At 73.8% G+C, this 55472-nt stretch carries 50 protein-coding genes, 1 tRNA gene, 1 pseudogene and 1 riboswitch (2 of these 53 cut by a window edge); of the genes and pseudogenes, 30 read left to right on the top strand and 22 right to left on the bottom strand.

Annotated elements, in window-relative coordinates; all coding sequences use genetic code 11:
* Positions 1 to 145 carry the 3' portion of a hypothetical protein gene (locus ACQY0Z_RS13785; RefSeq protein WP_189904329.1) on the top strand. The gene continues 14 nt to the left of window position 1, outside the view, so only the last 145 of its 159 coding nucleotides appear in the window; the start codon falls outside the window, past its left edge; its stop codon occupies positions 143 to 145.
* Positions 146 to 234: 89 nt separating this feature from the next.
* Here ACQY0Z_RS13785 and ACQY0Z_RS13780 read toward each other — a convergent pair whose 3' ends face one another.
* Together ACQY0Z_RS13780 and ACQY0Z_RS13775 are read right to left on the bottom strand one after the other, a co-directional pair.
* Positions 235 to 1104: a MaoC/PaaZ C-terminal domain-containing protein gene (locus ACQY0Z_RS13780; protein ID WP_439812335.1), complete on the bottom strand. Its 870-nt coding sequence runs from the start codon at positions 1102 to 1104 to the stop codon at positions 235 to 237.
* Positions 1105 to 1614: 510 nt separating this feature from the next.
* A complete protein-coding gene (locus tag ACQY0Z_RS13775) occupies positions 1615 to 3048 on the bottom strand; it encodes an MFS transporter (RefSeq protein ID WP_381725357.1) in 1434 nt (477 codons plus the stop codon).
* A 233-nt stretch (positions 3049 to 3281) separates the two neighbouring features.
* Here ACQY0Z_RS13775 and ACQY0Z_RS13770 point away from each other — a divergent pair, with 233 nt between their 5' ends.
* From ACQY0Z_RS13770 to ACQY0Z_RS13750, 5 genes are all read left to right on the top strand, one after another.
* On the top strand, positions 3282 to 5018 hold the full coding sequence (locus ACQY0Z_RS13770; protein WP_439812334.1) for an MFS transporter: 1737 nt from the start codon (positions 3282 to 3284) through the stop codon (positions 5016 to 5018).
* Positions 5019 to 5552: 534 nt separating this feature from the next.
* On the top strand, positions 5553 to 6212 hold the full coding sequence (locus ACQY0Z_RS13765) for a class I SAM-dependent methyltransferase (protein WP_189904413.1): 660 nt from the start codon (positions 5553 to 5555) through the stop codon (positions 6210 to 6212).
* A 9-nt stretch (positions 6213 to 6221) separates the two neighbouring features.
* Complete coding sequence (locus ACQY0Z_RS13760) at positions 6222 to 7196, top strand: N-acetylmuramoyl-L-alanine amidase (protein ID WP_381725353.1); 975 nt, start codon at positions 6222 to 6224, stop codon at positions 7194 to 7196.
* Positions 7197 to 7355: 159 nt separating this feature from the next.
* Positions 7356 to 8168, top strand: coding sequence for a DUF5336 domain-containing protein (locus tag ACQY0Z_RS13755; protein WP_254586762.1), 813 nt, complete (start codon positions 7356 to 7358; stop codon positions 8166 to 8168).
* 110 nt (positions 8169 to 8278) lie between these two features.
* Complete coding sequence (locus ACQY0Z_RS13750; RefSeq protein ID WP_189904341.1) at positions 8279 to 8572, top strand: hypothetical protein; 294 nt, start codon at positions 8279 to 8281, stop codon at positions 8570 to 8572.
* 19 nt (positions 8573 to 8591) lie between these two features.
* Here the strand turns inward: ACQY0Z_RS13750 and ACQY0Z_RS13745 are convergent, their stop codons facing one another.
* The 3 genes from ACQY0Z_RS13745 to ACQY0Z_RS13735 are packed head-to-tail and all read right to left on the bottom strand — an operon-like array spanning position 8592 to position 11883.
* Positions 8592 to 9695 carry a prenyltransferase gene (locus tag ACQY0Z_RS13745; RefSeq protein ID WP_189904342.1) on the bottom strand — a complete coding sequence of 368 codons (1104 nt, stop codon included), beginning with the start codon at positions 9693 to 9695 and terminating at the stop codon, positions 8592 to 8594.
* Entirely contained in the window at positions 9692 to 10432 is a 741-nt protein-coding gene (locus ACQY0Z_RS13740) for a class I SAM-dependent methyltransferase (protein ID WP_189904344.1), read from the bottom strand. The genes ACQY0Z_RS13745 and ACQY0Z_RS13740 overlap by 4 nt, the downstream gene beginning before the upstream one ends.
* The gene (locus ACQY0Z_RS13735; RefSeq protein ID WP_189904345.1) at positions 10426 to 11883 is read right to left on the bottom strand and encodes a glycosyltransferase family 4 protein; all 1458 of its coding nucleotides are present in this window, start codon (positions 11881 to 11883) and stop codon (positions 10426 to 10428) included. Before ACQY0Z_RS13735 ends, ACQY0Z_RS13740 begins: the two co-directional genes overlap by 7 nt.
* Before the next feature lie 207 nt (positions 11884 to 12090).
* Between ACQY0Z_RS13735 and ACQY0Z_RS13730 the strand changes: the two genes are divergently transcribed.
* The 8 genes from ACQY0Z_RS13730 to ACQY0Z_RS13695 all read left to right on the top strand — a co-directional run bounded on the left by ACQY0Z_RS13730 (position 12091) and on the right by ACQY0Z_RS13695 (position 21076).
* Positions 12091 to 12741: a TetR family transcriptional regulator gene (locus ACQY0Z_RS13730; protein WP_439812333.1), complete on the top strand. Its 651-nt coding sequence runs from the start codon at positions 12091 to 12093 to the stop codon at positions 12739 to 12741.
* Between the two features lie 258 nt (positions 12742 to 12999).
* Positions 13000 to 14415 (top strand): endo-1,4-beta-xylanase, encoded by a 1416-nt coding sequence (locus ACQY0Z_RS13725; RefSeq protein ID WP_439813362.1) that lies wholly within the window; start codon positions 13000 to 13002, stop codon positions 14413 to 14415.
* 170 nt (positions 14416 to 14585) lie between these two features.
* A riboswitch (cobalamin riboswitch) is annotated at positions 14586 to 14657 on the top strand.
* A gap of 130 nt (positions 14658 to 14787) precedes the next feature.
* Positions 14788 to 16005 (top strand): prenyltransferase/squalene oxidase repeat-containing protein, encoded by a 1218-nt coding sequence (locus ACQY0Z_RS13720; protein ID WP_439812332.1) that lies wholly within the window; start codon positions 14788 to 14790, stop codon positions 16003 to 16005.
* A complete protein-coding gene (locus ACQY0Z_RS13715) occupies positions 16002 to 16655 on the top strand; it encodes an SCO2322 family protein (protein ID WP_439812331.1) in 654 nt (217 codons plus the stop codon). The genes ACQY0Z_RS13720 and ACQY0Z_RS13715 overlap by 4 nt, the downstream gene beginning before the upstream one ends.
* Entirely contained in the window at positions 16648 to 17832 is a 1185-nt protein-coding gene (locus ACQY0Z_RS13710) for an energy-coupling factor transporter transmembrane component T (RefSeq protein ID WP_381730182.1), read from the top strand. Before ACQY0Z_RS13715 ends, ACQY0Z_RS13710 begins: the two co-directional genes overlap by 8 nt.
* On the top strand, positions 17829 to 19493 hold the full coding sequence (locus tag ACQY0Z_RS13705; protein WP_254586757.1) for an ABC transporter ATP-binding protein: 1665 nt from the start codon (positions 17829 to 17831) through the stop codon (positions 19491 to 19493). The genes ACQY0Z_RS13710 and ACQY0Z_RS13705 overlap by 4 nt, the downstream gene beginning before the upstream one ends.
* Positions 19490 to 20338: an ECF transporter S component gene (locus ACQY0Z_RS13700; protein ID WP_189904353.1), complete on the top strand. Its 849-nt coding sequence runs from the start codon at positions 19490 to 19492 to the stop codon at positions 20336 to 20338. Before ACQY0Z_RS13705 ends, ACQY0Z_RS13700 begins: the two co-directional genes overlap by 4 nt.
* A 309-nt stretch (positions 20339 to 20647) precedes the next feature.
* Positions 20648 to 21076 carry a transglycosylase SLT domain-containing protein gene (locus ACQY0Z_RS13695; RefSeq protein WP_254586756.1) on the top strand — a complete coding sequence of 143 codons (429 nt, stop codon included), beginning with the start codon at positions 20648 to 20650 and terminating at the stop codon, positions 21074 to 21076.
* A 144-nt stretch (positions 21077 to 21220) separates the two neighbouring features.
* Here ACQY0Z_RS13695 and ACQY0Z_RS13690 read toward each other — a convergent pair.
* Together ACQY0Z_RS13690 and ACQY0Z_RS13685 are read right to left on the bottom strand one after the other, a co-directional pair.
* Positions 21221 to 21319: pseudogene (locus ACQY0Z_RS13690) on the bottom strand (maleylpyruvate isomerase N-terminal domain-containing protein); the annotation flags it as partial.
* 58 nt (positions 21320 to 21377) lie between these two features.
* Positions 21378 to 21983, bottom strand: a complete 606-nt coding sequence (locus ACQY0Z_RS13685) for a hypothetical protein (protein ID WP_254586755.1) — start codon at positions 21981 to 21983, stop codon at positions 21378 to 21380.
* Positions 21984 to 22064: 81 nt separating this feature from the next.
* Here ACQY0Z_RS13685 and ACQY0Z_RS13680 point away from each other — a divergent pair, with 81 nt between their 5' ends.
* Entirely contained in the window at positions 22065 to 23714 is a 1650-nt protein-coding gene (locus ACQY0Z_RS13680) for a hypothetical protein (protein ID WP_254586754.1), read from the top strand.
* Here the strand turns inward: ACQY0Z_RS13680 and ACQY0Z_RS13675 are convergent.
* Entirely contained in the window at positions 23668 to 25737 is a 2070-nt protein-coding gene (locus tag ACQY0Z_RS13675) for a bifunctional glycosyltransferase 87/phosphatase PAP2 family protein (protein WP_189904359.1), read from the bottom strand. The two genes, ACQY0Z_RS13680 and ACQY0Z_RS13675, sit on opposite strands and share 47 nt — an antisense overlap.
* 390 nt (positions 25738 to 26127) lie before the next feature.
* Between ACQY0Z_RS13675 and ACQY0Z_RS13670 the strand changes: the two genes are divergently transcribed.
* Positions 26128 to 27555, top strand: coding sequence for an MFS transporter (locus ACQY0Z_RS13670; RefSeq protein ID WP_439812330.1), 1428 nt, complete (start codon positions 26128 to 26130; stop codon positions 27553 to 27555).
* Positions 27556 to 27633: 78 nt separating this feature from the next.
* The gene (locus ACQY0Z_RS13665) at positions 27634 to 28311 is read left to right on the top strand and encodes an O-methyltransferase (RefSeq protein ID WP_439812329.1); all 678 of its coding nucleotides are present in this window, start codon (positions 27634 to 27636) and stop codon (positions 28309 to 28311) included.
* A gap of 24 nt (positions 28312 to 28335) precedes the next feature.
* On the opposite strand, the gene ACQY0Z_RS13660 is transcribed toward ACQY0Z_RS13665, so the two are convergent.
* The gene (locus ACQY0Z_RS13660) at positions 28336 to 28728 is read right to left on the bottom strand and encodes an FHA domain-containing protein (protein WP_189904363.1); all 393 of its coding nucleotides are present in this window, start codon (positions 28726 to 28728) and stop codon (positions 28336 to 28338) included.
* A 102-nt stretch (positions 28729 to 28830) separates the two neighbouring features.
* On the opposite strand from ACQY0Z_RS13660, the gene ACQY0Z_RS13655 reads away from it, so the two are divergent.
* On the top strand, positions 28831 to 29280 hold the full coding sequence (locus ACQY0Z_RS13655; protein WP_189904366.1) for a DUF1992 domain-containing protein: 450 nt from the start codon (positions 28831 to 28833) through the stop codon (positions 29278 to 29280).
* On the opposite strand, the gene ACQY0Z_RS13650 is transcribed toward ACQY0Z_RS13655, so the two are convergent.
* Together ACQY0Z_RS13650 and ACQY0Z_RS13645 are read right to left on the bottom strand one after the other, a co-directional pair.
* The gene (locus ACQY0Z_RS13650) at positions 29269 to 30024 is read right to left on the bottom strand and encodes a hypothetical protein (protein WP_439812328.1); all 756 of its coding nucleotides are present in this window, start codon (positions 30022 to 30024) and stop codon (positions 29269 to 29271) included. The two genes, ACQY0Z_RS13655 and ACQY0Z_RS13650, sit on opposite strands and share 12 nt — an antisense overlap.
* Positions 30025 to 30029: 5 nt before the next feature.
* The gene (locus ACQY0Z_RS13645) at positions 30030 to 30704 is read right to left on the bottom strand and encodes a hypothetical protein (RefSeq protein WP_439812327.1); all 675 of its coding nucleotides are present in this window, start codon (positions 30702 to 30704) and stop codon (positions 30030 to 30032) included.
* 177 nt (positions 30705 to 30881) lie between these two features.
* Here ACQY0Z_RS13645 and ACQY0Z_RS13640 point away from each other — a divergent pair, with 177 nt between their 5' ends.
* Entirely contained in the window at positions 30882 to 31376 is a 495-nt protein-coding gene (locus ACQY0Z_RS13640; RefSeq protein ID WP_439812326.1) for a GNAT family N-acetyltransferase, read from the top strand.
* A gap of 32 nt (positions 31377 to 31408) precedes the next feature.
* Here the strand turns inward: ACQY0Z_RS13640 and ACQY0Z_RS13635 are convergent, their stop codons facing one another.
* The gene (locus ACQY0Z_RS13635; protein WP_439812325.1) at positions 31409 to 33499 is read right to left on the bottom strand and encodes a DHA2 family efflux MFS transporter permease subunit; all 2091 of its coding nucleotides are present in this window, start codon (positions 33497 to 33499) and stop codon (positions 31409 to 31411) included.
* Positions 33500 to 34317: 818 nt separating this feature from the next.
* On the opposite strand from ACQY0Z_RS13635, the gene ACQY0Z_RS13630 reads away from it, so the two are divergent.
* A complete protein-coding gene (locus ACQY0Z_RS13630; RefSeq protein ID WP_439812324.1) occupies positions 34318 to 35529 on the top strand; it encodes a peptidoglycan-binding protein in 1212 nt (403 codons plus the stop codon).
* A 268-nt stretch (positions 35530 to 35797) separates the two neighbouring features.
* Here ACQY0Z_RS13630 and ACQY0Z_RS13625 read toward each other — a convergent pair whose 3' ends face one another.
* Both ACQY0Z_RS13625 and ACQY0Z_RS13620 read right to left on the bottom strand, forming a co-directional pair.
* Positions 35798 to 36466: an HAD family hydrolase gene (locus ACQY0Z_RS13625; protein ID WP_189904376.1), complete on the bottom strand. Its 669-nt coding sequence runs from the start codon at positions 36464 to 36466 to the stop codon at positions 35798 to 35800.
* 177 nt (positions 36467 to 36643) lie between these two features.
* Positions 36644 to 37225, bottom strand: a complete 582-nt coding sequence (locus tag ACQY0Z_RS13620; protein ID WP_019522494.1) for a TMEM165/GDT1 family protein — start codon at positions 37223 to 37225, stop codon at positions 36644 to 36646.
* 435 nt (positions 37226 to 37660) lie between these two features.
* Between ACQY0Z_RS13620 and ACQY0Z_RS13615 the strand changes: the two genes are divergently transcribed.
* The 4 genes from ACQY0Z_RS13615 (at position 37661) to ACQY0Z_RS13600 (ending at position 41639) form a co-directional block, all read left to right on the top strand.
* Entirely contained in the window at positions 37661 to 38305 is a 645-nt protein-coding gene (locus tag ACQY0Z_RS13615) for an HNH endonuclease family protein (protein ID WP_439812323.1), read from the top strand.
* A gap of 90 nt (positions 38306 to 38395) precedes the next feature.
* Positions 38396 to 40042, top strand: coding sequence for an alkaline phosphatase D family protein (locus ACQY0Z_RS13610; protein WP_439812322.1), 1647 nt, complete (start codon positions 38396 to 38398; stop codon positions 40040 to 40042).
* Between the two features lie 275 nt (positions 40043 to 40317).
* A complete protein-coding gene (locus tag ACQY0Z_RS13605) occupies positions 40318 to 40770 on the top strand; it encodes a DoxX family protein (RefSeq protein ID WP_381725325.1) in 453 nt (150 codons plus the stop codon).
* A gap of 269 nt (positions 40771 to 41039) precedes the next feature.
* Positions 41040 to 41639: a DedA family protein gene (locus ACQY0Z_RS13600; RefSeq protein WP_189904383.1), complete on the top strand. Its 600-nt coding sequence runs from the start codon at positions 41040 to 41042 to the stop codon at positions 41637 to 41639.
* 405 nt (positions 41640 to 42044) lie between these two features.
* Here the strand turns inward: ACQY0Z_RS13600 and ACQY0Z_RS13595 are convergent, their stop codons facing one another.
* Complete coding sequence (locus tag ACQY0Z_RS13595; RefSeq protein WP_189901549.1) at positions 42045 to 42278, bottom strand: DUF2277 family protein; 234 nt, start codon at positions 42276 to 42278, stop codon at positions 42045 to 42047.
* A gap of 109 nt (positions 42279 to 42387) precedes the next feature.
* On the opposite strand from ACQY0Z_RS13595, the gene ACQY0Z_RS13590 reads away from it, so the two are divergent.
* Positions 42388 to 42735, top strand: coding sequence for a hypothetical protein (locus tag ACQY0Z_RS13590; protein ID WP_189901551.1), 348 nt, complete (start codon positions 42388 to 42390; stop codon positions 42733 to 42735).
* A gap of 59 nt (positions 42736 to 42794) precedes the next feature.
* On the opposite strand, the gene ACQY0Z_RS13585 is transcribed toward ACQY0Z_RS13590, so the two are convergent.
* A tRNA-Val gene (locus tag ACQY0Z_RS13585) sits at positions 42795 to 42866 on the bottom strand.
* Positions 42867 to 43086: 220 nt separating this feature from the next.
* Here ACQY0Z_RS13585 and ACQY0Z_RS13580 point away from each other — a divergent pair.
* From ACQY0Z_RS13580 to ACQY0Z_RS13565, 4 genes are all read left to right on the top strand, one after another.
* Positions 43087 to 43893 carry a DUF4097 family beta strand repeat-containing protein gene (locus ACQY0Z_RS13580; RefSeq protein ID WP_254587680.1) on the top strand — a complete coding sequence of 269 codons (807 nt, stop codon included), beginning with the start codon at positions 43087 to 43089 and terminating at the stop codon, positions 43891 to 43893.
* 74 nt (positions 43894 to 43967) lie between these two features.
* Positions 43968 to 45398, top strand: coding sequence for a hypothetical protein (locus ACQY0Z_RS13575; protein WP_439812321.1), 1431 nt, complete (start codon positions 43968 to 43970; stop codon positions 45396 to 45398).
* Positions 45399 to 45434: 36 nt separating this feature from the next.
* A complete protein-coding gene (locus ACQY0Z_RS13570) occupies positions 45435 to 45659 on the top strand; it encodes an FmdB family zinc ribbon protein (protein ID WP_254587682.1) in 225 nt (74 codons plus the stop codon).
* Between the two features lie 531 nt (positions 45660 to 46190).
* Complete coding sequence (locus ACQY0Z_RS13565; protein WP_439812320.1) at positions 46191 to 47021, top strand: DedA family protein; 831 nt, start codon at positions 46191 to 46193, stop codon at positions 47019 to 47021.
* A gap of 46 nt (positions 47022 to 47067) precedes the next feature.
* On the opposite strand, the gene ACQY0Z_RS13560 is transcribed toward ACQY0Z_RS13565, so the two are convergent.
* The 3 genes from ACQY0Z_RS13560 to ACQY0Z_RS13550 all read right to left on the bottom strand — a co-directional run bounded on the left by ACQY0Z_RS13560 (position 47068) and on the right by ACQY0Z_RS13550 (position 51679).
* Complete coding sequence (locus ACQY0Z_RS13560) at positions 47068 to 47877, bottom strand: HAD family hydrolase (RefSeq protein ID WP_439812319.1); 810 nt, start codon at positions 47875 to 47877, stop codon at positions 47068 to 47070.
* The gene (locus ACQY0Z_RS13555) at positions 47877 to 50420 is read right to left on the bottom strand and encodes a phosphoribosyltransferase (protein WP_254587685.1); all 2544 of its coding nucleotides are present in this window, start codon (positions 50418 to 50420) and stop codon (positions 47877 to 47879) included. The genes ACQY0Z_RS13560 and ACQY0Z_RS13555 overlap by 1 nt, the downstream gene beginning before the upstream one ends.
* A gap of 92 nt (positions 50421 to 50512) precedes the next feature.
* Positions 50513 to 51679: an HpcH/HpaI aldolase/citrate lyase family protein gene (locus tag ACQY0Z_RS13550; RefSeq protein WP_189901565.1), complete on the bottom strand. Its 1167-nt coding sequence runs from the start codon at positions 51677 to 51679 to the stop codon at positions 50513 to 50515.
* 174 nt (positions 51680 to 51853) lie between these two features.
* Here ACQY0Z_RS13550 and ACQY0Z_RS13545 point away from each other — a divergent pair, with 174 nt between their 5' ends.
* Positions 51854 to 52813: a TerD family protein gene (locus tag ACQY0Z_RS13545; protein WP_439812318.1), complete on the top strand. Its 960-nt coding sequence runs from the start codon at positions 51854 to 51856 to the stop codon at positions 52811 to 52813.
* An 87-nt stretch (positions 52814 to 52900) separates the two neighbouring features.
* On the opposite strand, the gene ACQY0Z_RS13540 is transcribed toward ACQY0Z_RS13545, so the two are convergent.
* The 3 genes from ACQY0Z_RS13540 to ACQY0Z_RS13530 form a co-directional block, all read right to left on the bottom strand.
* A complete protein-coding gene (locus ACQY0Z_RS13540; protein ID WP_189901569.1) occupies positions 52901 to 53638 on the bottom strand; it encodes a TerD family protein in 738 nt (245 codons plus the stop codon).
* Between the two features lie 135 nt (positions 53639 to 53773).
* Entirely contained in the window at positions 53774 to 54913 is a 1140-nt protein-coding gene (locus ACQY0Z_RS13535; protein ID WP_189901571.1) for a DUF475 domain-containing protein, read from the bottom strand.
* Between the two features lie 48 nt (positions 54914 to 54961).
* Positions 54962 to 55472: the 3' portion of a TerD family protein gene (locus ACQY0Z_RS13530; protein ID WP_254587688.1), read on the bottom strand. It continues 65 nt past the right edge of the window; 511 of the gene's 576 nt are visible here — the last part of the coding sequence; the start codon falls outside the window, past its right edge; it ends in the stop codon at positions 54962 to 54964.

Below are 55472 nucleotides of genomic sequence, written 5' to 3'. Positions count from 1 at the left end.
CACGCACGAGCCGCGGCCCGTCGAGCACGAGCAGGTCGCCGCGGGTCACGGCAGGCACCGGGGACCGGTCTCCACGCAGGAGGCGGAGACGTCCCCGCGCGGCCGGCACCGCAAGCCGACCCAGGAGAACGACCGCGGGGAGTGACCGCCGCCGACCCAGGTCGGCCGGTCCCGCCCTCCGCGGGTGGAACGGAAAGCACGGACCCCGACCGTCGTCGACGGTCGGGGTCGTCTTCATGCTCCCTTCTCGCTGAGCTCCACCGTCGCGCCCGCCAGTACGGGCGCCTCCCCGCGTTCCACCGCGCCCACGGCCACCCGTACGGTGCCGTCCCCACGCCACATCCGGATCCGCAGTGTCTCGCCCGGGTACGTCACCCCGGCGAACCGGGCGGTCCAGGAGCGGACGCGGGTGACGTCGCCGTCGAGGAGCGAGTCGACGACCGCCTTGAGGGTCATGCCGTAGGTGCACAGGCCGTGCAGCACGGGGCGGTCGAAACCGGCGCGGCGCGCGAACTCGGGGTCGGCGTGCAGGGGGTTGAGGTCGCCGGTGAGGCGGTAGAGCAGCGCCTGGTCCTCCCGTACGGGGCGCTCGGCCGTGAGGTCGGGGGCGCCCCGCTCCTCCGGCGCGCCCGCCGAGGGCCCGCGGTCGCCGCCCCAGCCGCCCTCGCCGCGTACGTACACCTGCGCCTCGGCCGTCCACAGCGGGCCGTCCGCGTCGGCGGCGTCGCTGCGCAGGACCAGCAAGGCCGCCTTGCCCTTGTCGTGCACGGCGGTGATGCGGTCGGTGCGGGTGGCGGTGGCCCGTACGGGCAGGGGGCGGTGCACGCGGAGCGACTGGCCGCCGTGCAGCACGTGAGCGAGGTCCACGTCGACGCCGGGCATGGACAGGGCGGCGATCACCCCGGGCGGTCCGCCGCCCGCGACGGTGGCGAAGCTCGGCAGGACGTGGAGGCGGGACTCCAGGGTGTAGCGCAGTTCGCGGGGGTCGGTGGCGGGGACGCCGGCGCCGATGCCGAGGTGGTAGAGCTGGACGTCCTCGGGGGTCCAGGAGATCTCGGTGGTGCGGGGCGCGGCGGCGAGGGCGCGGGCGGTGTCGAGGGGCATGTCGCTCCTGATCGCGGGGGTGGTCCGGACCCTGTATAGCCCGGCGTACGGCTCCGGGTCAGCCGCAGGACCCGGGACATCCACACTGGTGCGGACCGTACGGACGGCTCTGTCGGCGGGCGCCGGGCCCGGCCTGCCGTCGACGGGAACCGCACCCGGCCGGGCCCGGCGCACACCCGGCTGACGCCCGACGCGGGACGGACACCCGGCGCACGGCCCGGTCGGCCCGGCGACGCCCACCGGGCGATGGCGGCGGCGCCCGCTCGGCGGCGTACCGGGCGCCCCGCCCACATGCCCGGCGCCCCGCCCCGGCCGGCTCCGGCACACGACGCCCGCGCAGGCGCCGGCGACCGAGCGGGGCGCCACGCACACCCCACGGAGGCGCGGCAGCGGGGTGGCTGTGACCCGGGCGCGGATCACACCCCGGGCCAGGCCCGGCGCACACCCGGCTGACGCCCGACGCCCGCCCGACGCGGGGCTGGGGCGCCGACAGTCGCGCGAACCGCGGGTTCACCCCGTCCGCCCCGTCCGCGTCCGCGGCAGCCACGCGAACATCAGCAGCGACCCGGCCGCCAGGACGACGGCCCCCGTGGTGAAGACCAGGGCGTAGCCCTCGGTCAGCGCCTCCGGGGTGTCCGCCCCGTTCGTGCGGGCCGCCGCGATCGTGGCCATGACCGCGAGGCCGAGGGAGCCGCCCATCGTGCGGGAGGTGTTGACGAGGCCGGAGACGAGACCGGCCTCCTCGGGGGCCGCTCCCGACGTGGCGAGGGACGCCAGCGGGGTGCCGGCGAGGCCCGCGCCGAGCATCATCAGGACGCCCGGGATCATGATCGCGGTGAGGTACGCGCCGTCCGCCGTCATCGTGGACTGCCAGGCGAAGCCGGCCGTCGCGACGAGCGTGCCGAGCACGGCCACCGCGCGCGGTCCCGTGGCCCGCATCAGCCAGGGGGCGACCTTGGAGCCGACGATCACGGCGACCGAGCTGGGCACCAGGGCGAGTCCGGCCTCCAGCGGGGTGTAGCCGAGGACGTTCTGCGCGTACAGGGTCATGAAGAACCACATGCAGAACATCGCGGAGCCGCTGAGGAACATGGCGACGTTCGCGGAGGCCACCGACCGCAGCTTCAGCAGCCCGAGCGGCATCAGCGGGGACCTGGCGCGGGCCTCGGCGAGCAGGAACAGCGCGACGAGGGCGAGCCCGGCGCACAGCGGCACCACGGTGGACATCGCCGTCCAGCCGGCCTGCTCGGTCTGGGAGACCCCGTACGCCAGGGTGGCGAGGCCCGCCGTGACGAGGACGGCGCCGGGCAGGTCGAGGCGGCGGCCGTCCCCGGCGCGGCTCTCGGTGATCCAGCGGGCGGCGGCGGCCAGCACGACCGCGCCGACCGGCACGTTGATCAGCAGCACCCAGCGCCAGGACAGCGTCTCGACGAGCACCCCGCCGACGAAGCCGCCCGCCGCGCCGCCGCCCGCGCCGACGGCGGTCCAGGTGGCGATGGCGCGGGCACGGGCCGCGCCCTCCGGGACCGCCGAGGTGACGAGGGTGAGCGTGGAGGGCGCGAGGACGGCCGCCCCGAGCCCCTGCACGGCCCGCGCCACCAGCAGCTGCCAGCCCTCCTGGGCGAGCCCGCCGGCCAGCGAGGCCAGGGTGAACAGCCCGAGTCCGACGAGGAACATCCGCTTGCGCCCGTAGAGGTCGCCGGCCCGGCCGCCGAGCAGCATGAAGCCCGCGAACGCGATGGAGTACGCGTTGACCACCCACTGCAGGCCCTGCTCGTCCAGCCCGAGGCCGCCGCGTACGGACGGCAGCGCCACGTTGACCACGGAGATGTCGAGGACGACGAGGAACTGGCCGGCGCAGGCGAGCGCCACCACCAGCCATACGGGCGGTGCGGTGCGGGCGGGGACGCGGGTGGTGTCGGGGGCTTCGAGCATGAGGGTCATGCTCTCAACCGCCGCGCGCGGCCCGCATCGGCATCTCGCCCGACCTTCGTCTCCTCCCTCGGACCGATCCCCGGACCGGTGGAGACACCGGCTGCGCGGCCGGGCGGCCGGTCTGCGGACCTCCAAGGAACGGTCAAGAAATCGTTAGGGGGTCGAAACAACGGAATAGTTGCCTCGGCGCACGGGGTTCACGGTCCACGTACCTGCCGTTCGGCCGCCTGGAGGCACCCCGTATGACACAGACGACGCCCGTCCGTCCCTCCGGCAGAGCGGGCGCGGCGGTGGTCCCCGTCCTCGCCTTCGCGGGCATCGTCGTCGCGGTGATGCAGACCCTGCTGGTCCCGGTGATCAAGGACCTGCCGCGGCTGCTCGACACCGCGCCCGCCGACGCCACCTGGGTCCTGACCTCGACCCTGCTGTCGGGCGCCGTGGCCACCCCGATCATGGGACGGCTCGGCGACCTCTTCGGCAAGCGGCGGATGCTGGTCGCCAGCCTCTCGGTGATGGTGGTGGGCGCGCTGGTCAGCGCGTTCACCAGCGATCTGCTGGTGATGATCGCCGGCCGTACGCTCCAGGGCTTCGCGATGGGCGCGATACCGCTCGGCATCGGCCTGATGCGGGACATGCTGCCGCGCGAACGCCTCAGCTCCGCGATGGCGCTGATGAGCTCCTCCATCGGCGTCGGCGGCGGTCTGGCGCTGCCCGCCGCCGCGCTGGTCGCCCAGCACACCGACTGGCACGCCCTCTACCTCGGCGCGGCCGGCCTGGGCGTGATCGCCATCGCCCTCACCCTGGCCGTCGTGCCCGAGTCGCCGCTGCGCGCCAAGGGCTCGTTCGACCTGCCGGGCGCGCTGGGTCTGACCGCCGGTCTGGTGCTGTTCCTGCTGCCCGTCTCCAAGGGCAGCGACTGGGGCTGGACGTCCGGCACCACGCTGGGCCTGTTCGGCGCGGCGGCCGTGGTGCTGCTGCTGTGGGGGCTGATGGAGCTGCGTGTCGCCGCGCCGCTGGTGGACCTGCGCACCACGGCCCGCCGTGAGGTGCTGCTCACCAACCTCGCCTCGATCATGGTCGGCGTCTCCTTCTTCGTGGTCTCCCTGGTGCTGCCCCAGCTGCTCCAGCTGCCCACCGCGTCGGACGGGCTCGGGCAGTCGATGGTGGTCGCGGGCCTGTGCGTGGCGCCGCTGGGCCTGACGATGATGTTCACGGCGCCGGTGTACGCGCGGCTGTCCTCCCGGTACGGCCCCAAGGTCACCCTGATCATCGGCCTGCTGGTGATCGCGGCCGGGTACGGCGGCGGGCTCGGGCTGATGAGCGCCGCCTGGCAGACCGTGGTCACCTCGGTGGTGCTCGGCGCGGGCATCGGACTCGCGTACTCCTCGCTGCCCGCGCTGATCGTCGGCGCGGTCCCGGCCTCCGAGACCGGCGCGGCGAACGGCCTCAACACGCTGATGCGCTCCATCGGCACGTCGGTGTCCAGCGCCGTGATCGGCATGGTGCTGGCGAACACCTCGGACGTGGTGGGCGGGGTCACGGTGCCGACGCTGCACGGCTTCCGCGTCTCGTTCGGGATCGCCGCGGCGGCGGTCGCCGTCGGCCTGGTGCTGGCCCTGTTCCTGCCCGGCCGGCGTCCGTCGGTCCGTCCGCAGCTGCGGGCGAGCAGCGAGGAGGAGGCGAACCTGGAGCGTGCGCGGGAGGCGCTGCGCGGCTTCCGGGGCCGGGTGCTGGACGCGTCCGGCGCGCCGGTGGCCCGCGCCCGGGTCACCCTCATCGACCGGCACGGCCGCCGCGCGGGCGCCACGGTCTCCGCGGCCGACGGCACCTACGCCGTCACGGTCCCGGCCCAGGGCCCGTACGTCCTGGCCGCCCGCGCCCCGGGCCACGGCCCCCTCGCCGCCCCGGCGACCCACACGGGGGCGGGCGACTGCGTCGCCGTCGACCTGTCACTGCCGCCGGAGACGGTCACGGCGTGACGGCCGCCGGCCCGGCGGCGGCCGCCCGACACGCGGGTCCGGAGGCCGGACCGCCGGGGCCCCGCTGCCCGGGAGGGCCGGCGCCTCGGCCGCCCGTCGGCGCCTCCCCGCGCACGGCCGCCGGGACACCGGGCTCCCGACCTGGTCTACGTCCGGAGACGGCCGGCCTGACGCCGGGCGGCACCACAACCGCCCCGCGCCGCGGGAAACCGCGCGCCGGGCCCCCGGCGGACGGCACGGCGGCCGTCCCCCGCCGCCCGCCCCGACCGGCAGCGCCCGGGCGCAGGAGGCGGGCCGCCCCACCGTCCGGCGCTCCGGGCGCACCGTCGAAGCCGAGCCGGGGTCCGCGGCGGCACCCCCCGTTCCGGCGCACGGCCCGTGCCGCAGCGCACGGGCCGCCGTCGAGCCGGAGCCCGCCTCCGCACAGGCGCCGCCCGTCCGGTTACCTGCCGGTACCCCCCTTCACCGCCCCCGCCGGGGCTACGGCAGCATGGCCCCGTGGAAACATCTGTGACCTCCGGAGAGGCGGACCCCATGGTGAAGGCGCCGGAGCCCGCGATCCTGGACGCGTTCGAGGCGGCGAAGGGGTTCATGCCGCTGGACGAGGGGCTCGCCCTGTACGCCGCCGCCGTCGAGGCCGGGCGGCTGGGGCTGCCGTTGCTGGAGATCGGGACGTACTGCGGCCGCTCCACGATCCTGCTCGCGGACGCGGCCCGCGCGGCCGGGGTGACCGCGCTCACCGTGGACCACCACCGGGGCAGCGAGGAACAGCAGCCGGGGTGGGAGTACCACGACCCGGAGACGGTCGACCCGGAGCTGGGCGTGATGGACACCCTGCCGACCTTCCGGCGGACCCTGCGCCGGGCCGGTCTGGAGGAGCACGTGGTGGCGCTGGTGGGGCGCTCCCCGCAGATCGCCGCCCTGTGGGGGCGCCCGCTGGGCCTGGTGTTCGTCGACGGCGGCCACACCGACGAGCACGCGGGCGCCGACTACGAGGGCTGGGCCCCGCACGTCGCCGAGGGCGGGCTGCTCGTCATCCACGACGTCTTCCCCGACCCGGTGGACGAGTTCACCGGGCAGGCCCCGTACCGCGTGCACCAGCGGGCGCTGGCGTCCGGGGAGTTCACGGAGGTCTCCGCCACGGGGTCGCTGCGCGTCCTGCGCCGTACGGGTGCGGTCGCCGCGCACCGTTAGGGTGGCTGCGTGGTGTACACAGGTCCCGACTTCGATCCGCCCCCGCAGCGGCGCTCCCGCCGTGGTCCGCTGACCGTGGCGCTCGCCGCGCTCGTCTGCGGCGGGCTGCTCGGCTGGGGCGTGTACGCGGCCACGGGCTCCACGGACGACAAGGGCACGGGCGCGGAGGCCGGGGGCTCCCCGTCGGCCGCGCCCCGCACGCCGTCGCCCGCCGCCTCCTCCCCCGTCGGCAGCGTCTCCCCGTCCGCGGAGGACGAGGAGTCCTCCCCGGCCCCGCGGACGCCCTCCGCGTCCGCGCCCGCCGCGGCAGGACCGCTCAAGGGCAAGGTCGTCGTCATCGACCCCGGGCACAACCCGACGAACGTCAAGCACACGGCGGAGATCAACCGTCAGGTGGACGTCGGCACGCACCGCAAGGAGTGCGACACCACCGGCACCTCCACCAACGACGGTTACCCGGAGGCGGAGTTCACCCTGGACGTCGCCCACCGGATGCGCGCCCTACTGGAGAAGCAGGGCGCGACGGTGAAGCTGACGCAGGACCGCGACCGGCCGTACGGGCCGTGCGTGGACGAGCGGGCCCGGATCGGCAACGCGGCGAAGGCCGACGCGGTCGTCTCCATCCACGCCGACGGCTCCGGCGCCGGCAACCGCGGCTTCCATGTGATCCTGCCCGGTCCGGTGAACGCCGGGGAGGCGGACACCCGCGCCGTCGTGGAGCCTTCGCGGGAACTCGGGGAGCGCATCGCGGGCAACTTCGTGCGCGTCACCGGCACCGCGCCGTCCAACTACATCGGCGGCGGCACCGGACTCGTCACGCGGAAGGACCTGGGCGGTCTCAATCTGTCAACGGTTCCGAAGGTGTTCATCGAGTGCGGGAACATGCGCGATAGCAAGGACGCGGCGCTGCTGACCAGCGGCGCCTGGCGGCAGAAAGCGGCGCAAGGGATTTCCGAGGGAATCGTGAGTTTCCTGCGCGGGTAGGGATCAGCCCACTGATCCGGGCGGACAGCCCGATCCGGCGGACGATAGTGTCGTCCGTACGATCAGGGGCCGCCCCCGCGCTTCGCACCGGACCCTACGGGGCGATCCGGTGACAGCGACGCCTCTTCCGACGACGAGACGACCTACGAAGGACCTGAAGTGAATATCCGCTCCCTCACTCGAGGCGACGGCGTGGTGATCGGAGCAGCCGTACTGCTGTTCATCGCGTCGTTCCTCGATCTGTACTCGGTCGAAGGCGCCCCGGACAGCGTGGACTTCCCCAGCCTGTGGGCGAGCGGTCCGGTGCTGCTGAGCGTGGTGCTGGCGGGCCTCATCGCCGCGGCCCTGATCGTCGTCGCCCGGGGTCTGCCGCAGGCGCCGAAGGTCGCGGGTCTGGACCTGGCGCCGTTCGGTGTGGCCTTCGCGGTGTTCGCCGCCTGGAGCGCGCTGGGCAACGTCTTCGACCCGGCCGGCGGCGCCGACAACTTCGAGGGCGGCGGCGACGGCCCCGACGCGGGCCTCGGCCTGATCCTCGCGCTCGTCGCCACGCTGATCATGGCGGCCGCCGCCGTGGCCACGCCGCTGGTGCCGGCGCTCAAGGGCGCGCTGCTCCCGGCCGCCCGTCCCGCCGCCCCGCAGCAGCCGTACGGCGCGCAGCCGCCCGGCGGTTACGGCTACCCGGGCGCCCAGCCGGCGTCCTTCGGCGGCGGCCAGCCGGGCCAGCCGTACGGCGGTCAGCCGCAGCAGGGCCAGCCGGCCGCGCCGCCCGCCGCGGACTTCTCGCCGTTCTGGTTCGCCGTGCCGGTGCCGCGTCCGCTGTTCCCCGAGGACGGCTCGCCCACCCCGATCGCCGAACTCGCCCCGGGCACCTGGTACCTGGCGGTGGAGCAGCGCGGTCAGGCGCTCGTCGCGCAGACGCAGGACGGCCGCCGCGGCGTCCTTCAGGACACGTCGGGCATCCAGCGCGGCTGAGCCCCGGACCCGTCGTCGACGGCCCCTCGCCCTGCCGGGCGGGGGGCCGTTCGCGTGCCGCCCGCGAACGGGCGTGGTTTCAAGCGGGCGTTCGGGGCCAGACGGAGTTCATGTCCCCTCGATATCGCTCTGGTTCCACCTCCGCGGGGACGGTCATCGCGGTGATCGCGGACGTCATGGCCGTCATCCTCGGACTGTGGATCTTGATGTACCTGCTGGACGCCAACCGGGCCAACGACCTGGTGCGGTTCGTCCATGACGCGGCGAACTGGCTGGCCGCCTGGTCGCGTGACCTGTTCACCTTCGACGAGGAGTGGGCGCGGGTCGTCTTCGGCTACGGACTCGCCGCCGTGGTCTACCTGTTCGTCGGCCACGCCATCGCCGGGCGGCTTCGCCGCCACTGACCCGTACGAGCCCTGCGGCTCAGGCGTCCGGGCAGCAGTCCGGGTCCATGCCCTTCGGCAGCTGCTCCCCGCCGAAGACCGCGCAGGTCGGCTCGTGACCGCCGAGGGCGGCGACGGCCAGCAGCAGCGACCCCGCCGTCCAGGTGGTCAGCTCGCGCGGCCATATGGCGTCGTCGTCGAAGACGTAACCCGTCCAGTACAGGCCGCTCTCCGGATCGCGCAGGTGCTGGATCGACTGGAGCACCTCCAGCGCGCGGTCGGACTCGCCCGTCGCCCAGAGCGCCAGGGCGAGTTCGGCCGACTCCCCGCCCGTCACCCACGGGTTGGGCACCACGCAGCGCACCCCGAGGCCGGGCACGACGAACCGCTCCCAGCCCTCGTCGATGCGCTCCCGCGCCTCGGCGCCGGTCAGCGCGCCGCCCAGCACCGGGTAGTACCAGTCCATCGAATAGCGGTCCTTGTCCAGGAACCGCTCCGGGTGGCGCCGGATGGCGTGCCGCAGCGCGCCCACGGCCAGCTCCCAGTCGGGCTGGGGCTCCTCGCGCTGCTCGGCGATCGCCAGGGCGCAGCGCAGGGCGTGGTGCACGGAGGAGGAGCCGGTGAGCAGCGCGTCCGAGGCGGGCGTGCCGTCGTCGTCGCGCCGCCAGCCGATCTGCCCGCCGGGCTGCTGGAGCCGCAGCACGAACTCCACGGCCGCGCACACGGTGGGCCACATGCGGTCCAGGAAGGTGTCGTCGCCGGTGGCGAGGTAGTGGTGCCACACGCCGACGGCGATGTAGGCGACGAAGTTGGTCTCCCGGCCCCGGTCGGTGACGTCGTCCGGGTCGCCGTCGGCGTAGGCCGCGTACCAGGAGCCGTCGTCCAGCTGGTGCCGGGCCAGCCACAGGTAGGCCCGCTCGGCCGCCTCGTGCTCGCCCGCCGTGTCCAGCGCCATCGCGGCCTCGACGTGGTCCCACGGGTCGAGGTGGTGACCGCGGAACCACGGGATCGCGCCGTCCTCCCGCTGCACCGCGAGGATGCCGGCGACGGTCTGCGCCGCCTCCTCGGGCGTCAGCACGCCCGTGAGGACGAGGTGTTCGGAGCTGGGCGTGCGGGGGTCGCCGGCCGACCGGGAGGTCGTCACGTGGCGTCCGCCTCGGCGCGCGGCAGGTGCGGCTTGGTCGCGTAGGCGACGAAGCTCTTGCCGATCACCGGGTTCAGCGCCCGCTCGGCGACCCGGGTGGCCAGCGGCTTCTTCATGATGTCCCAGACCAGCAGCTTGTGGTACGCGCGCACCGGCAGCGCCTTGTCGTTGTCGACGCCGAACGCGCACTTCAGCCACCAGTACGGCGAGTGCAGGGCGTGGGCGTGGTGGGTGCCGTAGGGGCGCAGGCCGGCCTCGCGGATCTTGGCGAGGAGTTCGTCCGCCTTGTAGATGCGGATGTGGCCGCCCTCGACCTCGTGGTAGGCGTCGGACAGGGTCCAGCAGACCTTCTCCGGGCCGTAGCGCGGGACGGTGATAGCGATGCGGCCGCCCGGCTTGAGCACGCGCACCATCTCGGCGAGCACACCCTTGTCGTCGGGGATGTGCTCCATCACCTCGGAGATGATGACGACGTCGAAGGAGTCGTCGGGGAAGGGGAGGGCGAGGGCGTCGCCCTCCATGGCGGTGGCGGTGGCCCCGGCGGGCGCCTCACCGGCCTCCTTCATCGCCGCGAACCACTTGGCGACCTCGCGGATCTCCTCGCCGTTCCGGTCCAGCGCCACGACCTGGGCGCCGCGCCGGTAGCACTCGAAGGCGTGCCGTCCGGCGCCGCAGCCGAGGTCCAGGACGCGGTCGCCCGGGGCGAGCGGGAACCGGGAGAAGTCGACGGTCAGCACGTGGCCCTGCTTTCACGGTCGGAGGTGTCGGCCGCGGTCACGGGTACGCCGCCCGTGTCCGCGAGAGCGTCGGGGACGAGGTCGAGGTCCACGGGCGCGGAGGCCTGCGGGACGGGGGCCGTCGCGCGCACGGGGGCGCCCCGGCGGGCGCGGGCGGTCTCGATGGCCTCGCGGTAGCGGGCGACGGTGCCCTCGGCGGCGCGCGCCCAGGTGAAGTTGGCCAGCACGCGGTCGCGTCCGGCGGCGCCGAGGCGGGCGCGCAGCTCGTCGTCGCCGAGGAGCCGGGTGAGCGCGGCGGCCAGGGCGCCCGCGTCGCCGGGCGGCACGGCCAGGCAGGTCTCCCCGTCGCGTCCGGCGACCTCGGGGATGGCGCCGCCGGTGGTGGCGACGAGCGGGGTGCCGGTGGCCATGGCCTCGGCGGCCGGGAGGGAGAAGCCCTCGTAGAGCGACGGCACGCAGGCGACCTGCGCGGAGCGCACCAGGTCGACGAGCTCGGCGTCGGAGATGCCCTTGACGAACTCAACGGCGCCTTCGAGGCCGTAGCGCTCGATCGCCTGGGCGACGGGGCCCTCGGCGGGGCGCTTGCCGACCACGACGAGGTGGGCGTCGGGCTGTTCGGCGCGCACCTTGGCGAGCGCCTCGACGAGGAAGACGAGACCCTTCAGCGGTACGTCGGCGCTGGAGGTGGTGACGATCCGGCCCGGGACGACCGCGACGGACGGGTCCGGGGAGAACAGGTCGGTGTCGGCGCCGATGTGGACGACGTGGATGCGGTCGGGCCGTACGGCGAGGTCCTCGACGATCTCCGCGCGGGAGGAGCCGGAGACCGTGAGCACGGACGGCAGCCGGCGCGCGACGCGCTTCTGCATGCGGGTGAACGCGTACCAACGGCGCACCGACGCGCGGCGCTTCCAGTCCTCGGCGGCGTCCAGTTCGAGGCGGCGGTCCACCGTGATGGGGTGGTGGACGGTCGTCACCAGGGGGGCGCCGAGGTCGCCGAGCAGGCCGTAGCCGAGGGTCTGGTTGTCGTGGACGACGTCGAAGTCGCCGCGGCGGGCGCGCAGATGGCGGCGGGCGCGCAGCGAGAAGGTCAGCGGCTCGGGGAAGCCGCCGGTCCACATGGTGCCGACCTCGAGGGCGTCGATCCAGTCGCGGTACTCGTCGCGTTTCGGGGTGCGGAAGGGGTCCGGCTGCCGGTAGAGGTCGAGGCTGGGCAGTTCGGTCAGGCTCAGCCCGTCGTACCCCTCGTCGAGCACCGGGTAGGGCTGGGCGCCGATGACCTCGACGCGGTGCCCCAGCCGGGCCAGTTCGCGGGAGAGGTGGCGCACGTAGACGCCCTGGCCGCCGCAGAACGGGTTTCCCTTGTAGGTGAGGAGCGCGATGCGGAGCGGTCGCGAGCCGTCGGATGCGGGGCCTGCCGAGGGCCCGGCCTGACTGGCCTCAGCGGTCACTCTGGGACCCCCTTCTGCCTGCACTGTCCCGCGACAGTACGACGGGACGCCGATCTAGAACAAGTTTCAGAGTTGATCGTTCGGAGGAACTGAATCTACCGGCAGGTAAGAACGTCGGCAGCGGTGGATCAGGTGATTCACGCCACGGCCGGCGCCGTGCCATGCTGTCCGATCATCGATCCTCACCGACTGTCACGGACGGGACCCATGCCCGCGGATGCCCACAGGACCAAGGCGGCGCCGGACGCCGGGCGCGCCGGGCCGGCCTCGCCGCTCACTCAGCGGCAGGAGGCGCGGCGGCGGCGCATCCTCGAGGCGTGCGCGCGGCTGGCCTCGCGGGGCGGTTTCGACGCGGTGCAGATGCGGGAGGTCGCGGAGTCCTCGCAGGTGGCGCTGGGCACGCTGTACCGGTACTTCCCGTCGAAGATCCATCTGCTGGTGGCGACGATGCGGGACCAGCTGGAGCATCTGCACGCGACGCTGCGGAAGAAGCCGCCGGCCGGAGAGACGGCGGCGGAACGGGTCGCCGGGACGCTGATGCGGGCGTTCCGCGCGCTGCAGCGCGACCCGCTGCTGGCGGACGCGATGGTGAGGGCGCTGACGTTCGCGGACCGCAGCGTGAGCGCGGAGGTGGAGCAGGTCTTCCGGCGGACGACGGCGATCATCCTGGACGCGACGGACCTGGCCGACCCGACGCCCGAGCAGCTGTCGACGGTGCGGGTGATCGGGCACACCTGGCACTCGACGCTGATCACCTGGCTGTCGGGGCGGGCCTCCATCGAGCAGGTGGGCGTGGACATCGAAACGGTGTGCCGGCTGATCGACCTGACGGCTCCGCCGCGTCACGGGAACACCTGACGAAATTTTCGAAAGCGCTTCCGTCCCGAGTCACTCAGCCCTCCCACCGGCCACTCTTCGGTCGACCTGGCATTCGGTGTGCGTGAACGGTTGACCACCCGTTCCGCCCTCCGTATCGTCACCGCAGCAATTCGGAGCCGAGTCCGAAATTTTCGCACCGCAGCGTCAACCGCGAGCAGTGTCATCAGCGCCACCCCCACCGCACCACGCTCACCCGATCCGCACCATGGGACCCGCCGGAGAAGGGATGACATGCGCATGATCAGAAAGGGAACGACAGAGCCACGCGGGAGAGCCGGGGGCGCCGTCCCCCGCGCGCGGCGCGGGCTGCGCGCCGCGCTCAGCGCCGCCACCACCGCCCTGTTGACAGCCGGCGCCCTCGCCGCGCTTCCCCAGGGCGCCGCGCACGCCGCCGACAGCCTGGGCGACGCCGCGGCCGAGAAGGGCCGCTACTTCGGCGCCGCCGTCGCCGCGAACCACCTCGGCGAGGCGCAGTACGCGGCCACCCTGAACCGCGAGTTCAGCTCGGTGACACCCGAGAACGAGATGAAGTGGGACGCCCTCGAACCGAGCCGGGGCTCCTTCAGCTTCAGCCGCGCGGACCAGATCGTCGGTCACGCCAAGGGCCAGGGCATGTCCGTCCGCGGGCACACGCTGGTCTGGCACTCGCAACTTCCGGGCTGGGTCTCCCAGTTGGGCGCGAGCGACCTGCGCACGGCGATGAACAACCACATCACCCAGGTGATGACCCACTACAAGGGCGAGATCCACTCCTGGGACGTGGTCAACGAGGCGTTCCAGGACGGCGGCAGCGGCGCCCGGCGCTCCTCGCCCTTCCAGGACAAGCTGGGCGACGGCTTCATCGAGGAGGCGTTCCGCACCGCCCGCGCGGCCGACTCCAACGCCAAGCTCTGCTACAACGACTACAACACGGACGGCGTCAACGCGAAGAGCAATGCCGTCTACACCATGGTCAGGGACTTCAAGGCCCGGGGCGTGCCGATCGACTGCGTCGGCTTCCAGTCGCACTTCAACCCCAACTCCCCCGTCCCGTCCGACTACCAGGCCAACCTCCAGCGGTTCGCGGACCTCGGCGTGGACGTCCAGATCACCGAGCTGGACATCGAGGGCTCGGGCCAGGCCCAGGCCGCCGACTACGGCAACGTCGTGCGCGCCTGCCTGGCGGTGAGCCGCTGCACCGGCATCACGGTGTGGGGGATCCCGGACAAGTACTCGTGGCGGTCGAGCGGCACCCCGCTGCTGTTCGACGACAACTACAACAAGAAGCCCGCGTACGACGCCGTGCTGAGCGCGCTGGGCGGCACCCCCAGCGACCCGGGGGACCCGGGCGACCCCGGTGACCCGGGCGACCCGAATGCGGCCTGCTCCGCCGCCTACACCACGTCCGAGCAGTGGAACGGCGGCTACAACGGCAGGGTGACCATCACCGCGGGCAGCGCGCCGATCGCCGGGTGGACCGTGACGCTCACCCTGGGCTCGTCGCAGCAGGTGGTCTCCGTGTGGAACGGGTCACCCAGCTACAACGGCAACGTGATGACCGTCCGCTCCACCTGGAACGGCTCGCTGGCGGCCGGCGCCTCGACCAGCTTCGGCTTCACCGTCAACGGCTCCTCCTCGTCCCCGCCGCAGATCGGCGCCTGCACCGCCTCCTGACCCCCACCCCTCCCCTCGGCCCGCACCCGCCCCGCACGGGTGCGGGCCGACCCCTGGGTGCCGTGACCCCCGTCACCTCGGGCCTGTGTGCCTCTCCTCGCGCACGCGGCCGCCCCGGACGCCCGTTCTACGGGCGGGTAGAGTGGCCGCGTCGTATCACAGCCGTACGGGGGGAAGCCGGTGCGAATCCGGCGCTGACCCGCAACCGTGAGCCGTCGTGGAGACGGTGAGCCGGAATGCCCCGCACGGATCGTGACCGGCTCACGTGCCCGGCAGCCCGCCGGCGCACGGGCACCGTCGAGGTATACGGAGCCGAGCCGCCGGGGTGTCCCGCGCTGCCCGGCCCTCTTCAGGGAGAGGCACCCGCCCGTCATGAACGTCCGCCGCAGCGCAGCGGTGCTCGCCGCCGTCGCCGTCCTCGGCGCCGCCGCACCGGCAGCAGCCGACTCGTCCCCGTCGCCTTCCCCGCAGCCGCTGCCGTCCGCGCTGTACGGGGACGCCGACCCGCAGTACGACGGGGTGTGGCGCCAGTCGCTCGCCCTGCTCGCCCAGCACGCCGCGGGCGCCGAGCCGCCGAAGGCCGCCGTCGGCTGGCTGACCGGCCAGCAGTGCGCCGACGGCTCGTTCGCGCCGTTCCGCGCCGACCCGTCCGCCGCGTGCGACGCGAAGACCATGGTCGACACCAACCAGACCGCCGCCGCCGTGCAGGCGCTCGCCGCGCTCGGCGGCCACGACGCCGTCACGGACAAGGCCGTCGGCTGGCTGAAGTCGGTGCAGAACAAGGACGGCGGCTGGGGCTACACCGCGGGCTCCCCCAGCGACACCAACTCCACCTCCGTCGTCGTCGGCGCGCTCGCCGCCGCGGGCGAGAAGCCGGGCGAGGTGCGGAAGGGCGGCAAGTCCCCCTACGACGCGCTGCTCGGCCTCGAACTGCCCTGCACCGGCAAGGGCGCGGGCGCCTTCGCGTACCAGCCGGAGAAGGACGGCTCGCTGACCGCCAACGCCGACGCGACGGCCGCGGGCGTGCTCGGCGCGCTCGGCAAGGGCCTGCTGGTCGAGCCCGGCAAGGGCGACGGCGCCCCGGCCAAGTGCGTGAAGGCGGCCACCCCGGAGCAGGCCGCCGCGAACGGCGCCGCCCACCTGGCCGGCGAACTCGCCGCCAAGGGCCACCTGCTCGCCGCGACGCCGGGCGCCGAGGACCAGCCCGACGTCGGCAACACCGCCGACACGGTGGTCGCGCTCGCCGCGTCGGGCGACACGGCGCAGGCGGAGAAGTCGTACGCCTGGCTGGAGAAGAACGCCGCCGGCTGGGCCGCGCAGAGCGGGCCCGCCGCGTACGCGCAGCTGATCCTCGCCGCCCACGCGACCGGCGCGGACCCGCGCGACTTCGGCGGCACGGACCTGGTGAAGCAGCTCCAGGCCGCAGGCCCGGCCGCCCCCGAGAAGACCACGAAGGCGACGGAGAAGGCCGAGGACGAGAAGGACTCGGACTCCCCGTTCGGCGTCTGGTGGTTCGTCGGCGTCTGCCTGGTCGCCGGCATCGGCATCGGCTTCCTGATCAGCAACCGCACCAAGAGGCAGCAGCCGTGATCCGCCGCGTCACCGTGCTGTTCCTGGCCGCGCTCCTGCCCCTCCTCGCGGGCGTCGGCCAGGCCCAGGCCGCCGGGTACCGCTACTGGTCCTTCTGGGAGCGGGACGGCTCGGCGTGGACGTACGCCACCGTGGGCCCGTCGCTGGCGCGGCCCGCGGACGGCGATGTGCAGGGCTTCCGCTTCTCGGTCAGCGAGGACTCCGGCGACGCCGCCAAGCCGCGCGGCACCGCGGACTTCGACGCCGTCTGCGCGAAGACGCCCGCGAAGGACGGCACCAAGCGGGTGGCGCTGGTGATCGACTTCGGCACGCCCGCCGACGCCCCGTCCGGGGAGCAGCCGCCGGCCGGCCGCACGGCCTGCGCGCGGGTGGCCGAGGACGCCACCACGGCGGAGGCGCTGGCCTCGGTCGCGAAGCCGCTGCGCTACGACAGCAACGCCCTGCTGTGCGCGATCACCGGCTACCCGGCGAAGGGCTGCGGCGAGCAGATCGCCGTGGACGGGAAGGACTCCGTCTCCTCCACCGAGGCCGAAGAGTCGTCCGCGCGGGACGAGGGCGGCTCCGGGCCCTCCGCGGGGCTGATCGCGGGCGCGGCGGCGGTGCTCCTGCTGGGTGCGGCGGCCGTGTGGCAGGTCCGTCGCCGTGCGTGAGGCACGCGGCTCCGGGGGTCCGGGCCTCGCCCGGCCGCGCCCGGAGCGGGGGACGCCGCCCGTCGGCGTCCCCGCCCCGCGCTCCCGCCGCGCCCAGCTCCACCCCGGCGCGTGGTGGCTGTGGGCGCTCGCCCTGGGCACCGCGGCCACCCGCACCACCAACCCGCTGCTGCTCGCCCTGCTGATCACCGTCTCCGGGTACGTCGTGGCCGTCCGCCGCCCGCACACGCCGTGGGCCCGCTCCTACGGCGCCTTCGTGAAGCTCGCCGCCGCCGTGCTGCTGCTGCGGCTGGCCTTCGCGGTCGTCCTGGGCTCGCCGATCCCCGGCACCCACACGCTGTTCACGCTGCCGGAGGTGCCGCTGCCCGACTGGGCGCAGGGCATCCGCCTGGGCGGCCGGGTCACCGCGGAGGGCCTCACCTTCGCCCTGTACGACGCGCTGCGGCTGGCCGCGCTGCTGATCTGCGTGGGCGCCGCGAACGCCCTCGCCAGCCCGTCCCGCCTGCTGAAGTCGCTGCCCGGCGCCCTGTACGAGCTGGGCGTGGCCGTGGTGGTGGCGCTGACCTTCGCGCCGAACCTGATCGCCGACGTACGGCGGCTGCGCGCCGCCCGCCGGCTGCGGGGCCGACCCGACAAGGGCGTGCGCGGTCTGGTGCAGGTGGGGTTGCCGGTCCTGGAGGGCGCGCTGGAGCGGTCGGTGTCGCTGGCCGCCGCGATGGACGCGCGCGGGTACGGCCGTACCGCCGAGGTGCCCGACGCCGTGCGGCGCACCACCGCCGCCCTCACGCTCGGCGGTCTGCTGGGCGTGTGCGCGGGGACGTACGGGCTGCTCACCGCGGCGGGCGGCGGTTACGGGCTGCCCGTGCTGCTGGCCGGTCTCGCGTCGGCGCTCGCGGGTCTGTGGCTCGGCGGGCGGCGCACCCTGCGCACCCGCTACCGCCCCGATCCGTGGGACGCCCGCGCCTGGCTGGTCACCGCGTCCGGCGTGGCCGTGGCGGCCCTCATGATCCTGGCCGGCTCGCTGGACCCCGGGGCGCTGAACCCCGGTGTGGTCCCGCTGGAGCCGCCCACCCTGCCCCTGTGGCCGGCGGCGGCCGTGCTGCTCGGTCTGCTGCCCGCCTTCGTCACCCCCGCCCCCGAGGCGGCCCGCGACCCCCGCAAGGAGCCGACGACGTGATCCGCTTCGAGAACGTGTCGGTGACCTACGACGGCGCGGCCCGGCCCGCCGTGCGGGACGTCGACCTGGAGGTCCCCGAGGGCGAACTGGTGCTGGTGGTGGGCCCGTCCGGGGTCGGCAAGTCGACGGTGCTGGGCGCGGTCAGCGGCCTGGTGCCGCACTTCACCGGCGGCACCCTGCACGGCCGGGTGACGGTCGCGGGCCGCGACACCCGCACCCACAAGCCGCGCGAACTCGCCGACGTGGTGGGCACGGTGGGCCAGGACCCGCTGTCCCACTTCGTGACGGACACGGTCGAGGACGAACTCGCCTACGGCATGGAGTCGCTGGGTCTGCCGCCGGACGTGATGCGCCGCCGCGTCGAGGAGACCCTGGACCTGCTGGGCCTGGCCGACCTGCGGGACCGGCACATCTCCACGCTGTCCGGCGGCCAGCAGCAGCGGGTCGCCATCGGCTCGGTCCTCACCCCGCATCCGAAGGTGCTGGTCCTGGACGAGCCGACGTCCGCCCTGGACCCCGCGGCCGCCGAGGAGGTCCTCGCGGTCCTCCAGCGCCTGGTGCACGACCTGGGCACCACGGTCCTGATGGCCGAGCACCGCCTGGAGCGTGTCGTGCAGTACGCCGACCAGGTCGTGCTGCTGCCGGGCCCCGGCGAGCGGCCCCGGATGGGCGCCCCGGCGGAGGTCATGGCGGTGTCCCCGGTGTGCCCGCCGGTGGTGGAGCTGGGCCGCCTGGCCGGGTGGTCCCCGCTGCCCCTGACGGTCCGCGACGCCCGCCGCAGGGCGGCCCCGCTGCGGGAACGGCTGGAGGGGAGGCAGCCCGAGCGGGACACGGCCGCCCCTGGGACGGCTCCCCCGGCGAGGCGTCTCTTCGGGCGCGCGAGGAAGCAGGACGACGGTACTCCGGAGCCGGTGGCCGAGGTGCTGTCCCTCGCCGTGCGCCGTGACCGGGTGCGGGCGTTGACCCGGGTGGACCTCACGGTGTCGCCCGGCGAGACGGTCGCGCTCATGGGCCGCAACGGCGCCGGCAAGTCGACGCTGCTCGGCGCGCTGGTGGGGCTGGTCGCCCCGTCGTCCGGGTCGGTCCGCACCGGCGGCGCGGTCCCGCACCGCACCCGCCCCCGCGATCTGGTCCGCAAGGTCGGCCTGGTCCCGCAGGAGCCGCGCGACCTGCTGTACGCGGACACGGTCGCTGCGGAGTGCGCGGCCGCCGACAAGGACGCCGAGGCGGAGCCCGGCACCTGCCGCGCGCTGCTCGGCGAACTGCTGCCGTCGGTCGCCGACGAGGCCCACCCCCGCGACCTGTCCGAGGGGCAGCGGCTCACGCTCGCCCTCGCCGTGGTGCTCACCGCGCGGCCGCCCCTGCTGCTGCTCGACGAGCCGACGCGCGGCCTGGACTACGCGGCGAAGGCCCGGCTGACGGCGATCCTGCGCCGGCTGGCCGCCGAGGGCCACGCCATCGTCATGGCCACCCACGACGTGGAGCTGGCGGCGGAACTGGCGCACCGGGTGGTGCTGCTCGCCGAGGGCGAGGTGATCGCGGACGGCCCGTCGGCGGAAGTGGTCGTGGCGTCCCCGGCGTTCGCCCCGCAGGTGGCGAAGATCCTGGCGCCGCAGCCCTGGCTCACGGTCGCCCAGGTGAAGGAGGCGCTGGAGCGATGAGCGCCCCCGCCACCCCCGCGCGGCCCGTGGACCGCCAGGCCCGCGCCCTGCGCCTCGGCCCCCGCACCTGGCTGGCACTGGCCCTGGTGAGCGCGGTGGGCGTGGCCGGCTTCGGCTGGCCGTTCCTCGCCCCGCCCGACTCGGCGGTCAACGCGCACGAGGGCGACGCGCCGTGGCTGTTCGCGGGGCTGCTCGTGCTGCTGGTGGCCGTGGTGGCGGCGGCCCTGTCGGAGTCCGACCTGGGCGCGAAGGCGGTGGCGATGCTCGGCGTCCTCGCGGCGGCGGGCGCGGCCCTGCGCCCCGTCGGCGCGGGCACGGCGGGCCTGGAGCCCATGTTCTTCCTGATGGTGCTCAGCGGCCGGGTCCTCGGCCCCGGGTTCGGCTTCGCCCTGGGCTCGGTGACGATGTTCGCGTCCGCGCTGCTCACCGGCGGGGTGGGGCCCTGGCTGCCGTTCCAGATGCTGGCGATGGGCTGGTTCACCATGGGCGCCGGCTTCCTGCCGGGCCCGGACCGGCTGCGGGGCCGCCTGGAGGTGTGGATGCTCGCCGTCTACGGCTTCCTGGCCGCCTTCGCCTACGGCACGGTGATGAACCTGGCGGGCTGGACCTTCATGAGCTCGCTCGCGTCGAACATCGCCTTCGACGGCGACGACCCGGTGTCCGCCAACCTGGCCCGCTTCGTCGCGTACTGCCTGGCCACCTCCCTCGGCTGGGACCTGGGGCGGGCCGTGATCACGGTGGTGCTGACGCTGACGGCCGGCGCGACGGTGCTGCGGGCGCTGCGCCGCGCCACCCGCAGGGCCGCCTTCGAGGCGCCGGTCACCTTCGACGACGCCCCTCGGTAGGGGTGCGTGCGCGCCCTGTAGGTGAGGCGGTGAAGCACCCCACATGACCGGCGTCACATACGAAGACGGGCCGTAGAGGGGCCGCGCGTCCACTTAGGGCCATCGCGCACCAAAACGGACGTTGCGGACGGGAGGGTACGAACACCTCCGACCATCGGTAGTAAAAGGGACCTTTGCGGGCGATCCGGGGATTTGCTTCTGTGGAGCAGTCGCCAGGCGCCGACGCACCCCACGGGTCGCGGCGCCGACGTATGCCCCCGCCGCACGGCGGGGCCGGCGACTCCCCTGCTTCCGACCGAAAGGCCGCCTGTGTCCGCCGTTTCCCTCCTCCGCTCCGTCGCCACCCCGAAGAAGGCCGTTGTCGGCGCCGCCCTGACCGCCGCCACGTGCGGCACGCTGATCGCCGCCGCCCCCGCGCAGGCCGCGACCACGGCAGCCCCCTCCTCCGCCGCCTCGGCCCAGGCGACCGCGAAGAAGATGATCGGCAACTCGGCCGAGTTCCAGTGCTTCTCGAACATCGTGTCGCACGAGAGCGGCTGGAACCCGAAGGCCACCAACGCCTCCAGCGGCGCCTACGGCCTGGTCCAGGCGCTGCCGGCCTCGAAGATGGCCTCGGCCGGCTCGGACTGGAAGACCAACCCGGCCACCCAGATCAAGTGGGGCCTGGACTACATGAAGGACCGCTACGGCAGCGCCTGTGACGCCTGGTCCTTCTGGCAGGCCAACAACTGGTACTGACGAGCGAGCGTCACCCCTGATACCGAAGGCGGCGGCCCCCTGATCCCCGGGGCCGCCGCCTTCGCCCGTCTCAGCCCAGGACCAACGGCAGCCGCACGGCGGGACCGCCCAGCACGGCTGTTTCGCCGGCCGTGGGTCGGCGGTGGTGCTCACCAGGGCCGCGGGGTCGGCCAGTCCGGCGGCCCGCCCGGCCGCGGAGCCCACGTCGTCCAGATGGAACCTCAGCAGCGCGGGGTCGCCGTACGGAAGAAGTCACCGGTCACCGTGTCGTCGCGCGCCATGCCCCGGACGGTAGGGCGCTTCAGATTTCCCCCACCGCCCGCAGCCACGCCGTGAAGTCCTCGATCAGTTCGGGCGGGTTGGCGGCCTCGGTGGCGTGGGCCTCCCAGCCGGGCCGGGCCATGTCGAAGACGACGACCGGCAGCGGCCGGCCCAGGACGCGCTCGATCACCCCGTCGGCGTGCAGATGGCGGGCCAGGTCGATCACGGCGTCGCGGAAGTGGGCGCGCAGCAGTCCGGCGCGGGCGGCCGTGTCCTCGTCGCGCAGCACCCGGTCCGGGTCGAACGCGCCGTCGTACCAGGCGCCGAGGGCGCGCACCTCCTCGACGTACACCTCGCTGCCGACCGGGTCCTCGGGGACGTTGCCGAGGGTCTCGAAGCCTTCGAGGAGCCAGTAGGCGTAGTTCCAGCGCGCCTCGCCGTCGTCGCCCGGGGTGTGCTCCCGCTCGTACCGGGTCTCGGTGTTGTAGCCGATGGCCACATAGGGGCGGCGGTCGTCGTCGTCCACCCGCCAGATGCGGAACGACAGGGCATAGATCTCGGGACGCAGGTCGGCGGGGAAGCGTTCCAGGACGCCGGCGGCCGCGGTGCGCAGATGGGCGAGGAAGGTCTCCGGTCGGTCGGTCATCGCAGGAGCATCCCATCCGTCAACGACAGTGGACGGCAGCCCCCTTGAGGAGTGAACGCGGGCACCGAGTATGACGTCCTCATGATCGTGCCCTCTGCCGACCTCACCCTGCTCCGGCGCCCGGACCCGGCCACGGAACGGAGCCACCCCTTCCGTTCCTTCTGCCGGCGTCGTCGTACACCGCTCCTGGCCACCCTCGCCGTGCTGCCGCTGTACGCGCTGTGGTGGGCCGTGCTGGCGACCGGTGGCGGCGACCTCGCCGCCCAGGACGCGTGGGCGGGGTTCGCGGGGCGGCACGGCTCGTCGGCGTACAACCTGTTCTGGTACGGCGGCATGCACACCGCCAACTACAGCCTGATGTCCCCGTACTTGATGGCGGCCGTCGGCGTGCGGGCGCTCACCGTGGCGTCCGGTCTCGCCGCCACCTGGATCGCGGCGGTGCTGGTGGAGCGGGTGGAGCCGCGCCGGACGCTCGCGCCGGCGCTGCTCGCGGCGCTCGGTCTGTGGGGCAACGTGGCCTCGGGGCGCACCACGTTCGCCCTCGGGGTGGCCTTCGGACTGGCCGCGTGTCTGTACCTCACCGGGCACGGGGGCCGGCAGAAACGTCTCGTCCTCACCGGCGCCTACGCCGCGCTCGCCACCATGGCGTCCCCGGTCGCGGGGCTGTTCCTCGCCGTCGTCGGGGCGGGCCTCGTCCTGGTGCGGCGGCCAGGACCCGCCGTCGCCCTGCTCGTCCCGCCCGCGCTGGTGGTGGGCGCGACCAGTCTGCTCTTCCCCTTCCAGGGCGAGCAGTTGATGCCCGCGGGCCGCATATGGATACCCGCGTCCCTGGGCCTCGCGGTCGCGGTGCTGTCACCGCCGGCCTGGCGGGCGGCACGGTGGAGCGGCGCGGTCTACGTGGCCGGGACCGTGCTCGTGTATCTGATCCCCTCCCCCGTCGGCACGAACGTCGAGCGGTTCGCGGAGTACGCGGCGCCCGTCGCGCTGATGGCGGCCCTGCTCGCGCAGCCCCGACTCCGGCCGGTGCGCCGCGCCCTGCTCGTGGCGGCGCTGGTGTTCTCCTCCGGGTGGACCGTCAAGAAGACCGTCGACGACCTGAAGGTGTCCACGGACGTCCCCGCCTGGGCGGCGCAGACGGACGGCGTCGTACGGGCGTTGGAGTCGCTGGGCGCCGACCGGGCGCGGGTGGAGGCGGTGCCCGCCCGCAACCACCGGGAGGCGGTGGCGCTCGCCCCGCACGTGCATCTCGCGCGGGGCTGGAACCGGCAGCTCGACATGGAGCGGGCCCGGCTGTTCTACGACGGCTCGTTCTCCGCGGCCACCTACCGCGCGTGGCTGGACCGGTGGGCGGTCGCGTTCGTGGTGCTGCACGACGGCAGGCCCGACGGGTACGCCGAGGAGGAGGCGCGGCTGGTGCGGGAGCGGCGGCCCGACTGGCTGGTGCCGGTCTGGCGGGACGCGCACTGGGAGGTGTTCCGGGTGCGGGACGCGGTGCCGCTGGTGTCCGCGCCGGGGTCGGTGGTGCGCACCTCCGGCGCGGAGCTGGTGCTGCGGGTGGCGCGGCCGGGCGCGGTGACCGTGCGGATCGCGTACTCGCCGTGGCTGCGGGTGGACGGCGGCGGGTGCCTGTCCCGGGCGGGCGAGTTCACCCGGCTCACCGTGTCCGCGCCCGGCGAGTACCGGATCAGCTCGGAGTACGGTCCCTCTCCGGCACCGGCGGCCCGCTGCTGACCTCCTTCGTCCCGGTCGCCTCGGCCACCGCCGTGACCGTGCGGGCCCGGGGCCCCTGGAACAGGTACGTCAGCCCGAAGCCGGCGCCGACGACGACCGCGCCGCCGGCCGCGTCCAGGATCCAGTGGTTGCCGGTCGCGACGATCGCGGCGGCCGTGAACAGCGGGTGCAGCAGCCCGAGGGCCTTCATCCACGCCTTGGGCGCGATGACCGCGATCACCACGCCGCACCACAGCGACCAGCCGAAGTGCAGCGAGGGCATCGCCGCGTACTGGTTGGTGAGCGCGGTGAGCGTGCCGTAGTCGGGCTTGGAGAAGTCCTGGACCCCGTGGACGGTGTCGATGATGCCGAGGTCCGGCATCAGACGCGGCGGGGCCAGCGGGTACAGCCAGAAGCCGACCAGGGCGAGCAGGGTGGCGAATCCGAGGGCGGAGCGCGCCCAGCGGTAGTGGACGGGGCGGCGCCAGTAGAGCAGGCCGAGCACCGTCAGCGGCACCACGAAGTGGAACGACGTGTAGTAGAAGTCGAAGAACTGCCGCAGCCAGCCGATCTCCACCACCGCGTGGTTGACCGCGTGCTCGATGTCCATGTGGAGCACGCGCTCCAGATCGAGGATCTGCTGTCCGTGCTCCTCGGCGCGGGCGCGGCCCGCCTCGTTGTCGCCGTCGATCGCGGCCAGCCGCACCTTGGCGTACCCGGCGTAGGTGACGCGGATGAGCAGCAGCTCCAGCAGCAGGTTCGGCCGGATCAGCACCCGCCGCAGGAACGGCAGCAGCGGCACGAACCCGAACCGGGCCGGCACGGGCGGGGCGTACGGCGTGGGCACCGGGTCGCGGAAGTACGGCGAGGTGCGGCTGAGGAACGGCACGGCGGTGGCGGCGGCCAGCGCGGCGAGCAGCACCACGTTGTCGCGCAGCGGGTGCAGGAACGCCATGTTCGGCAGCATCATCTTGGCCGGCAGCGTCATCACCAGGACGACGGCGACGGGCCACACCAGCCGGTCGCGGGCGCGCGTGCCGACCCGGCCGACGACGGTGAGCAGCACCCACAGCAGCTGGTGCTGCCACGCCGTCGGGGACACCGCTATGGCGGCGCACCCCGTGATGCCGACGGCGAGGAGCAGTTGGCCGTCGCGGGCGTAGTGCACGGCGCGCCTCAGGCCGAGCGTGACGACGACGGCGCCGAGCAGCAGGAACACGGCGATCTCCAGCGGGCCTGCGAGGCCGAGGCGGAGCAGCGCACCGTGCAGGGACTGGTTGGCGAGGGCGTCGGCGGGGCCGCCGAGCCCGACGCCCGCCAGGTGGTGCACCCAGTAGGCGGCGGAGTCCTGCGGCATGGCGGCCCAGGCGAGCGCGGTCGCCGAGGCGAAGGTGACGGCCGTGACGGTGGCGGCCTGGCGGCGGCCGGTGAGCCACAGCAGCGGCGCGAACAGCAGCAGGGTCGGCTGGAGGGCCGCCGCGACGCCGACGAGGACGCCGCCGGCCCGCTGGCCGTGGGCGACGAAGCAGCCGAGCAGGACGAGCAGCACCGGGATGATGCTGGTCTGGCCGAGCCACAGGGTGTTGCGCACCGGCAGGGACACCATGAGCAGGCTGACCGCGACGGGCGCGGCGAGCAGCGCGGTGCGCCGGCCGACCGGTTGAGGCAGGGCGCGGGCGGCGATCAGCGCCAGCGCCACCACGAGCAGCAGGGTGCCGAAGGTCCAGCCCCAGCCGAGGGTCTCCTCGGCCGATCTGGTGAGCGGTTTGAGGACCAGCCCGCCGAAGGGCGTGCCGGTGAACTCGGTGGAGTCGTAGAGGGAGCCGCTGACGTGCAGCACGCCCTCGGGGCCCACCCAGGTCTCCAGGTCGGTCAGGCGTTCACCGCTGGGGGTGGTGAGGACGAGGGTGACCTGGCGCACCGCGAGGACGGCGGCGAGCAGCCACAGTCCCAGGCGCGCCGCCCGCAGCCGTGCCCGGGCGCCGCCCACGGCCGTCGCGCCGAACGCCTCGGCCGTCCGCCCACTGTGTTCCGCATTCGCCACGCCTCGTCGGCCTCCCGCCCCGTTGTCGCCCCGCGCGTCCCGTGCGGGGGTCGTGCGTGCGCGGCCCCGCAGGGCGCGCACCCCTCGACGAAGACGCCGGACACCGCCGCTTCACCTGACGGCCCTCTCTCTTTTGTCCGGATGACGATAGTCCGCGCGGGATGCGGTTGCCTCGGGGCGACGCGAGAAGGATCACAACCGGCCACCCCCGGCGGAGATCGCCTGGATCGCGACGTTCCTGCGTATCCCGCATTTCCGTGCAGTATGCATCGATCCCCGTACCGTACGTAACGGGGGAAACGCCGCCTATCGTCGCTGGCTTCGGCCCGCCCGACAGTGCCGCCGCGCGGACCCGTCCCTGTTCCCGACGAAAGGCAGGCGAGCGAAGTCTTGTCGACTGCTCAGGTCGCCCATCACTCCGTCGCCCCCGGTCCCGCCGGTTCCCCCCAGGCCGGTGCGGCACAGGCACCCGACCCCTCCCTCGGTCCCCCGACGGTCACCGACCCCGCGCTGGTCAAGCGCGCCGTGAAGGCGGCCGCGCTCGGCAACGCCATGGAATGGTTCGACTTCGGTGTCTACAGCTACATCGCCGTCACCCTCGGCAAGGTCTTCTTCCCCACGGGCAACGCCACCGCGCAGCTGCTCTCCACGTTCGGCGCCTTCGCCGCGGCCTTCCTGGTCCGCCCGCTCGGCGGCATGGTCTTCGGCCCGCTCGGCGACCGCGTGGGCCGGCAGAAGGTCCTCGCCCTCACGATGATCATGATGGCGGCGGGCACCTTCGCCATCGGCCTGATCCCCTCCTACGCCGCGATCGGCGTGGGCGCCCCGATCCTGCTGCTGGCGGCCCGCCTGGTGCAGGGCTTCTCCACCGGCGGCGAGTACGCCGGCGCCTCCACCTTCATCGCCGAGTACGCCCCCGACAAACGGCGCGGCTTCCTCGGCAGCTGGCTGGAGTTCGGCACGCTCGCCGGATACATCGGCGGCGCGGGTCTGGTGACCCTGATGACGGCGCTGCTGTCCACGGACGACCTGCTCTCCTGGGGCTGGCGCATCCCGTTCCTGATCGCGGGCCCGATGGGCGTCATCGGCCTCTACCTGCGCATGCGCCTGGAGGAGACCCCCGCCTTCGCCGCCGAGGTCGCCAAGGCCGAGACCGAGCGGCCCAAGGTGCCGCTGCGCGAGACGGTCACGGGCCAGTGGCGCGCGCTGCTGCTGTGCGTCGGCCTGGTGCTGGTCTTCAACGTCACCGACTACATGCTGCTGTCGTACATGCCGAGCTACCTCACCAGCGAGCTGGGCTACGACGCCACGCACGGCCTGGTCGTCGTCCTCGGCGTGATGGTGCTGATGATGATCGTGCAGCCGTTCGTGGGCGCGCTGACCGACCGGGTGGGCCGCCGCCCGGTGATGGCGGCCGGCTGCGCGGGCTTCCTCGCGCTGTCCGTGCCCGCGCTGCTGCTGATCCGCGACGGCGGGCTGGTCGCGGTCGCCACCGGCATGGGCGCGCTCGGCCTGCTGCTCGTCTGCTTCACCGCGGCGATGCCGTCCGCGCTGCCCGCGCTGTTCCCCACCCGGGTCCGCTACGGCTCGCTGTCGATCGGCTTCAACGTCTCCGTGTCCCTGTTCGGCGGCACGACCCCGCTGGTGGTGACCGCGCTGATCGGCGCGACCGGCGACGTGATGATGCCCGCCTACTACATGATGGCGGCCGCCGTGATCGGCGGGTTCGCGGTGTGGCGCATGGCCGAGTCGGCCGGCCGCCCGCTGCCCGGCTCGCCCCCGTCGCTGGAGCCCGGGACACACCCGGAAAAGGTCTGACATCCCGGGGCCGCGCCCCGTATCTTCGACAGCCGATCCGGCCGGGCCGTCCGGCCGGCCCGGCGGAAGGCACCCTGCATGAGCGAGGCGCGGCTCTGGAACGCGGTGGACGACTACTTCACCGAGCGGCTGCTCGGCGACGACCCGGACGACGCCCTGACGGCGGCGCTGCGCGAGAGCGACGCCGCCGGCCTCCCGCCCATCGCCGTCTCCCCCCTCCAGGGCAAGCTGCTCCAGCTCCTCGCCCGGATCCAGGGCGCTCGGCGCGTCCTGGAGATCGGCACGCTCGGCGGCTACAGCACCATCTGGCTGGGCCGCGCGCTGCCCGCCGACGGACACCTGGTCACCCTCGAGTACGACCCCCGGCACGCCGAGGTCGCCGTCCGCAACATCGCCCGCGCCGGTCTCGCCGAGCAGGTGGAGGTGCGGGTCGGCCCGGCGCTGGAGTCGCTGCCGAAGCTCGCGGACGAGCAGCCGCCTCCGTTCGACCTGGTGTTCATCGACGCCGACAAGGCGAACAACCCGCACTACGTCGAGTGGGCGCTGCGCCTCACGGCGGCGGGCAGCCTGATCGTCCTCGACAACGTGGTGCGCGGCGGCCGGGTCGCCGACCCGGACAACACCGACCCGGACGTGCTGGGCACCCGCGCCGCCCTGGAGATGTTCGGCACCCACCCGCGGCTCGACGCCACCGCGGTCCAGACGGTCGGGGTCAAGGACCACGACGGGTTCGCGCTGGCACGCGTGGTGTCCTGAGCGGACGCAGGAGCCTGGGCGGGCTCAGATCTCGTGGTAGAAGCCCACGTTGACGCTGCGCGGGGCGGTGCGGTCCAGGATCACGGCCTCGCCGCTGCCGCCCCGGGGCAGCGGCACGGTCCCGCCGTACGCGACCGGCTGGGCGTACTCCCCGACGGTCAGCCGCACCTCCGACGACGGCTCGGGCAGCGAACCGCGCAGCCAGGTCAGCTGCCAGCTGCCGTCCTGCGCGCACTGGAACTCCAGGTGCACCCGTGACACGAACAGCCAGTCGTCCGGCGTCGCCAGCCGGCACAGGGACGTGTCCCGCCCCACCCGCAGCACGGTGCCCGGCTCGCTGGGCGCGTCGGCCATCAGCATCCCGGCCGTGGCGCCCGATTCCGCCGCTGACACCGCGGCCATGGTGAGTTCGAGCACGTGCGCTCCTCCTGAGAGGTCCTGGGGCCGGGACGGCCGGATCGGCCGCCCGCCGCCAGATGATAAAACGCCCGGCCGTACCGCGTCCGGCACAATGGGGTCATGACCGAGCGGAAGCCACCGGGTGTCTCCTTCGAGAGCTGGGTCGACAAGCAGATCCGCGACGCCGGGGCGCGCGGGGAGTTCGAACGGCTCGAAGGCGCCGGCCGTCCGCTGCCGCCCGAGATCGAGAGCACCTACGACGAACTGTGGTGGGTCAAGCGGAAGATGGTCCGAGAGGGCATGTCGGTGCTGCCGCCGACGCTGGCCCTGCGCAAGGAGGCCGAGGACGCCCTTGAGGCGGCCCTCGCGGCCCCCTCGGAACGGATCGTGCGGAAGATCCTCGCGGACATCAACGCGAAGATCAGCGACATGATGTTCAAGCCGCCGCCCGGCCCCCCGCTGGGCAAGAAGCCGTACGACGTCGAGGACGTCGTACGCCAATGGCGGGAGCGCCGGGCGGCGTCGGAAGGACGGGGCGGACCTGGCGGGCGGGGCGGCTCAGACGTGTAGCAGGCGCTCCGCGAGTTCGCGGTAGTCCCGCAGCGCGAGCCGCAGTTGCTCGGTGTCGGCGGCCGTGGCGGCGTCGCCCTTCTTCGGGTCGCCGGACGCGGGCGTCTTCCAATTCCGCGTGAGGGTGCGGCGGCGCTCGGTGAGGGCGTCGGAGAGCCGCTCGGTGATCTCGTGCAGGACGAGGTCGGCCTCCTCGACGGCGTCCCGCGGCCGGTCCACGAACCCGGCGACGGCCTGCCGCAGCTGAGCGGAGAGACGGTCGCAGGTGTCGTCGGCGAGGAGCCGGGAGTCGGGGCCGTGGTGCCCGTCGCCCTCGGTGGGGGTGCCGTGCGGGCCCGGGGTGTGGGCGCCGGTGCCGGCGCCCTCCGGGCGGGGCGCGCGGGTCCCGGTGCCGTCCGGGCCGGGGACGGAGGTCCGGTCGGACGTGCCGGACGTACCGGACGGCGTACCCGACGTACCGGCGGACGTGCGCTCGCCGGGCTGCGGGTGGGCCGCGACCAGGGGGCTCTCGGTGCCGGCGGAACCCGTACCGGAGCCGCGCGGAGCGTCCGTCTCGCCGAAGCCGACCGTGGAGTCCGCGCCCCCGCGGCTCGTGGAGGGCTCCGTCCTGCGGCCCGCCTCCGTCTTGTGGTCGAGCGTGGCCGCCTCGTGGCCGGGGTCCGCGGAGGCGGGGCCGGGCGCCGGGGCGTCGGGACCGTTGGGGATCCAGGTGTCCTGGGTGGTGCGACGGGGTGCCTCGGGCATGACGATCAGCTCTCCTTCGCCTGGCGGCGGTGCAGCAGCGACGGGGTGCGGTGACCGTCGCGGCGGGTGGCGGGGGCGGCCGTACGCTCGCCGGCGCCGGCGCGGCGTCCGCCGTCGTGGCGCGACGGCCGGACCAGTTCCTCGAACAGCGCCCGCGCCTCGACCATCGCCTCGCGCATGTCCTCCGTGCCCGCGGCGCCGTCGTGCGCGCCGTCCGGGTGGGCCTGCGCGACGCGGTGGACGCGGCGGTAGCCCTCGACATGGTGGGCGTGGTGCACGGACAGCGCCGCGACCTGCTCCTCGTACTGCCCTCCGGCGGGGAAGCCCCGCGTGCCGGCGAGTTCGGCGATCAGCCGGTCGGCCTCGGCGACCGCCTCACGCGGCGCGTCGACGAACCGCTCCTGGGCGGCCGTCCAGCGCGCCTCGTAGCGCTCACGCTCGGCCGGCTCCAGCGGCCGTACCCGCAGGGAGCCGTGACGCTCCACGCGCTCGGACAGCTCCCGCTCGGCGGCCTTGGTGTCCCCGTCGTGCCGGGTGACGGCACGCTCGTACTCGGGACCGAAGCGCCGCTTGAGGCTCGCGCCGTGTCGCGGGCCGCGTGCGCGCAGGGTCAGGACGGCCGCGACGGCGACAACGACCGCGACAATCACGATCAACGCAATGATCAGGCCAGTGGACATGAATGCCTTCCGGGGGTTCTCGTCCCAACCGGCACTCCTCGCGAGCCGGTTCGCACCAACGGGTTGCCCGTTGCACCGCGCACAAACTGCACGGCACAGACGCCCGGCCGGACGCGCGCGCCGTCCTGCGCCCAATTCGCTTGCGCCCAGGGCCGGTCGGGGGCGCAAAATGCGGCCATGACCTGGACCGTCGCCCCGGAACCCCCCGACTCGCCCGTCGCCCTCGCGCTCTGGCGGGCGTACTACACGGAGGTCAGCGACCGCTGGTACCTGCTGCACGAGGGGCGCGGGACCGACCCGGACGAGCTGGAGCGGGAGATCGCCGCGCAGTCGGGCGCCGACCTCGCACCGCCGCGCGGGCTGCTGCTGGTCGCGCGGTACGGGGGCGCGCCGGCGGGCAGCGCCGGGATCCGCCTGTCACCGGACGGCACGGCCGCCGAGCTGACGCGGGTGTTCCTGTACGAGGCGATGCGCGGCCGGGGCGGGGCGGCGCTGCTGGTGCGGGCCGCGGAGGAGGCGGCGCGGGAGCGCGGCGCGCGGCGGATGATCCTGGACACCCGCACCGACCTGGTCGAGGCGCGCGCCCTGTACGCCCGCCTCGGGTACGCCGAGACGGAGCCGCACAACGACGACCCGTACGCGGAGCACTGGTTCGCCAGGCGGCTGGTCTGAGACAGGGCCCGTCCGAGGCGGGCCCCCGCGTCTCAGCGCGCCGGGGCGGCCGCGTGGGCGCCCTGGGGGCGTTCGTCGCGGGAGCCGCACAGCTCGTCGTTGAGTTCGTGCACGAGCTGCACCAGGTCGGTCGGGCGGTCCGGCCCCCACCAGTCGCCCAGCAGCTCGGCCAGGGATTCCTCACGCGCGCGTGCCAGCCGTTCGGCGACCTCGCGGCCCTCGTCGGTGAGCACCATGTCGACGCCCCGGCGCACGGCGAGGTGCCGGCTCTCGACCTGCCGGGTGGCCTCCAGGACGACGTCCAGCGGGACGGGGTTGCGCTCGGCGAGCCGGGCGGGTTCCACCGAGCCGTGGCGGCGGATCCGCAGCAGCAGCCAGCTGGACGCGGGCAGCAGGTCGTAGCCCGCGCGGTCGGTGATCTTCCGGTAGATCTCCCGGCGCCCCTCGCGGGTGCCGAGCACCGACAGGGCGCGGCACACCTCGTCGTGCGAGGAGCGCTCCACCGGGTTGGGGGCGAGCGTCTCGGAGGCGTCGGGCGCGGTGACGGAGGCGCGCAGCGGTTCCTCCTTGAGGAACCAGGCCAGCACGAAGCCCAGCAGCGCCACCGGCACGGCGTACAGGAAGACGTCGGTGATGGCGGTCGAGTAGGCGTCGAGCGCGGCGGGGCGCAGGGGTGGCGGCAGGACGCCGATGCCGCGCGGGTCGGCCTCCAGCGTCCCGGGCGAGACACCGGGCGGCAGGTCCACGCCGCGGAAGGCGGCGCTGAGCTGGTCGCCGAGCCGGCCGGCGAAGATCGCGCCGAACACGGCGACGCCGAACGAGGCGCCGATGGAGCGGAAGAAGGTCGCCCCGGAGGTGGCGACGCCGAGGTCCTCGTAGGGGACGGCGTTCTGCACGATCAGCACCAGGACCTGCATGACCAGGCCGAGCCCGAGCCCGAAGACGAAGAAGAAGGCGCTCATCACCGCGTCGGAGCTCTGCCTGTCGAGCTGGTGCAGCAGCAGCAGTCCGACGGCGGTGACGGCGGTGCCCGCGATCGGGAACACCTTCCAGCGGCCGGTGCGGCTGACGATCTGCCCGGAGCCGGTGGACGCCAGCAGCATGCCGGCCACCATCGGCAGCATGTGCACACCGGACAGGGTCGGGCTGATCCCGTGCACCACCTGCAGGAAGGTCGGCAGATAGGTCAGCGCGCCGAACATCGCGAAGCCGACGATGAAGCTGATCACGGCGGACAGGGTGAAGGTCCGCACGCGGAACAGCTTCAGCGGCAGCACCGGTTCAGCGGCCCGGCGCTCCACCGCGACGAACGCGACGATCAGCACGGCGCCCAGCACCGCGAGGCCGATGATCTGCCACGAGGCCCAGGGCCAGGTGTTGCCGCCGAGGGAGGCGACCAGCACCAGGCAGGTGGCGACGGAGGCGATGAGCAGGGTGCCCAGGTAGTCGATGACGTGCTTGGTCGACCGGCGGGGGATGTGCAGCACGGCGGCGATGACGAGGAGGGCGACGATCCCGACGGGCAGGTTGACGTAGAACACCCAGCGCCAGCTGAGGTGTTGGGTGAAGAGGCCGCCGAGCAGCGGCCCGAGCACGCTCGTCGCGCCGAACACCGCCCCGAACAGCCCCTGGTAGCGGCCGCGTTCGCGGGGCGGCACCAGGTCGCCGACGATCGCCATCGACAGCACGATCAGCCCGCCGCCGCCGAGTCCCTGAAGGGCACGGAAGCCGATCAGCTGGGGCATGTCCTGAGCGGCCCCGCACAGGGCGGAGCCGACGAGGAAGATGACGATGGCGGTCTGGAAGAGGCGTTTACGGCCGTACTGGTCGCCGAGCTTGCCCCACAGCGGGGTCGCGGCCGTGGACGCCAGCAGATACGCGGTGACCACCCAGGACAGGTGCTCCAGGCCGCCCAGTTCGCTGACGATGGTCGGCAGGGCGGTGGAGACGATGGTCTGGTCGAGGGCGGCCAGCAGCAGGCCGAGCAGCAGCGCGCCGATCGACAGCCACACGCCGCCCGACACCTGGTCCGCGCCCTGCCCGCCGGCGGCCGCCGTAGCGTCCGGGGGCGCGGGCCGCGTACGTCCCGTTTCCGGCGCCGAACGGTGCGCGTCCCCGGCCATGCGGACCTCCAGAGGTTCTCGTATCCCCCCCATCGTGATCGGTGTGTCCCGTTATGGCCTGTCGAGTCCGGGCGGAACTCTGCATTCCGGGGGCGCGCGGACCGGAGTGTGAAGAAGATCTGCATAATCTCTGGAGTTCGCGAGGGGAGGGACGACACGTGGACCAGCCGAACGGGCACCCGTGCCCGGAATGCGGTGCGCCCAGGCACGCCGACCACACACCGACGTGCGCCTGCACCCGCCGCGCCGCCGACGCCCTCCGCGACACCCGCACGGCGGAGGCGGCGGCCGCGGAGGACTTCGATCCCCTGCGGATACGGCCGTACGTCGACCTGAACGGCACTAGCCCGGACGGGTTGCCGGAGGCAACGAAGGGGACGCCCTCACCGTCGGGGACGCCTCGGGCGACGGCGCACGGCGGTGCGCCGACGGACGCGGCCGCGACCCCTGGGCCGCACCCCGAAGCCGCGAGCCCCTCCGCACACGACGGCCCCACCCCCTCCGGCGCGACCCCCGCGCACGGGACGCGCCCTGCGGGAGGCCCGGCGGCCCACGAGTGGCCGCCCGCGACGCCCGGGACGCCTCGGGCGACGGCGCACGGCGGTGCGCCGGCAGACGCGGCCGCGACCCCTGGGCCGCACCCCGAAGCCGCGAGCCCCTCCGCACACGACGGCCCCACCCCCTCCGGCGCGACCCCCGCCAACGGGACGCCGTCGGCGCAAGGCCCGGCGGCCCGCGCAGGGACCCCCGCGCACGAGGATCAGCGAACGACGGCGGCTCGGGCCGGGAGCGAGCGGCCGGGGTCGCCCGACGCCACGATGACCTTGAAGGCGCTCGGCCCGGACGCCGCGACGCAGGGTAGGGCGGCACGCGACTCGGCGGCAGCCGCAGGCACCGGAGCGGCAGCCCACGCGCAGGCCACGCACACCGGCAACCCTGACGGCACCGGGAACCGCGCCTCCTCACCCGGCGGACAGCAAGCCTCGGCGGCGGTCGCAGGTGCCGCAGGCACCGGAGCGGCAGCCCACGCGCAGGCCACGCACACCGGCAACCCTGACGGCACCGGAAACCGCGCCTCCGCGCACGGCGGACAGCAGGCCCCGGCGGACGCCGGCGGCTCGGCGGAAGCTGCCACCAGCGCCGACGCGCCCCCCACCGCCCGGCCGCAGGCCGAGGCCGGAGCCGCCGCGCCCGACGCCACCATGGCCCTGCGCGCCGTCCGCCCCGACGGCGCGGCTCCCGGCGGAACCGCGTCCGACGACGACCGCACGTCCGTCCTCCCCACCCCCCTCGCCCCCGGCACCGCGCAGCCGAATGTCGACGATCTCGGTCTCTTCGACGACGCCACGCGCCCCCTCAGCGCGGTGTCCGCAGGGGCGCCGGCCCCGCGCCCCGAGGCCACCGCACCCCACAGCCGCGGCTCCCGCCGCCGGCGCGGAGCCCTCATCGCCGCGTCCGGCGCCGTCGTGGCCGTACTGGGCGCGGCCGGCTGGGCGAGTGGGCTGTTCTCGTACGAGACGCCGTCGCGGGACACCGCCGCGCCGGACGACGTCAGGGCGAGCGTGCCGGACGCGTCGTCGGAGGAGCCCGCGGCGGAGCTGTCCTCCGAGGCCCCGTCCGCCTCCCCCAGCGCGTCCGCGTCGGAGTCTCCGTCCGCGAGCGCGTCCGGGTCGGCCTCGCCCTCGGCGTCGGCCTCCGCACCGAGCGCGTCCGCGACCGCGAGCGCCGAGCCCTCGGCGACCCCGTCGCCCGGCGCGGCGTCGTCCGCGCCCGCCGTGGCCCCGGAGCCGGAGGAACCGGTCGACACCGCGCCCGTGCTGCGGCGCGGCGACCGGGGACCGGAGGTCGTCGAACTCCAGCAGCGGCTGCGCCAGGTGTGGCTGTACCAGGGCGACGCGGACGGCCGGTACAGCCGCCGGGTGGAGGAAGCCGTGCGCCACTACCAGTGGCAGCGGGGCATCAACGAGGAACTGGGCGTCTACGGCCCGCAGACCCGCGCCCGCCTGGAGTCGGAGACCCGGACGCCCTGACGGGCGGCCAGGGCGCCCGAAGCCGCTTGCCAGGGCCTGTCCCGCGGATCAAGCCGAAGACCCGGGGTCCGGCACGCCCCTCCCCGCCTGGACCGACGCGGGAGCACCCCCACCGGCGGCGGGCCCTCGACGCTCCGCTCCGGCTTGAACCGGCTTGATCCGCCGGCCCCGAACACCCTGACGGGCCAGGGCACCGCCTTGACGGGCTCGGGCGCCGCCTTGACGGGCCCGGGCGCCGCCTTGACGGTCTCGGGCGCCCAAACCGCCGTCAGGCGGAGACATGCAGCAGGATCGTCCCCTCCGCCGTCCGCTCCACCCGTACCTGGGTGAGGTCGCGGACGACGACGTCCGGCTGGTGGAAGCCCGCGCGCGGGCCGATGCCGACCACCCGCATCCCGGCGGCGCGCCCCGCGGTGATCCCCGCGCCGGAGTCCTCGAAGACGACGCAGTCGGCCGGGTCGACGCCCAGTTCCGCCGCGCCCTTCAGGAAGCCCTCCGGGTCGGGCTTGCTCGCGCCGACCGACTCCGCCGTGATCCGCACCGCGGGCTGTTCGAGCCCGGCGGCGGCCATCCGGGCCGTGGACAGGGCGACGTCCGCCGAGGTGACGAGCGCGTGCGGCAGCCCGTCGAGGGAGGCGAGGAACTCACGGGCGCCCGGTATCGCGACGACGCCCTCGGTGTCGGCGGTCTCCTCCGCGAGCAGCCGGGCGTTCTCGGCGTAGTTCTGCTCCATGGGCCGGTCCGGCAGCAGCAGGGCCATGGAGGCGTAGCCCTGCCTGCCGTGCACCACCTTCATGACCTCGTCGCCGTCCAGCCCGTGGCGTTCGGCCCAGCGGCGCCAGATGCGCTCGACGGAGGCGTCGGAGTTGACGAGGGTGCCGTCCATGTCGAGCAGGAGGGCGCGGGCGGGGAGTACGGCGGTGGTGGTGGCCGTCATCGGCTGCTCCAAGGCGGGGGTACGGGACCGTGGAGGCGGTTCCCGGGCGGGACAGAGCGGCCCCGCCCGCCGGTCAGGGGAAACGGGCGGGAGCCACTTTGTTCAACCACGGTACAAAACGAACCCGGTTTCCCGCCACCGCCTCCACGGGGTGTTCACCAGCGGGACCGGCGCGCGTCACCCGGCGACCGCCTCCCACAGGCTCCACACGCCCAGGCCCAGCATGAGCAGCGCGGCGATCCGCGTGATCAGCTTCAGCGGCACCCGCTTCATCAGCGCCTTGCCGCCGACGATGCCGAGACCGGCCACCGCCCACAGCGCCAGCACGGCGCCCAGGCCCACGGAGAGCGGGTCGTCGTAGCGGGCGGCGAGGTTGGCCGTCATGATCTGCGTCAGGTCGCCGAACTCGGCGACCAGGATGAGCATGAACCCGGCCCCCGCGACCTTCCAGAAGGACTGGTCCTCGGGCTTGCGGATCTCCTCCTCGTCCTCGTCCTTCTTGAGCAGCAGCATCGCCGCGCCCGCGAGGAAGAGCACGCCCGTGAGCGCGTGGACGAGCTGCTGCGGCAGCAGGGTCAGCACACTGCCCGCCGCCACGGCCAGCGCGACGTGCACCGCGAAGGCGGCGGCGACGCCGGCGAAGACGTACGAGGCGCGGTAGCGGGTGCCGAGGACGAGACCGGCGAGCGCGGTCTTGTCGGGCAGTTCGGCCAGGAAGACGACGCCGAAGACGACGGCCGTCACGGTCAGGCTGATCAACGGTTCCTCAATCGGTCGGGGCCGCCCCGCCGAGAGTGATGGGCTTGCGCGCAAGACACCTCGGCACGGCAGCACACTCGGCGCCCGCACCGTACGGCGCGGGCGTGCACTGCTTGCCGAAGGTCTCGCCGGCAGGACCCGTGACGGGTCTGCCTCCGGGCGCCGGCTCAGGCGGGCTGAGCAGTATGTCGACGGTCCGGCACAGGGCTACTCCCCTTCTGCGCCGTCCATCGTACGGGAGGTACCGCCGGACCCCGGAAACGGCCGCCGGACCGGACCGCCCGCACCGCCGTACGCGGAAACTTCACACCTGAACCATAGACGTGTCATGAGCGCGTCATTAACTTCTTACCGGACCCTCGCCTCCCGGCAACACGGCGCCGCGAGCATTCCCCTGCACGCACGCCAACGCCCGCACCCCACAAGGGAGTTCGCATGTCGAAGTTCTACGCGCGTCGACGGCTCAGCATAGCCGCGGCGCTCACCGGACTCATAGCCTCCGCCGGTCTCTTCAACGCCCCGGCCGCCTCAGCCGCCCTCCCCACCCCCGTGAGCGCCGCCACAGCCCGCAGCTACCTCGCCACCCTCCCCGTGCGCACCGAGAGCCGGACCGGCTACGACCGCGACCTGTTCCCCCACTGGATCACCATCAGCGGCAGCTGCAACACCCGCGAGACGATCCTCAAGCGCGACGGCACCAACGTCGTCACCGACTCCGCCTGCGCCGCCACCAGCGGCAGCTGGTACTCCCCGTACGACGGCGCCACCTGGTCCGCCGCCTCCGACGTGGACATCGACCACATGGTGCCGCTCGCCGAGGCCTGGGACTCCGGCGCGAGCTCCTGGACCACCGCCCAGCGGCAGGCCTTCGCCAACGACCTGACCCGGCCGCAGCTCCTCGCCGTCACCGACAACGTCAACCAGTCCAAGGGCGACCAGGACCCCGCCACCTGGATGCCGTCCCGCACGGCCTACCGCTGCACCTACGTCCGCGCGTGGGTCCAGGTGAAGTACTACTACAACCTGGCGGTCGACTCGGCCGAGAAGTCCGCGCTGCAGGGGTACCTCAACAACTGCTGACGCGGCACGGTCCCGACCGCCGGGTGCGCCGATCTCCCCGGCGGCCTCCGTCGCTGCGTACCGTACGGGGCGACGGAGGAAGGGGTCACCATGGCCGGACTGCGGCTCGGACCGCTGCTGAGGTACGTCGACGGGTCGTCCGCGACCGTCTGGGCGGAGACGGACGGCCCGGGCACCGTGGAGGTGCGCTGCCCGGACGGCGCCGGAGGGACCTCCGGCACCTTCCAGGTGTGCGGACACCACTACGCCCTGGTCCGGGTCACCGGCCTCACCCCGGGCACGTCCACCCCGTACGAGGTCCACGTGGACGGCGATCGCGTGTGGCCGCTCGCCCGGGAGCCGTTCCCGTCGTTCCCGCCGTCGGTGATCCGCACCCCGGCCGGCGACGACCGGGCACGCATCTCCTTCGGCTCCTGCCGCTGGGCCTCCCCGCCCACCGGCGAGCCCGACCCGGTGGGTCCCGACGCCCTGGACGCCCTCGCCAAGCGCATCGCCGCCGACCCCGAGGGCGAACGCCCCGACGTGCTGCTGCTCCTCGGCGACCAGGTGTACGCCGACGAGACCTCCGACGCCACGAAGGAGTGGCTGGCCGCACGCCGCGACCTGAGCGAGCCGCCGGGCAGCCAGGTGACGGACTACGAGGAGTACACCCACCTCTATTACGAGTCCTGGCTCGACCCGCAGGTGCGCTGGCTGCTCTCCACCGTCCCCACCTGCATGATCTTCGACGACCACGACGTCATCGACGACTGGAACACCTCCGCCTGCTGGGTCGAGGACATGCGCGCCACGTCCTGGTGGCACGAGCGGGTGCTCAGCGGGCTGATGTCGTACTGGGTGTACCAGCACCTGGGCAACCTCTCCCCCTCCGACGTCGAGACCGACCCCCTCTACGCCGCCGTACGGGAGACCCCCGACGGCACCGGCGCGCTGCGGGACTTCGCCACCCGGGCGGAGGCCGACGCGACCGCCGTGCGCTGGAGCTACCGCCGTGACTTCGGCCGGGTCCGGCTGGTCATGGTGGACAGCCGCGCGGCCCGGGTGCTGGAGGAGGGGCGGCGCTCGATGCTCGACCGGGACGAGGCCGACTGGCTGCGCGCCCAGGTCTCCGACGACCGCGGCTCCTACGACCATCTGCTCGTCGGCACCTCCCTGCCCTGGCTGCTCCCCCATCTCGTGCACGACGTCGAGGAGTGGGACTCCGTGCTGTGCCGGGGCGACAAGGGGCCGCGCTGGGCGCGGCTCGGGGAGAAGCTGCGGCGCGCGGCGGACCTGGAGCACTGGTCGGCGTTCCCGGACTCGTTCGCCGAGCTGGCGGAGCTGCTCGCCGACGTGGGCAGCGGCCCGGACGCGCCCGCCACGGTGTGTGTGCTGTCCGGGGACGTCCATCACGCCTATGTCGCCGAGCCGAGCTGGCCCGGGCGGGCGCAACCCGATGCGCGGGTGGTGCAGTTGACCTGCTCCCCGGTGCACAACTCCATCCCGGCCTCGATGCGGGTGGGCTTCCGGTTCGGCTGGAGCGCGGCCGCGCGGTCCCTTGGCCGGGTGTTCCGACGGCATGGCGGTCTCGGGCAGCCGCCGGTCGGCTGGCGCAGGACGGGCGGGCCGTGGTTCGGCAACCAGCTCATGACGCTGGCCACGCGCGGGCGTTCGGCGGTGCTGCGGCTGGAGCACGCGCAGGAGGAGCGGGGCGGCGTGCGGCTGCGGCGGGTGATGGAGCGGCAGTTGAGCCGCTGAGCCGCTTAGGCCCCCGGGTGCCTGTGAGCCCGCTGTGCGGCGGGGGGTGGTTCCGGTCATCCGGGTGATCAAGGGGGTGCTCCGGGGTGCGCGGTGACGTGCGGCGCGAGCCCTCGGAGGCACGCGGGAGGAGGTCAAAAGGGACCCGAGCCGTGGCCAAATGTTGAACTTGCAAGCAAGATTTAGGCACACCTAACGTGGGTCTCCGACTCGGTTCCGCCCCCCCCTGGACCGGCCTCATCCGGGGGCCGGCCCGACCGAAGGAGACACCCCCCATGAACGGACGCCTCACCAGCGCCCAGCCCTATGCGCTGGGCCTGTTCCGCATGGTCGTCGGCCTGCTCTTCGCCTGTCACGGCGCCGTGTCCCTGCTCGGCCTGTTCGGCGGCACGGACGGCAACGGCTCCACCGTCGAGACCGGCGCCTGGCCGGGCTGGTACGCCGCGGTCATCGAGCTCGTCGGCGGCACGCTCGTCCTGCTCGGGCTCGGCACCCGGGCTGCCGCGTTCATATCGTCCGGCGCGATGGCGTACGCGTACTTCAAGGTGCACCAGCCCGAGGCCCTGTGGCCCATCGAGAACCACGGCGAGAGCGCGGCCATGTACTGCTGGGCCATGTTCCTGCTGATCTTCACCGGCTCCGGGGCCTTCGGGCTGGACCGCCTGCTCGCCCGTCGCGCCTCCGCGCGGGACGGACGGCACGCGGAGCGCACGCCCGTCACCGCCTGACCGTCCTACCGCTTCACCGCACGCACCCGCACGACCGCCGACGCCTCCCCACGGCACCCGCCTCCCCGACGGCACCGAGTCGCACACGGCGCCCCCCGCATACCCGCGGGGGGCGCCTTCGCGTTCGGAGGCACATGAACCCCCCGTGACCCTTCTGTCACTTACCGGGCGTACGCTCTATGGCTGTCATAGGCCTCTCCTGCCACTTCTGCCGCCTCCACCGCGACAGCGCGGCAGCACGGGCCCACGGGGGCGTACGGGGAGTGCGAGTGGACAGTGTCGGGTCGCTGGTCGGCAGCCCGTGGATCTACGCGGTGGTGGCCCTGTCGGTCCTGCTCGACGTGTTCCTCCCGGTGCTGCCCAGCGGGGTGCTGGTGATCACCGCGGCCACCGCGGCCGCCGCGAGCACCGCCGCCTACGTGCCCGACATCCTGGTGCTGACGCTCTGCGCCGCGACCGCCTCCGTCCTCGGCGACCTGGTCGCCTATCGCCTCGCCTGGCGCGGCGGCGCCCGTCTGGACCGGGCCCTCGCCCGCTCCCGCCGGCTGCGGAGCGCGCAGGAACGTCTCGGCGCGGCGCTGGCCCGGGGCGGCGGCGGCCTCGTCGTCCTCGCCCGGTTCGCACCGGCCGGCCGCTCGGTGGTCTCCCTCGGCGCGGGCGCCGCCCGCCACCGCGCCCGCGACTTCCTCCCCTGGTCGGCCCTCGCCGGCCTCACCTGGGCCGGGTACAGCGTCGCCCTCGGCTACTTCGGCGGCCAGTGGCTCGGCGCGACATGGCTGGCGGCGGCGGTCTCGGTGATCGCGCTGTTCGCGGCGGGAGCGGGGGCGGGGTATCTGATGCGGAAGCCGCAGCCTTCGGAGGCACGGTAGCCCACGCCCTCCGGGGCGGACCCGGTCCCGGCCGCTCGGCGGCCGAGGGTGTCTTTCGGCGGCCGGAGGGCTCGGCTTGCGCCGCGAGGGGCGTGGTTCAGCTTGCGACCGGAGGGCGTCTCTCAGCTTGTGCCCCGGGGGGCGTCGTTCAGCTTGCGCCGCGTGGGACTAGTCCAGCTTGCGACCCAGAGCCGGCAGCCCGCGTCACCCGCTCGGTGCCCCAGCGGGGGCGGCTCGGCAGGCGGGCGCGCCGCTCGGCCCGTCGACCCGGCGGGCCGGGGGGCCGGGGGGGCCGGGGGGGCCGGGGGGCCGGGGGGCCGAGGGCCGACGGCCCGGAGGCGGTGAGGGCCGGCGGGCAGAGCACGGACGGGCCGGCGGGAACCGTCCCGCAGCCGAGGGCGTCGGTCAGCCGGCCGGTTGGCGCGCCGGGGCGCCTCGGACCTCCAGGTTTTCCAGCAGCTCCGCCGTGGCCGCGGCGATCGCGTCGACCGCGTGGTCGAACACCTCGCGGTTGTGGGCGGCCGGCGCCCGGAAGCCGGACACCTTCCGTACGTACTGCAGGGCGGCGGCCCGGATGTCCTCCTCCGTGGCCTCCTCGGGGAGCGCGGGCGGACGCAGGGTCTTGATACTCCGGCACATGACCCCAGTCTCGCGCCTCCCGCCACCCGGGGCCACGAAGGAGTGAATACCGCCCCGGAGACCCCGGAACACCTCGCCACCCAAATTCGAACAGGCGTATCATTGGGCCGTGGCTGCGACCTATGACTTTCCGAGTGACCTCCTTGCCGGTCAGGAGGAACTGCATCAGGTCCGGGCCGAGCTGTCGGCCCTGCTGAAGCGGCTCCCCTGGTCGGTCGAACCCCTCGACGGGTTCAGCGACGACAACGGCTGGCGCAAGGTCGAGCGCCCCGCCTCGCCCGGCTGGAGCGAGGACGAGCAGGCCGAGGTCGAGAAGCTCCGGCGCCGCGAGCACGAGCTCGCCGTGTTCGTCAGCACCCACCGCTACTGGTCCGAACTCACCGGCTCCGACCGCGTGCACGCGCGCTCCGCGCTGAAGCACGCCCACGAGACCACGGACGAGGAGGCGTCGCCGTAGCAGCACACCCCCCGACGGCACAGGGCCCCCGGAGCATGCTCCGGGGGCCCTGTCGTGTGTGGGCGCGGACGGTTTCGAACCGCCGACATCCTGCTTGTAAGGCAGGCGCTCTACCCCTGAGCTACGCACCCGTGACCCGTGCTCACGCCCGGGTCGAGTGGACAGACTACATGGCCGGGGTCACGGTCCCGCAAACCCCGTACGCCCCGGCACGGGGGATATCCCCACCCCGGATCCGCCGGTCGGCCGGATCCTCTTCAGGCCCCCGTCTCCGTACGGTCGAAGACGTCCGACGCCGCCGCACCGCGCGGCCGTCCCACCCGTCAGCCGTACGCCCAGGGGGAGCCCGTCATGACCGCCACCGCCCGCACCACCTCACCCGCCCGTACCTCCCGTCGCCTGCGGACGCGCACCCTCGCGACCGCTGCGGCCGCCGTGGTGCTCGGCGGGGCGTTGAGCGCGTGCGGGGCGTCGGCGGCGGACGACGACGAGCCCGAGCGCCGCGCCTTCGACCTGCCCGGCGCGAGCCTGACGATCGACTCCGACGACTCCGCCCTGGAGATCGTCGCCTCGGACGAACAGCCGGAGGGCGCGATCGCGGTCACCCGCTGGTTCCGGGGCAGCGTCGCCATCGGCTCGGACCCGAAGGTCACCTGGTCCATGGACGGCGACCGGCTGGTGCTGCGCGAACACTGCTCGGGCGTCGTCGCCGACTGCTCCACCAAGCACCGCGTCGTGGTGCCGCGCGGCGTCGCCGTCACCGTCGAGAACGACGACGGCAGCGTCCGGGCCGAGGGCTTCCGCGACGCGCTGACCGTCCGCACCAAGGACGGTTCGGTCCGTGTCACCGACACCAGCGGCCCGCTGGAACTGCGCAGCGGCGACGGATCGGTGCGCGCCGAGGTGTCCTCCCGCACCGTGCGCGCCCACAGCGGCGACGGCTCCGTGCACCTCGTCCTCACCGCCGTGCCGGACCGGGTGGAGTCCCGCAGCGGCGACGGTTCGACGACCATCGACCTGCCCCGCGGCGCCTACAAGGTGGACACCTCGACGGGCGACGGCGCCGAGGACGTGACCGTCCCGCGCGACGACTCCAGCTCCCATGTGGTGACCGCCCGCACCGGCGACGGCAAACTCACCGTCCGCACGGCGAACTGACGGGCCCGTGTGTTCGTCCTGTACCGGTGGGAGAATGACAACGGGCAGGGCGAACGACAGTACGGGAGAGGGATGTGACGGCGACACCAGCACAGCCGTACTCGCCGTCGGAGCCGCGCGTGCCTCGCCTGCGCCGCACCCTGTTCCCCGCACCGGCGGGCCGCCGCGCCCGCCGTGCTTCCGGACCCCTGCGTGACGCGCTCGCCCTGGCTGCCCTGCCGCTGGTCGCGGCGCTGGTGCTGCCCGCCGCGTTCGCCGGGGGCGGCACCCGCCGGTGGTTCGGCGGGCGTGCCGAGAACCAGCGGGCCGAGGCGCAGGCCGCCAAGGACGCCGCGGCCGCCGCCTTCTACGAACTCGACACCGCCCAGCGTGACCTGCGGATCTCCATCGAGACGATCACCGCAGTCGACGACTCCCCCGCGGCCCGCCGCGCCGTGGAGGACTTCGCGGAGCTGGGCCGGCGCATCGACGAGGCCAGCCACCGCTACATCAGCGCCGTCGACGCCCACGATCTCGACCGTGACGACCTGGACGCCTCGACGGCCTCCCGGGCCCGCGCCGACCTGACCGCCGCCAAGGACGAACTGGGCCGGGTCAAACAGGACCTGGACCGGTTCGCCGACGGCCTCGGCCCGCTGCTCGGCAAGGCCGAGACCCAGCTGGCCCGGCTCGCGCCCGCCGTCGAACGCGCCCGGCAGGCGCTGCTCGCCGCTTCCGAGGCCCTCGACTCCGCCCGCGGTTCCGGGCTGAAGGCCGACGACCTCGCCGCCCGGCTGGCCGCCCTCTCCCCCGAGCTGACCAAGCTCAACCAGGGCGCCGGACAGCACGGCGTGCCCGCCACGCTGGACCGGGCCTCCCGCGTCACCCGCGAGGCCGAGGCGATCCGCGTGGAGGCCGAGCGGCTGCCGGAACGGGCCGCCGAGATCGACCACCGGCTGGTCTCCCTGCGCACCCGCGCCCAGGCCCTCACCACCCGCTCCGGGCAGGTCGAACCCATCCTGAGCGAACTGCGCCGGCGCTTCACCGTCGCCTGCTGGCAGGACCTCCAGGGCGTGCCCGAGCTGGCCGAGCGCAACGTCCGGCAGGCGGAGGACCGCCTCGCCGAGGCCCGGGCGGCCCGCGACGACCAGCGCTGGGCCGACGCCACCGCCCTGCTCTCCACCGCGCGGGCCCTGCTGAACACCACCGACGAGGCCGTCTCCGCCGCCGGCGACCGGCTGCGCCGGCTGAACGCCGTGCAGAAGGACCCCGAGCAGGAGATCGAACGCACCCGGTTCGCCATCCGGGACGCCCAGCGGCTCGCCATGGCCGGCCGCAACACCCCCGACCCGCGCCACGCCCGCCCCCTCGACGACGCCGTGGCCCGGCTGGAACGCGCGATCGCCGGACTGGAGGGCCGCCACCCCGACTACTGGCACTTCCTCACCGAGACCGAGGCGGTCCGGGACACCGTGAGCCGCGTGGTCGCCCAGATCCGCGAGGAGCGCGGCGCCGGCGCCAACTGACCCGCCCCCTCCCGCCGGTCCGGTTAACCTGTGCCCATGCCTCGCTACGAATACCGCTGCCGCACCTGCGGCGACACGTTCGAACTGAGCCGTCCGATGGCGGAGTCCTCCGCCCCCGCGGCCTGCCCGGCGGGTCACGACGACACGGTCAAGCTCCTCTCCACGGTCGCGGTCGGCGGCACCGCCTCCGCGGCTGCCCCGGCGCCCCGCGCGGGCGGCGGCGGAGGCGGCGGTTGCTGCGGCGGGGGCTGCTGCGGCTGACCCCGCGCCGCCCGGCCCGGCGGGTCAGCCGCCGAGGTAGCGGAGCACCGCCGGCACCCTGCCCGAGTAGCCCTCCCCTCCGCCCGCCGGCTCGAGCTTGTCGAAGATCGCGTCGGTGTGTTTCTCCACCGCGCTCTGCGAGAGGCGCAGCCGGCGGAGGGACGGCCGCGTGGGTGTGCCCCTGCGCCATGCGGCTCGCCATCTTCCGCGCGCACGCGAGGACCGGGCGGAGCACGGCCCTGCGGGGGCGGGGCCAGGCCACGACGAGCAGGGGCAGCAGGCCGGCCAGGACCGTCCCGGCCAGCTCGACGACGGCCGCGGCGGCCCCCCGGATGAGACCGACCGCGCACCGCACCACACGCCGCGCCATGACTCGCATGATCGCGAGACCAGCCGGGCCGGTCGGGGGCACACCCTGCGGAAAACCGCGATTCCCCCTGCGGAGAGACACAACGGCTCCCGCGGACAACCGCACCGATCACGCGGCTTTCCTCAGCGGCCCTTCAGCTCCCATTTCCTAGCGTGGACGACATGACAGCCATCGCAGCGCAGACGATCACGGCGGCGTCGGGTGCGGACGCCGGACCCCAGTGGGTCAACGACCTCATGGACGGCCTCGGCGCGCCCGGGGCCGGTGTCGCCATCGCGCTGGAGAACCTCTTTCCGCCCATACCGAGCGAGGTGATCCTGCCGCTGGCGGGCTTCGCCGCGAGCAACGGGCGGATGGGTCTGATCGCCGTGCTGCTGTGGACCACCGCCGGCTCGGTGATCGGCGCGCTCGCCCTGTACGGGGTGGGGGCGCTGCTGGGCCGGGAGCGGACGCTGGCCCTGGCGGGACGCCTGCCGCTGGTGAAGGTGGCGGACGTGGAGAAGACGGAGGCGTGGTTTTTGCGGCACGGGACGAAGGCGGTGTTCTTCGGCCGGATGATTCCGCTGTTCCGCAGCTTCGTGTCCGTACCGGCCGGGGTGGAGCGGATGCCGCTGCCGCAGTTCCTGGGGCTGACCACGCTGGGCAGCGCGATATGGAACACGGCGTTCGTGCTCGCCGGCTACGCGCTCGGGGACAACTGGACGCAGGTGACGTCCATCGTGTCGGCCTACTCGAAGGTGGTGCTGGCGGCGGCCGCCCTGGCTCTCCTGGCCTTCGTCGTCATACGCCTGTTCCGGTCGGGCGGTGGGAGCCGTCGGGCCGGAAGGGGGTCGGCGGACAGCGGCTCGCGTGACGCGGAGTCGGACGCCCGTGCCGAGGCCTACGCCCGTGCCGGTGCCGGTGAGACCGGGACGACCGGCGCCCCGGCCGGGCAGGCCGGCCCGGCTCGGTACTCGGCCACCGAGACCATGGGCCTGCGCCGCCGCGACTGATCCCGCCGCCGGTCCCCTGCGGGGACCGGCCTCAGCGGATCGGCGGTCAGCGGGAGCGGACGGTGCGGAGGAACTCGCGGAGGATGCGTTCGCCCGCCAGGACGCCCCGTTCGGGCAGGGTCCGCACCCCGGGGGCCGTCCAGGCGTCCTCGGCGAGTTCGCCGTGGCCGGGGCGCCAGCCGAGGTCTGCGGCGAGGAGCAGGTCCGCGTCGAGGAGGGAGTCGCCGGCGGCGAGGGTCAGGTCGGCGCCGGAGCGCCGGGCGACCTCCCGCATGGCCGCGCTCTTGGTGAGCGGCTTGGGGACGGCGTAGATCTTGCGTCCCTGGAGGGACACCGTCCAGCCGCGGTTCTCCGCCCACTCCCCGAGTTCCTTCACCCACTCCTCGCGCAGCAGTTCGCGCTCCACGACGAGGTACGCGAAGAGGTCCTCGGCGGTGCGGTGCTTGCGGACCCACACGGGGTCGGCGGTGCGCAGCAGGTGGTCCTGGATCTCGGCCAGAGGGGCGCACTCGTCGGCAAGACGGGCCTGGACCTGCGCGTGCCAGTCCCGGTCGGAGACGCCGTCGACGAGGAGATGGCCGCCGTTGGCGCAGATCGCGTAGGTGGGAGGAGGACCGGGGAGGTTGATGCGCTGGTACTGCTTGCGGGTGCGGGTGGTGGTGGGCACGAAGAGAGCCTCGTCGCCCAGCTCGGTGAGGAGCTGGGCCGCGTTCTCCGTCAGGTAGGACAGGGGTCGGCTCTCGTGGACCTCCACGCACAGCAGCCTGGGCGCCCGCGCGTCGGGCATGGTCAGGGCGAGCGCGGCGGCCGAGTAGATGAGGGTGCGGTCGAGGTCGCTGGCGACGATGACGGGCATCAGCGGGTCACCGCCGTGCCGTCGGCTCCGGTGGCGCCCCGGGTGTAGCGGGGGTGGATCAGGCCGACGCAGGTGTAGGGCAGGTCGGCGACCTCCTCCACGGGGACGCCCCGCTGCTCGGCGAGGAGCCGGACGTGGTCGAGGTCGCTTCCGGCCCCGGCGCGGGCGAGCACCTTCCAGGGCACGCGGCGCAGCAGCACGCGGGTGGTCTCGCCGACGCCGGGCTTGACGAGGTTCACGTCGTGGATGCCGTACTCCTCGCTGATGCGTTCCACGGCGGCCCAGCCCTCCCAGGTGGGCGTGCGGTCGGCGGCGAGGAGCTCCTTGGCCTCGGCGCAGGCGGCCTCGGTGACCTCCTCGAAGCGGGCGGAGACGGCGTCCAGGAAGGCCACGGACAGGTCGGCGTCGGCGAGTTCGCGGTAGTACTTCGCGCCGTGGTAGTCGTCGGGGCCGACCAGGTCGGCGCGGAGGACGGTGCGTGAGATCAGGCCGGAGACCGTGGAGTTGAGGCAGGCGGAGGGGATCAGGTAGTCCTCGCGGGTGCCGTAGGTGCGGACGCAGGAGCCGGGGTCGGCGAGGACGGCGATCTCCGGGTCGAAGCCGGAGACGCCGTAGGTCTTCTCGAACTTCTCGACGGCCTGGGCGAGTTCGCGGGTGATGGCGCCCTTGCCGGTCCAGCCGTCGACGAACACCACGTCGCGCGGGTCGTGGTGGGCGGCCAGCCGGCGCAGGGCGTTGGCGTCGATGCCGCGGCCGCGGACGATGGAGACGGCGTAGTGCGGCAGGTCGAGGCCGTGGCGGTGCTGGGCCCAGCGGCGCATCAGGATGCCGACCGGGGTGCCGGCGCGGGCCAGCGACACCAGAACCGGGCGGGGCGACCGCTCGGCGAGGACGGTCTCGGTGACCACGCCGACGGCGTGCGCCAGGCGGGCGGACGAGGCGTCCAGGGCGTTGTGGAAGAGCTGCTGGTACTGCTCGCTGGGCTGGTACTCCACGGGCAGCGACTCGGCGTAGTGGGCGCCGCCGCTCTGGATGGCCTCCTCGCGCTCCTCGGTCGGCGCCTCCAGCGTCACGTCCGAGAGGTCCTGGAGCAGCCAGCCGACCTCCTCGGGCGCGTACGAGGAGAAGGCGGGGCCGCGGAGGGGCTCGGGCAGCATGGTGGCGGGCCTTTCGGGGGCGTCCTGGGCGGCGCCGGCGGGTACGGCCGGCACGTACGACGGTACGACGGCCAGGAGGACGTGCGGGGTGTGTTCGGCGAGCCGGGCGAGCAGGCCGTCGGGGGCGTGCAGCGCGGGGGTGTCGGCGACGGAGTCGACGACGGCGACCACGGCGTCGAAGCCGGCGCCGGCGACGTTGTAGGCGTAGCGCTCGCCGGGGCCGTCGGCGGGGTCGTCGTGGGCGGGGAAGACGAGGCGGGTGCGGATGGCGTAGCCGGGGTCGTCGACCGCGAGGACGGGTGAGCGGGTGGTGGTGCTGTAGCGCACGTCGGCGGAGGTGGTGCGCTCCAGCTCCGTCGCGAGGCGCAGGGGGGCGTACATCAGTTCCTCGAAGCCGAGGATCAGGACGCGGTGTGCGTTGTCGGGGAGGGCGGTGGCTATTCGGGCCGCCATGGCGGGGAGGACGGCTTCCAGCCGGGTGCGGTGGGTCGGTGTGAAGCCGTGGCGGCCGCCGTCGGGGAGGCCGCCGGGCCAGCGCAGGTCCACCCGGGTGATGCGGTTCGACGGCGGCTGCGGGTCGGTGGGGGCTTGTCGCGCGGTTCCCCGTGCCCTTGAGGGCGCGGTACCCGAGGCGCCCTCAAGGGGCGCGGGGAACCGCGCGCCCGGCCCCGGCTGCGCCTTGGCCGACTCATGTTCCGCCACCAGCGCCTGCCCCTTCTCCAGGACGCCGTCAGGCAGCCGCACCGTGCCCGACGCGGCCGTCACCAGGTCGATCCGGGCCCCGATCTCCCGGGCGAACCCCTCGAGCCGCCCGGCGTCGGCCGCCGACCGCATGTCGACCAGGGCGACGACGACGTACCGCTCCCGCGGGTACCGCGCGTGAAGATCGCGCACGGTGTTCAGCACCGTGTTCCCCGTGGAGAACTCGTCGTCGACCAGCACCAGCGGCCCGTCCCCGGCGAGCAGGGACGGGTCCTCCGGCAGCAGCAGGTGGGAGGTGGCGTGCGAGTGGGACTCCTCGAAGCCGCCGGCGGTGGCGACGCCGGCGACCGGCCGGCGCGTGGAGTGCAGATAGGGCGCGGCGCCCAGGCCGTCGGCGACGGAGTGGCCGAGACCGGTGGCGGTCTCGGCGTACCCGAGCACGACGGCGCGGGCGGCCGCCGCGTCGCCCAGCAGCTCCCGGACGCGGCGGCCGAGCTCGACGCCGTGCCCGTACACCACGGAGGGCGCCTGGGGCACGTGCTTGCCGAGGACGTTCGACACGAGCAGGTGGGCCCGCTTGGGGTTGCGCCGCAGCGCCAGCCCCAGCATCCCGCGCAGCCGTTCGTCGCCGGCCAGCTCGACGCCGAGCCGCTCGGCGACCCAGGTGCCGGACCAGGTGTTCACTCTTGTTCTCTCCCTCTCGGTGACTCCACCGAACGCCTCGAACGCCTCACCCGCTCCTCCGGATGCCTCACTCGCTTCGCCGAAGGCCCCGCTCACTCGGCCAGGCCGGCCGCGAGCAGTTCGACGAAGCCGATGTCCTCGTTGGCGACGCCGAAGACCTCCGCGCGCAGCAGGGTCCGCTCCGCCCAGGCGCGGTGCGGCTTCACCTCGTTCATCTTGTTCGTGTACGCGGACCGCAGTACACCCCCGCCGTCGCGTTCCGGCCGGAGGATGTCCTGGGCGTCGCTGAACTCCTCGTGGCTGACGACGGACAGCGCGTGGACGGGCAGGACGTGGGAGGGGTGGATGCAGGTCTTGCCGAGGAGGCCGTTGGCGCGGTCCAGGGAGATCTCGCGGAGCAGGCCGTCCATGGCGTGCTCGATGAGCTTCTGGCGCAGCGCCGTGGCCTCCACCTCCAGGAAGGGGCTCTGCCGCAGCTGCGGCTTGAACATGCGCTCCTGGACGCGGAAGTACTCCCAGACGGGCCCGGTCACGGTGAAGCCGGTGCCGTCGGCGCGGCCGAGCATGTTCACCACGTCGGAGATCACGGAGGCGACGACCTGGATGTCGTACGCGGTCATGTCGGGGCCGCGGCGCAGCCCGTAGGAGGAGCAGAAGTCGGTGACGCCCAGGCGCAGGGCGAGCACGCGGTCGCGGTACTTGTCGACGGCGCGGAAGATGCCCTCGAGGGTCTCGACGCGGCTCTCGCGGTAGAGCAGCTCGGGCGACTCCAGCACCGGCATGGCGAAGAGCCGGCGGCCGGAGGCGGACTCGGCGGCGGTGAGGGCCTCCAGGAACGGCAGGCCGCGCTCGGCGGTGAACTTGGGCAGCACGAATCCGGACAGCACCGCGACGGCGGGGCCCAGGCGGCGGACCAGGTCGCCGATCTGCTCCGGTTCGCGGACCCGGACGAACAGCAGCGGCAGGTCCGCGCCGGGTCGTCCGGCGAGGTCGGTGAGCTGGCGGACCAGGTTCTCCTCGCCGGCGACGACCTCGGCGTCGCTGATGGAGTCCTCCAGGCACAGCACCATGGAGACGACGCCGCGGGCGCCCTGCTTGAGGACGTCGTCGGCGAGCCGGGGCCGGGTGGCGGGGCTGTAGAGCGTGGCGCCCAGCGCCGCCGACAGCACCCGGGCCGGGGAGCCGGCGGTGAACTCGCACGGCTCCCGGTAGAAAAGACGTTCCCGCACCTCAGGGGCGACGTGCCCGAAATGACGCATTGAACTCCCCCGTGGCTGTAGTGGACTCTGTGGAGTGCCGAAAGGTGGCCGGTAATAGTACGTAGAAGTCCGTGTCGGCGGTTCCCACCGGGCATGAACTTCAGGTAACCCCGTGATGGCGGAGCCAACCCCCCGCATTGTCGTGACCAGGACCGAGAAGGCAGGATGACGGGCATGACGCACGCGATGCTGAAGGGGTCGAACGTTCCTCTCGAGGCCACCACGGTACGCGCCGTGCTGCGCTGGTCGCCCGGGCAGGGGGTGCCGGACGTGGACGCCTCCGCGCTGCTCCTCGGTCTCGACGGCCGTGTGCGCTCCGACGAGGACTTCGTCTTCTACAACCAGCCCCGGCACCCGTCCGGGAAGGTGTGGCGGCTCGGCAAGAAGCGCGTCGCCGAGGCCCTGACCGACACGATCCAGACAGATCTCACCGGTGTCGAGTCCGGTGTCGGCCGGATTCTGCTCGTCGCGTCGGCCGACGGGGTGACCTTCGACCGCGTACAGGCGCTGCGCATCCTGCTCTACGACGCGCAGAACCCGGACGGCGAGGCGCTGGCGTACTTCGACGTGAAGCCGGAGACGGGCCAGGAGACCGCGCTGATCTGCGGCGAGCTGTACCGGCGCGGGGAGGGCTGGAAGTTCCGCGCGCTCGGCGAGGGCTACTCGAACGGCCTGAAGGGCCTGGCGACCGACTTCGGCATCTCGGTGGACGAGTCGGAGGCCGCCGAGGAGCCGGACGCCTCCGCCGCCCCGGGCACGCCCGAGCCGCCCGCGCAGACGCCCGAGCCGGTCTCGCCCGAGGCGGTGACCCAGGCGCACGCCCCGGCGCCGCCCGCGGCCCCGGAGGTGTCCCGCCCGCTGCCGCCCGAGCAGCCGCCCTCCGGGGTGCCCACGCAGCCCGCGTACGGCTACCCGCCGCAGCAGCCCACCGCCGCCCCGCCCGCGGCCGCGCAGCCCGCCTACGGCTACCCGCACCCGACGAGCGCGCCGGCGTACGGCTATCCGGCGCCCGCGCCCGCCACGGCGGCGGCCCAGGCGGCGCAGGACCGGTACGGCTTCCCGCCGCCGGCCACGGGCGCGCCCGACCCGGACTTCCGGCTGCCGCCGCAGGGGCCGCAGTTCATCGGACGCTGAACAGGACGGCCCTGGACAGGACGGCCCTGGACAGGACGCCCCCGACAGGACGACGCAGCACACGACAGCACCCGGGCCGGCCGCTGCTCAGCGGTCGGCCTTGGTCTTGAAGCCCCGGCCCCACTGCAGCCCCCAGCCGTACAGCCGGTCCAGCTCGGCCTGGAAGCCGTAGACGAACCGCACCTCGCGCCGCACGACGATCTCGTTCTTCACGTTCTCGATCAGCACCACCGCGCAGGACCGGGCCTGCGGCTGGCGTTCGTCGAGGGAGATCTCGATGCGCGGGCCGTTGCTCGGGTAGAGCGTGACGACGGCCTTGGTGCGGTCGAAGGCGGGGGTCTGGTCGTAGATGTAGGCGAAGACCAGCAGGCGTTTGATGTTCTCCCGCTGGTCGAGGTTGACGTAGATCGTCTCGCCGGAGGCGGAGCCGAACCGGTCGTCGCCGCTGAGCTTCACGTACGGCGGGCCGTTGACGTCGCCGAGGTAGCCGCCGAGGGGCTGCACCACGCCCTTGGTGCCGTCCTGCAGCTCGTACAGGCAGCCCAGGTCGAGGTCGACGTTGACCATGGACTGGCTGTGCCCGACGACCTCCGGCGGCTTGAGCGCCTTGAACGGGTGGCGCAGCAGCGACTCCCGCTGCGGGCCGCCCAGGTCGGAGGTGCGCATCCGCCAGCTCAGGTTGATCCGCAGATGGCCGGTGGCCGCGCCCTGCTTGGTCAGCGACACCTGGCCGTGCCGCTTGGTCAGCTCGATGGCATTGGTGGCCGCGTTGCCGGAGTCGAAGTCGTTGTTCCGGCCGCGCCACAGTCCGTCCAGTAAACCCATTCCCGCCCCAAGTCCACTCGTCGAACCCCCGCCGGTGGCCGCGGGGCGCCGGTGCGCCGCACGGCCGACGGGGCGGCCTGCGAGGACTGCTCCTCGTGGCCGCCCCGTCGAGAGCGTTCCTCACCCGGAGGGCTGTCACACCCCGGACGAGACCTCGGTCTTCTCGCCCGCCTGTGCCTCGGCCTCCGCGATGCGCTTGTTGCGGCGCACGGAGGACCAGAAGGAGGCGCCGATCAGGACGACGCCGATGAGACCGGTGATGATCTCGTTGATCTCGTACTGGATGGTGACGAGCAGGATCATCGCCAGGGCGCCGATCGCGTAGTGCGCGCCGTGCTCCAGGTACACGTAGTCGTCCAGGGTGCCCTGGCGGACCAGGTAGACCGTGAGCGACCGGACGTACATGGCGCCGATGCCGAGGCCGAGCGCCATGAGGACGATGTCGTTGGTGATGGCGAAGGCGCCGATGACGCCGTCGAAGGAGAAGGACGCGTCCAGGACCTCGAGGTAGAGGAACATGAAGAACGCGGCCTTGCCGGCCAGGGCGATCGCCGACTTGGGCTTGCCCTCGCGTGCGGCCTTCTCCTCCTCCTCGTGTTCGTGCTCCTCCTCCTCTTCGAGCTTGTCCTCGAAGTAGCCGGAGAGTCCGCCCACGATCATGTAGGTGATCAGACCGGCGATGCCGGCCAGCAGGACGGTCTCCGCCTTGTCCACGTGCGTCCCGCCGTGCTGGTGGGCGTGGGTGGCGAAGGTCATGGCGGAGATCAGCAGGACGATCAGCGCGATGCAGACCGACAGCATGTCGACCTTGCCGAGCTTGGCCAGCGGCCGCTCGAGCCAGGCCAGCCACTTGATCTCCCGGTCCTCGAAGATGAAGTCGAGGAAGATCATGAGCAGGAACATGCCGCCGAAGGCCGCGATGGCCGGGTGGGCGTCGGTGACGAGCTCCTGGTAACGGTCCTTGTCGCTGAGCGCGAGGTCGACCGCCTCGATCGGACCGAGCTGTGCGCTGATCGCGACGATGACGACGGGGAAGACCAGCCGCATGCCGAAGACGGCGATCAGGATGCCGATGGTGAGGAAGATCTTCTGCCAGAAGGCATTCATCTTCTTCAGGATTCCGGCGTTGACCACCGCGTTGTCGAAGGACAGCGAAATCTCGAGGATCGAGAGGATCGCCACGATTCCGAAGGCGGTCCACCCCCCGAAGAGGAATGCTGCGACCAGGCCGAGCGCGGTCACCGCGAACGACCAGCCGAAGGTTTTCAGAACCACTGGCTACCCCATGTGTGTGTACGGGTCTCCCCCGCCGCCGTGGCGGCTTTACGAAACGTTGACCCCGAAGTCTAGAGCGATGCCCCGCAGGCCCGACGCGTACCCCTGCCCTACTGCACGGAACTTCCACTCACCCTGGTAGCGGTAGAGCTCGCCGAAGATCATCGCCGTCTCCGTGGAGGCGTCCTCGCTGAGGTCGTAGCGGGCGAGTTCCTGGCCGTCCGCCTGGTTCACCACGCGGATGAAGGCGTTGCTGACCTGCCCGAAGGTCTGGCCGCGCTCGTCGGCCATGTGGATGGACACCGGGAACACGATCTTGTCGCACTGCTGCGGAACCTTGGACAGGTCCACCAGCAGGGACTCGTCGTCACCCTCGCCCTCACCGGTGAGGTTGTCACCGGTGTGCTCCACGGAGCCGTCGGGGCTCTTGAGCTGGTTGTAGAAGACGAACCACTCGTCCCCCATGACCCGGCCGCCGCTGCACATCAGCGCACTGGCGTCGAGGTCGAAGTCGGCGCCCGTGGTGGAGCGCGCGTCCCAGCCGAGCCCGACCATCACC

The organism is Streptomyces sp. P9-2 (genome assembly GCF_051903975.1).
Lineage (GTDB): Bacteria > Actinomycetota > Actinomycetes > Streptomycetales > Streptomycetaceae > Streptomyces > Streptomyces cellulosae.
The sequence above is the reverse complement of the archived record's forward strand: the minus strand, read 5'-3'. Positions and strand labels throughout refer to the sequence as shown.

Excerpts from the sequence above, each read along its gene's own strand:
- ACQY0Z_RS13635 (WP_439812325.1), bottom strand. The coding sequence starts at position 33,499 with ATGGCCGGGGACGCGCACCGTTCGGCGCCGGAAACGGGACGTACGCGG.
- ACQY0Z_RS13595 (WP_189901549.1), bottom strand. The coding sequence starts at position 42,278 with ATGTGCCGGAGTATCAAGACCCTGCGTCCGCCCGCGCTCCCCGAGGAG.
- ACQY0Z_RS13645 (WP_439812327.1), bottom strand. The coding sequence starts at position 30,704 with ATGTCCACTGGCCTGATCATTGCGTTGATCGTGATTGTCGCGGTCGTT.
- ACQY0Z_RS13570 (WP_254587682.1), top strand. The coding sequence starts at position 45,435 with ATGCCTCGCTACGAATACCGCTGCCGCACCTGCGGCGACACGTTCGAA.
- ACQY0Z_RS13680 (WP_254586754.1), top strand. The coding sequence starts at position 22,065 with ATGATCGTGCCCTCTGCCGACCTCACCCTGCTCCGGCGCCCGGACCCG.
- ACQY0Z_RS13775 (WP_381725357.1), bottom strand. The coding sequence starts at position 3,048 with ATGACCCTCATGCTCGAAGCCCCCGACACCACCCGCGTCCCCGCCCGC.
- ACQY0Z_RS13720 (WP_439812332.1), top strand. The coding sequence starts at position 14,788 with ATGAACGTCCGCCGCAGCGCAGCGGTGCTCGCCGCCGTCGCCGTCCTC.
- ACQY0Z_RS13730 (WP_439812333.1), top strand. The coding sequence starts at position 12,091 with ATGCCCGCGGATGCCCACAGGACCAAGGCGGCGCCGGACGCCGGGCGC.
- ACQY0Z_RS13610 (WP_439812322.1), top strand. The coding sequence starts at position 38,396 with ATGGCCGGACTGCGGCTCGGACCGCTGCTGAGGTACGTCGACGGGTCG.
- ACQY0Z_RS13650 (WP_439812328.1), bottom strand. The coding sequence starts at position 30,024 with ATGCCCGAGGCACCCCGTCGCACCACCCAGGACACCTGGATCCCCAAC.
- ACQY0Z_RS13540 (WP_189901569.1), bottom strand. The coding sequence starts at position 53,638 with ATGGGTTTACTGGACGGACTGTGGCGCGGCCGGAACAACGACTTCGAC.
- ACQY0Z_RS13765 (WP_189904413.1), top strand. The coding sequence starts at position 5,553 with ATGGTGAAGGCGCCGGAGCCCGCGATCCTGGACGCGTTCGAGGCGGCG.
- ACQY0Z_RS13725 (WP_439813362.1), top strand. The coding sequence starts at position 13,000 with ATGATCAGAAAGGGAACGACAGAGCCACGCGGGAGAGCCGGGGGCGCC.
- ACQY0Z_RS13700 (WP_189904353.1), top strand. The coding sequence starts at position 19,490 with ATGAGCGCCCCCGCCACCCCCGCGCGGCCCGTGGACCGCCAGGCCCGC.
- ACQY0Z_RS13565 (WP_439812320.1), top strand. The coding sequence starts at position 46,191 with ATGACAGCCATCGCAGCGCAGACGATCACGGCGGCGTCGGGTGCGGAC.
- ACQY0Z_RS13605 (WP_381725325.1), top strand. The coding sequence starts at position 40,318 with ATGAACGGACGCCTCACCAGCGCCCAGCCCTATGCGCTGGGCCTGTTC.
- ACQY0Z_RS13630 (WP_439812324.1), top strand. The coding sequence starts at position 34,318 with ATGACCTTGAAGGCGCTCGGCCCGGACGCCGCGACGCAGGGTAGGGCG.
- ACQY0Z_RS13770 (WP_439812334.1), top strand. The coding sequence starts at position 3,282 with ATGACACAGACGACGCCCGTCCGTCCCTCCGGCAGAGCGGGCGCGGCG.
- ACQY0Z_RS13580 (WP_254587680.1), top strand. The coding sequence starts at position 43,087 with ATGACCGCCACCGCCCGCACCACCTCACCCGCCCGTACCTCCCGTCGC.
- ACQY0Z_RS13560 (WP_439812319.1), bottom strand. The coding sequence starts at position 47,877 with ATGCCCGTCATCGTCGCCAGCGACCTCGACCGCACCCTCATCTACTCG.
- ACQY0Z_RS13780 (WP_439812335.1), bottom strand. The coding sequence starts at position 1,104 with ATGCCCCTCGACACCGCCCGCGCCCTCGCCGCCGCGCCCCGCACCACC.
- ACQY0Z_RS13750 (WP_189904341.1), top strand. The coding sequence starts at position 8,279 with ATGTCCCCTCGATATCGCTCTGGTTCCACCTCCGCGGGGACGGTCATC.
- ACQY0Z_RS13615 (WP_439812323.1), top strand. The coding sequence starts at position 37,661 with ATGTCGAAGTTCTACGCGCGTCGACGGCTCAGCATAGCCGCGGCGCTC.
- ACQY0Z_RS13550 (WP_189901565.1), bottom strand. The coding sequence starts at position 51,679 with ATGCGTCATTTCGGGCACGTCGCCCCTGAGGTGCGGGAACGTCTTTTC.
- ACQY0Z_RS13640 (WP_439812326.1), top strand. The coding sequence starts at position 30,882 with ATGACCTGGACCGTCGCCCCGGAACCCCCCGACTCGCCCGTCGCCCTC.
- ACQY0Z_RS13685 (WP_254586755.1), bottom strand. The coding sequence starts at position 21,983 with ATGACCGACCGACCGGAGACCTTCCTCGCCCATCTGCGCACCGCGGCC.
- ACQY0Z_RS13545 (WP_439812318.1), top strand. The coding sequence starts at position 51,854 with ATGACGCACGCGATGCTGAAGGGGTCGAACGTTCCTCTCGAGGCCACC.
- ACQY0Z_RS13655 (WP_189904366.1), top strand. The coding sequence starts at position 28,831 with ATGACCGAGCGGAAGCCACCGGGTGTCTCCTTCGAGAGCTGGGTCGAC.
- ACQY0Z_RS13625 (WP_189904376.1), bottom strand. The coding sequence starts at position 36,466 with ATGACGGCCACCACCACCGCCGTACTCCCCGCCCGCGCCCTCCTGCTC.
- ACQY0Z_RS13665 (WP_439812329.1), top strand. The coding sequence starts at position 27,634 with ATGAGCGAGGCGCGGCTCTGGAACGCGGTGGACGACTACTTCACCGAG.